Consider the following 55,325-nt stretch of genomic DNA (forward strand, 5'->3'; position numbering starts at 1 on the left):
CCTGCTTGAGGCGGGCGAGGAAGGCCGGGTCGATGGTGTAGCTCGGCGCCCCGGTGGTCAGGTGCGGGTACCAGGTCACCGGGATGCGCAGGAAGTTGAACTTGGTGGCGATCTGGTCGATCATCGCCTTGGTGGTGGCCGGGTTGCCCCAGCAGGTCTCGCACGGGGTCGCGTCGAAGGAGTTACCCAGGTTCCAACCCGCCTTCAGCTGACTCCAGATGTCCGTGCCGTCGTCGGCGCGGTTCCCGTGCTGGCTGACGACCGCGCCGGGGGCGGGTACCGCCACCGCGCTGGTGACGCCCATCGAAGCCAAGACCATGGTCAAGACGGCAACCAGCGCGATGCGCCGTCGGCGTGCACGGTGTTGTTCGGGGATGGGTCGCATGTTGCTTACCTCCTGAATCGCGGGGGGAGGTCGATGTCCTACCAGGGCGCACAATCCGGCACCAATTCTGGAAGCGCTTCCAGATTACCCAGAGGTCGGCCCGTACTTTCGGATCCTGAGCGCATCTCCCGCACCTGCGAACCAGCCGCGTTGCGGGCTTGGCCGCACGCGTGCGCACCAGACCAGGCAGATGCCGGGCCACGGCCCTGGGGAGTCGACCCGCTCCCCGCGCCACATTGGAAGGTACTACATGGAAGCGCCTCCCGCGATACTTACTCTAAGTCTAAATTTAACCTTGCCTTGTTGGTCTAGACCTCGGATACTCCTCTTAAGATCATGAAGGAGCGTTCGAAAGCACGACCTGAGAGGTGATCATGACTGTGACGCTTACCCTGCGACCCAGAGCGTGCACTTCGACTGCGTCGCGCCACAGAACGAACGCGCGGCCGCTGAGATAGACGACAGCGAGATCCGCCACAATCCACTGTTCGGCGGCATGGCCTGACACTGCTACGGCGATCGCGGAATCTGCACCGAACTGCCACCGTCCACAACGGAGACTCGCGCAGCGGCCAGGTCGACTACGCCGTCGAGCACGACGGCACGGGGCAGTTGACGACGTTCAAGCCAACTGGGGCGGCGAGTCGTCCAGATACACCCTGCCTGGGCAGACCTCGGCCGCCTTCGCCTTCAATTGAGCCCAGACTTCCGTTGGGCAGGGCCAACACCAGAGGAGGAATGTCCATTGCGGACATTTGAACGGAAATCCCGGTTGCTGACGATAACGCTGCTGGGATCGGTTCTGACCGTACTCGTCACCCAGGCCGCCGTCGCCGCGCCGCCCAGCAAGGCCGGCCCGCCGGCGTCCGCGCGCACAGCAAGCCCGAGCGACGCTCCCGATTTCGGCCCCAACGTGAAGATCTTCGACCCCTCGATGTCCTCTTCGGACATCCAGTCTCAGCTCGACAGCATTTCCAACCAGCAGCAGGGCAACGAGTTCGGCGGCGACCGCTATGCCGTGATGTTCAAACCCGGCACATATAACAACGACGTGAATGTCGGCTACTACACCCAGGCACTGGGCCTGGGGCTGAACCCCGACGATGTCACCATCAACGGTGGTGTGCACGTCCAGGACCAGAACGGTGGCGCCCTCGTCAATTTCTGGCGCGGCGCCGAAAACTTCGCGGTGAATCCGTCCGGCGGCACGGACACCTGGGCGGTGTCCCAGTCGTCGCCGATGCGGCGGGTGGACATCCACGGCGACCTCCAACTCTCCGACAGCGGCTATTCGAGCGGCGGGTTCCTGGCCGACTCGAACGTGACCGGCCAGGTGCGCTCGGGCTCACAACAACAGTGGCTGTCCCGCAACACTTCTTGGGGCAGTTGGGACGGGTCCAACTGGAACATGGTCTTCGTCGGCGCGCAGAACGCGCCGGCGCAGTCCTTCCCCAACCCGCCCGACACCACAGTGGACCAGACACCGGTGGTGCGTGAGAAACCGTTCCTCTACGTCGACGGCTCGGGCAACTACCAGGTGTTCGCGCCCAGCGTGCGCACGAACACCGCCGGTACGACCTGGGGCAGTGGCACGGCTCCAGGGAAATCGCTGCCGATCAGCCAGTTCTACATCGCCAAGCCCGCCGACACCGCCGACACGATCAACAGCGCCCTCGCATCGGGCAAGAATCTACTGTTCACACCGGGCGTCTATCACCTGAGCAGCGAGATCCACGTGACCCGGCCCGACACGGTTGTCCTCGGCCTCGGACTGGCCACCCTCACCCCGGACAACGGCAACGCGGCGATGAAGGTCGACGACGTCAACGGCGTCGAGATCGCCGGGTTGCTGCTCGACGCCGGACAGACCAACTCCCCGGTCCTGCTGGAAGTAGGCCCGAGCGGCTCAGGCGCCGACCACAGTGGCGATCCGACGACGCTGTCCGACGTCTTCTTCCGCGTCGGTGGCGCCGGTGTCGGCAAGGTGAGCCAGGCAGCGGTGATCAACAGCAACAACGTCATCACCGACGACACGTGGATCTGGCGGGCCGACCACGGTGACGGCGTCGGTTGGAACGACAACACCGCTGACAACGGGCTGGTCGTCAACGGCGACAACGTCACCGCGTACGGCCTGGCCGTCGAGCATTTCCAGCAGTACCAGGTGATCTGGAACGGCAACGACGGCCGCACGTACTTTTTCCAGAACGAGATGCCCTACGACGTCCCGGATCAGGGCACCTGGCGCGGTGGCGGGAACGGATACGCCGCCTACAAAGTCGCCGACACTGTCACGAACCACCAGGCCTGGGGCCTCGGCAGTTACTGCTACTTCAGTACCAATCCCAGCGTTGTGGCCGATCGTGCGTTCGAAGTCCCGAACACACCGGGCGTGAGTCTCCACGGTCTGGTCACGGTTTCGCTGGGCGGCACCGGGACGATCACCAACATCATCAACGACACCGGCGGCTCGGTGAATTCCGGCAACACCGTCGCCGACCTGTCCAATTACCCGTAAGCAGCACTGCAGTAAGCACATTCACTCCCCCTCCCCCTTCCCCACTGGAGAACTGATGCCACACCCCCGAACCACACCACTGCTCGCGGGCGCTGTCGCGCTCGTCACCGGCTCAGCGGTGCTCGGCCTCGCGCCCGCGGCGAACGCGGCGCCCGCCGCCCTACCGGCACACTTCGCGGCGCCCTATCTGGAACTCAGCGACTCGACCGCCGGCCTCATGGCCGAGGACATGCAGGCCACCGGCACCAACTTCTACACGCTGGCATTCCTGATTCCCCAGAACGGATGTACCGCCCAGTGGGAGGCCGGAAACGCTCCGATCGGGTCCTTCTCCCAGCAGATCAAAGACCTCCAGTCGGCCGGCGGCGACGTGATCATCTCCTTCGGTGGGGCCGCCGGCGGTGAGCTGGCCCAGACCTGCACCTCGGTGCCGGACCTTACGGCCGCCTACGCGAACATCGTCAACACCTACGGGGTGAACCGGCTGGACTTCGACATCGAGGGAAGCACCCTGGACGACTCCGCGGCCAACCAGCGGCGCAACCAGGCGCTGGCCGCGTTGCAGCAACAGAACCCCGCCGTGCAGGTGGACTACACCCTGGCGGTGGCCCCGAACGGCCTACCCGCCGAGGAGATGGGGGTTCTGCAGGACGCCCAGTCGCAAGGGGTGAACGTCAGCGCGGTCGACATCATGGCCATGGACTTCGGTGACGGTGAGAACGCCCTCAACGACGCGCTCTCGGGCTCGAAGGCGACGAGCGACCAGCTCGCCGGGCTCTACGGCATCTCCGGCGCGCAGGCGTACGGCAAGCTGGGCATCACACCGATCGCCGGGAAGAACGACGACAACGAGACCTTCAGCCAGGACGACGCGACCACCCTGGAGAACTTCGCCGCGTCCAACGGCGTGCAGCTCCTCGCCTTCTGGGAAGTAGCCAGCTACGACAAGGCCACGGGCTACGCCTACTCCAGGATCTTCAACCAGATCGCCGGAGGTGCCGCATGAGCGCCAAGTTCCGCTCCACGATGGGTGTGGCGCTGACCGCCGTCACGGCCGCCGCGTTCGCGCTGGCCGCCACCCCGGCGAACGCGGCCGGTGGCGGCGGTTTCGCCCCGTACACCGACATGTCCAACTCGACGGAGTCGTTGCTGGACACCGCGATCACCCAGCACGGCGTCAAGACGTTCACCGCCGCGTTTGTCATCGGCGCCGGGTGCAACGCGATTTGGGGGTCCACCCTGCCGGTGGGGTCCGACCCGGGCACCGATGCCGCGATCGGCAAGGCCAAGTCCGAGGGGGCCTCGGTGATCATCTCCTCGGGTGGCGCGGGCGGTGAACCCCTCGCGTGGACGTGCACGGACCAGAGTGCGATCGAGGCCGGCTACCAGAAGATCATCAGCTCCTACGGGGTGAACTCACTCGACTTCGACATCGAGGGTGCCGCCATCGCCGATACCGCCGCGACCGCCCGGCAGATGACCGCGATGAAGGACCTCGAGGCAAGCAATCCGGGCCTGACATTCTCGGTCACGCTGCCGGTGCTGCCGAGCGGACTGACCCAGGACGGCGTCAACGTCGTCGCGGCGGCGAAGTCCGCCGGAGTCAAGATCGACAACGTCAACGTCATGGCCATGGACTACGGCGGCGGCACGCAGGACATGGGCCAAGCCGCCATCAGTGCGGCACAGGCCACGCTGTCCCAGATGCAGTCCGTCGACTCCGGTTACAGCTACGGCAATGTCGGCATCACCCCGATGATCGGTGTCAACGACGACAACTCGACGTTCACCCTCGACAACGCCGCCACCGTGAAGAACTGGGCCTCTGCCAACGGTATCGGCCGGCTGTCCTTCTGGTCCGCCAACCGTGACCAGCCGTGTTCCGGCTTCGCGCCACACGCGTCGCCGACTTGCAGCGGTGTGAACCAGAACCAGCTGGCCTTCACCGACTCGTTCGCCGGCTTCTGATCGGAGTGCCGGTGTGGGACCGGGCTCGGTCCCACACCGGTCGTGTGTCCATTGTGGAAGGAGCACTGCCATGCTTATCAGACGTATGATGGCTTTTCTTGTCGGTGCGGCGACAGCCGCGGGAATGCTCACCGCGACGTCGGCCGCGGCCCACGCCGCGCCGGCTTCGTTCGTCAGCCAAGACCAGTTCAACCAGATGTTCCCCAGCCGGAACGGCTTCTACACCTACGACGGCCTGCTCAACGCCATGAACTCCTACCCGGGGTTCGCTAGCACCGGCAGTGACACCACGCAGCGGCAGGAGGCGGCCGCGTTCTTGGCCAACGTCAGCCATGAAACCGCCGGCCTCGTGTACATCGTCGAGCAGAACACCGCCAACTACCCGACCTACTGCGACTGGGGCCAGTCCTACGGGTGTCCGGCCGGGCAGGCGGCCTACTACGGTCGCGGTCCACTCCAGTTGAGTTGGAACTTCAACTACAAAGCGGCCGGTGACGCACTGGGCATCGACCTGCTCGACAACCCGTGGCAGGTCGAGCAGGACCCGGCGGTCGCGTGGCAGACCGGGCTCTGGTACTGGTTCACCGGAACCGGCGCCGGTGGCACCACCTCGCACGACGCCATGGTCAACGGCGCCGGTTTCGGTGCGACGATCCGGGCCATCAACGGCGGCCTGGAGTGCAACGGCAACAACCCCGACGAGATGCAGGACCGGATCAACCTCTACACGCAGTTCGCCGGCGTCTTGGGCGTCGACCCGGGTGGCAACCTGTCCTGCTGACCGCTGTGCACGGCTTCGAGGGACCCCTGGTACGGATCATTCGTACCAGGGGTCCCCCGGTACGAAACGGTTGAGCCCAGCAGCCAAGGCTTTTGCGCTCGCCTTCCCCAGGTCAGTGTTGCGTGATCTCCCGTTTGCGGGCGTCGATCAGGTATCGCTGCGAGTGGCAGACGAACGAGCCTTCGACTTCGATCCGGTGATGGAGCCGCTCCAGCTGCGGGCGGTAGCGCTCGATGGTGAACCCGGGCACGGTCCAGAGGACCTTGCGCAGGAAGTGGACGACGGCGCCGATGTCGAAGAACTCGACACTCAGCGCCTCCGAACGCAGGTCCACCACGGTGAGTCCGGCGGCTTCGGCTGCCGCGGCCGCGCGTCGCGGGCTTCGCGAGTCGTCGTCGGGGGTCGGTCCGACGATCGCCTCGTAGAGCTCGCGGTTGGTGCCGGCGCCGATGCCCTGCGACAGGTAAGTACCACCGATCCGCAGGACGCGCGCGATCTCGTCCCAGTGGATATACGTCGGATGCCTGCTGGTGACCAGGTCGAACGTGTCGTCGTCGAACGGCAGGTCCGCTTCGTTGGCCACCTGCACGACCGAACCGCCGAGCGGCTTGAGCGCGCGTTCCGCGATCGCGAGGTTGGGGAGCCAGCCCTCGGTCGCGAAGAGCGTCTTCGGCGGCTTGGGGATGCCGGAAAGCACCTCACCGCCGCCGGTCTGCAGGTCGAGCGCTGCCGTGGCGACGCCCATACGCTCGGCGAGGAGCCTTGAGTAGCCCCACGACGGGCGTTCCTCGGTGGCGCGGCCGTCGAACCAGGAGAAGTCCCAGCCGTCGACGGGCACCGCGTCGCCTTCGGCCAGGAGGTCCTCGAACGTCTTCAGCTTGGTCATCTTCCGAGATTCCCAGTACCGACCAGGACCCGCAATGGAATTGAGGCCTCTTTAGCGGTCGATGACCTTGCCGTCGACGACTTCGAGGTGCCGAGTGGTGGCGACCGCGTCGAGCATCCGCCGGTCGTGCGTGACCAGCAACAACGTGCCCGGATAGGTCGCGAGCGCAGCCTCCAGCTGCTCGATCGCGGGCAGGTCCAGGTGGTTCGTCGGTTCGTCGAGAACCAGCAGGTTCACGCCCCTGGCCTGCAATAACGCCAGCGCGGCCCGGGTCCGCTCGCCCGGCGACAACGTCTGTGCCGAACGCGTCACATGGGCGGCCTTGAGGCCGAATTTGGCCAGCAGGGTGCGCAGCTCGGCATCGGCGAACTCCGGCACCTCGGCGGCGAACGCCTCCACCAGCGGGAGGTCGCCGAGGAACAGCTTCCGAGCCTGGTCGACCTCGCCGACGACGACGCCGGAGCCGAGCGTGGACTCCCCGGCGGTCAACGGGATCCGGCCGAGCATGGCGCCGAGCAGGGTCGACTTCCCGGCCCCGTTGGCGCCCGTGATGGCCACCTTGTCCGCCCAGTCGATCTGGACGTCGACCGGGCCAAGAGTGAACCCGCCGCGCTCGACCGTCGCCCCGCGGAGCACCGAGACGACCGCGCCGGCCCTGGGCGCGGCGGCGATCTCCATCCGCAGCTCCCATTCCTTGCGGGGCTCCTCGACGACGTCCAGCCGCTCGATCATGCGATCGGTCTGGCGGGCCTTCGACGCCTGCTTCTCGGTGGCTTCCGAGCGGAACTTGCGGCCGATCTTGTCGTTGTCGGGCGCCTTGCGCCGGGCGTTCTTGACGCCCTTCTCCATCCAGCCGCGCTGCATCGCCCCGCGGGCTTCGAGGGTGGCCTTGGTATCAGCGAACTCCTCGTAGTCCTCACGGGCGTGCCGCCGGGCCACCTCGCGTTCCTCGAGATAGGCCGCGTACCCACCGCCGTAGGCCCTGACCTGCTGCTGGGCCAGGTCGAGCTCGACGACCCTGGTCACCGTGCGCGTCAGGAACTCCCGGTCGTGGCTGACCAGCACAGTGCCGGCGCGCAAGCCGGTGACGAAGCGCTCAAGGCGGTCCAGGCCGTCCAGGTCGAGGTCGTTGGTCGGCTCGTCGAGCAGGAAGATGTCGTACCGGCTGAGCAGCAGCGAAGCCATCCCCGCCCGAGCCGCCTGACCGCCCGACAGCGAGGTCATCAACTGGTCGAGGCCGACGGTCAGGCCGATTTCGGCGATGACCTCCTCAGCGCGATCCTCGAGGTCCGCGCCGCCGAGGGCGAGCCAACGGTCGAAGGCGTCGGCGTAGCGGTCGTCCGCGCCTGCCTTTTCGGCGGCGAGGTCTTCGGTCGCGGCGTCGAGCTCGGCCTGCGCGGCGGCGACCCCGGTCCGGCGGTTCAGGAACCCCGCGATCGTCTCTCCGGGACGCCGTTCCGGTTCCTGCGGCAGGTGACCAACCGTGGCCGTGGGCGGGCTGAGCCGCACTGTCCCGGCTTCTGGCACGGCGAGCCCGCCGAGGGTCCGCAGCAACGTGGACTTGCCCGCGCCGTTGACCCCGACGAGGCCGACGACGTCGCCTGGCGCGATGACCAGGTCCAGGCCGGAGAACAGGACGCGGTCGCCATGTCCGGCGGCGAGATCCTTGGCGACGAGAGTTGCGCTCATGAGGAACCGAAGTCTACTGGGTGACGACGCACCGGCACCGACACGCGTACCCAAGGTGACATGCTCGCTAGGCTGTGCCGGTTCATGCCAGGTTCAGCTGTAGGTATGCGATGAGGTCGGTGAAGGTTATGGCGGAAACCGCCACTCCGGGCACGCTAGGCCGCCGGGCGGCCGAGCAGGCGCCGCGGCCCACCCTGAGCAGGCGGCGGGAGGTCAGCCACGCCAGTGCGCGGTCCCTGCTGATGACCGTGGTCGGCGAGTTCGTCCTGCCCAGGGATCAGCCGGTCTGGACCTCCAGCCTGGTCGATGTCCTCGGCATGCTCGACGTCGAGGAGAAGTCGGCTCGGCAGGCGCTGGCCAGGTCGTCCGCCGAGGGCTGGGTGACCTCCGAACGGGTCGGCCGCCGGGTCCGCTGGTCGCTCACCCCGCCCGGCCGCCGCCTGCTCACCGAAGGCGCCGCGCGGATCTACGCCTTCGGTGACGAGCCCCGGTCGTGGGACGGCAGCTGGCTGATGCTCGTCGTGTCGGTCCCGGAAGCCAAGCGGGACCTGCGCCACCGGCTGCGGACGCGGCTGACCTGGGCCGGTTTCGGCTCCCCGGTCGCCGGGGTGTGGATCAGCCCGGACGTGTCGCACCAGGGCGAGGCGCAAAAGATCGTCAACGAGCTCGGCCTCGACACCCAGGCCATGTCGTTCACCTCCCGGTACGGCGAGATCGGCGAGCAGGAGACGATGGTCGCCCGGTCCTGGGACCTCAGCGAGCTCAAAGACCGCTACGAGGACTTCATCGACACCTTCACCGGCCTGAACCCGGCTCCGGGCGAGCCGACACTGCGGGCACAGATCCGGCTCGTCCACGAATGGCGCCGCTTCCCGTTCCTCGACCCGCAGCTTCCGCCGGAGCTGCTGCCCGCCAACTGGAGCGGGTTCAAGGCCGCCGCGCTGTTCCACCGCACGCATGTCGAATGGCGCCCGGAAGCCTTACGGTATTGGGCCGACCTGGTCGAAACCGAAGAGTCTGGATAAGCATGTCGACGGAAACCGCACCCGTGCCCTCGCAAGTCCGCATCGAGCGCGCGTCAAGCGGCCTGGCGGTGCTGACCATCGACGCGCCGCCGCTGAACCTGTACACCGCGAAACTGCAGACGCAGCTGGGCGAGGCGCTCGAAGAACTGGAGGCCGTCACTCCCCGCGCGGTGCTCATCCGGGCCGAGGGCAAGATCGTCAGTGGCGGCGTTGATGTGTCGCTGTTTGCCGCGCAGGAGAACGTATCCGACGCGAAGCGGCTGTTCGACCAGATGCTGACGATCCCTGATCGGGTCGCCGCGTTGAACTGCCCGACCGTGTTCGCCGCGCACGGCCTGTGCCTGACCTGGGCGTTCGAGGTGGCCGTCGCCTGCGACATCATCCTCGCCGCCCAGCGCGCCAAGTTCGGGCTCGTGGAGCGTGTCGTCGGGCTGACGCCGACCATGGGCGGAACGCAGCGGCTCGCCGCCCGCGCCGGAATCGGGCGCGCGAAGGAGTTCGTGATGACCGGCGCCACCTACGACGCGGCCACCCTGGAACGGTGGAACGTCGTCAACCGGGTCTTCCCGGACGACGGTTTCGCCGACGCCGCGGAAGCCTTCGCGACCGACATCGCGACCGGGCCGACGAAGGCGCACCTGGCCACCAAGCGGGTGCTGGACCATTTCCAGCACGGCGGCGTCCCGGAAGCCAACGCGCACATCACGACGATCGCCGCGGAGCTGTTCGAGACCGAGGACCTCCGGGGCGCCGTCCAGAGCTTCCTCGCCGACGGCCCCGGCAAAGCGACGTTCACCGGCCGCTGAGCCCGCTGCTGGAGCCCGCGCGCGAGCGACTCGGGGGACGTTTAATACAAATCATTTGTATCGGGGGGCGTTTCGTCCGCAGAAGCCCGGCTGACAGCGGACGCACTGGCCAGTCACGTCGTGCAGGTGGTGCTGGTGATGGCGATGTGACTGCTGGGACTCCCGAAGGCACTCTCGGCAAGGCAGAGACGCCGTGAAGGCCTAGTTGAGTACGCCTTACGCCATGAAGGTGGCCTTCACGACACGTCACGCCACACCTGCCACATCAGCCCCGCCAGTCACCCCGACATGACGCGACAGGCCCTCGGACCCCTTGCGCGTGCCTAACTCGCCCCGGTCCCTGCTGCAGTAAAGCCGAACCCACCACCTCAACCGACCAACGACCCGACACCCCTAAGTTCCAGGCATTGGCGTTGAACCCACTGGGGTGGCACCGAGGGAGCCTCAGACGCGACGCAAGCGGACGACGGCGCTCGCGTAGTCCCCGGCGGGCAGGTCGAGTGTCAGCCCGTGGGAGAGCAGGACGGCACCGTGGTGTGAAACGCCGGAATCCTCGTCGACGTACTGGGCCGCCGGGTCGAGTCCGGGAAGCCGAACGGCCGCGTCGGCCCGTCCGTAATGCCCGGCCGTGCGGAAGCCGAACACCACCGCGCGGTCGCCGTCGGGCGAGAGGTACGACAGCGCGGTCAGATCCGCCGCCGGCGGGGACAACCGGTACAGCCTGCCGTACTGCACGACCTCCCGGATCTCCTTGTACAGCTGGATCTGCTCACGCGCGTAGGCGAGGTCCTCACCCGCCCACGTCCCGATGTCGCCGCCGATGCCGAGCGCCCCGCACATCGCGACGTGGAACCGGAACGGCAGCGGGATCGTGCGGCCGGTCAGGAAGTTCGGGTTGTCCGTCACCCAGGCCGCCATCGCGCGCGGCGGGTAGAACTGGCTGAAGCCGTGCTGGATCTCGAGCCGGTCGTAGGCGTCGGTGTTGTCCGACGTCCACATCTGGTCGGTCCGCGCCATGACGCCGAAGTCGATCCGCCCGCCTCCCCCGCCGCAGGCCTCGATCCGCAGGCCGGGGTATTCGGCACGCAGTGTGTCCATGATCCGGTAGACCGCGCGGGTGTGCTCGATCCACAGCCGGTCCGGATCGCCGGTGTTCGACGGCCAGCCCGCTTCGCTGAACGCGCGGTTCATGTCCCACTTGAGGAAGTCGATACCGTGCTCGCCGACGAGCTCGCGCAGCCACTGCAGCGCCCAGTCGGCGACTTCGGCCCGGGCGAAGTTCAGCACCAGCTGGTTCCGCAGCTCGGTGCGCTGCCGGTTCGCGTAGTGCAGGATCCAGTCGGGGTGTTCGCGGTAGAGGTCGCTGTCGGGGTTCACCATCTCGGGCTCGACCCAGAGGCCGAACCGCATGCCCAGCCGGTGCACCTGGTCGACCAGGGGCTTGAGACCCTCGGGGAAGCGCTCGCGGTTGACCTGCCAGTCACCGAGCCCCGCGTCGTCGTTGGTGCGCCGGCCGAACCAGCCGTCGTCCATCACGAACATTTCGACGCCGAGGTCCGCGGCGTGCACCGCGAGCGCCCGCTGCTGCTGGTCGTTGACGGTGAAAGCCGTGGCTTCCCAGGAGTTGTAGAGCACGGGACGGATCTCGTCGTTGTGCGGCAGGACATGCTTGACGGCATAATCGTGCCAAGCGCGGCTGGACCCGCCGAACCCGCTCGCGTGGTAAAGCCCGAGAAACTTCGGTGTGGCCAGGGTTTCCCCCGGCTGCAGCCGCCAGCTGACACCATCGTGACCGAAGCCGCCGGTCACGCTCACCCTGTCGTCGGAGGTGCGAGCCGTTGTGATCCGCCAGGAGCCGCTCCACGCGAGCGCGGCGCTCCACACCTCGCCCTGCTCTTCTCCCGCGTCACCGGCGTCGATCATCAACGACGGGTTGGCATGGTGGCCGGTGATCCCGCGCCGGCTGGTCAACACCGTCTCGCCGCGGGCGATTTCCCCGCGCCGGGCCTGCGTTTCCGCGCACCACCACCCGGTCGTCTCGCTGAGCCGGTACCCGGTGCGCGGCGGGATCACCCACGCGGCCGAGTCGAGCCGCAGCAGCTCGACGACATCGATGTCACCGGAGTTCGTCACCGTGGTCCAGCGCTCGATGACGTCGACGCCGTCCAGCACGCGGTACGACAAACTCACCTGCAACGGGTAGTGCCGATCCCGGAAGTCCAGGCGCAGGAGCGCTTCCCCTTCACCCTCGACGATCTCGTGACCGAGGAACAACCACTCGAACGCCCGGGTGCCGTCGGCGAACCGGACCTGCAGCGACGGCGGCCCGAACCGCGGCCCGCCGTCCACGGCCAGCTCCTCGAGCCCGTCCGCGGCACCGTCGAAACTGTTGGCCGGCTCGGGATCGGGTCCGACCACGCTCAACGCCTGGGTGAGGGTGAGCGGCGGTCCCCAGTGGACGTGCTTGGGCGCGTCCTGCGCGGTCAGCGCCAGCGCGTAGCTCGTCGATGCCGTGTGGAGCAACCACATGCGGCCACCGGCGGCACAGTCGATTGCGGCCATGAACTCCCCTAAGTCTGTGGATGAAAGAAAGCTCGTGGACACCCCCGTCCGCGGGGACGCCGCGGACGGGGGGAAACAGTGGCGCTCACCCCTTGCTGGAACCGAGCGTCAGACCACTGACGAACTGCTTCTGGAGCAGGAAGTAGATCAGCAGCGTCGGGATCGCCGTCATCAGCGAGCCCGCCGCGACCAGGTTCGGGTTGGTGAAGAACTCGCCGGACAGGTTGGCGATGGCCGAGGTGATCGGCCGCTTGTCCCCGGTCTGGAACAGCACGAGTGCCCAGAAGAAGTCGTTGTAGATCCAGATGGACTCCAGCGTCGCCAGGGCCGCGAACGCGGGACGGCACAGCGGCAGGATGATCTGGAAGAACTGCCGCCACACCGGGGCACCGTCCACCAGCGCGGCTTCGGTGATCTCGTTCGGGATGGTGCGCATGTAGTTGCTGAGCACGAACGTACAGAACCCGCACTGGAACGCGACGTGGATCGCGATCACGCCCCAGGCCGAGTTGTAGAACACCCCGGAGTCGCTCATCCATTCGGGCAGCGGCAGCTTCAGATAGAGCTCGTAGAGCGGGGTGATGATCGCCTGCGGCGGCAGCAGGTTGCCCGCGGTGAACAACATCAGCAGCGCGAGGTTGAACCGGAAGCTGAAACGCGTCACGAAGAACGCGATCCCGGCGGAGAACAGCAGCGTCAGCAGCACCGCCGGGACCGTGATCAGCAAAGAATTCATGAAGAAATGCGGCAGCTCCGCCTGACTCCACGCCGTCGAGTAGTTCTCACCGGTGATCTTGTCCGGCAACGTGAAGAACCCGCGCGAAGCCGTCTCGTCATACGGCCGGAGCGAGGTGTAGATCGCCCACAGCAACGGAACCAGCCAGACGAGCGCGGTGCCCATCAGGAAGACGTGCAGCACGATCCGAGCGGGTTTGACCTTGCGCCGGTTCGGCCGGACCGGGGGTGACACGGCCGTGCGGACGGCCCTCGGCGGGGCTTGCGCGGTCATCGTTGCTCCTTGCGGAAGTTCTGCACGAGATAAGGAATGATCACCACGAGCGAGACGATCAGGAGGATCACGGCGAGTGCCGAGCCGTAACCCACCTGACCGGACTCGCCGACGATGTTGTTGGTGATCAGGATCGACAGCAGCTCGAGGCCCTTCTTGCTGCCCGTGTTGCCACCGAGGACGTAGACCAGGTCGAAAGCGCGCAGTCCTTCGAGGACGGTCACCACCAGGATGATCACGTTCACCGGCCGCAGGGACGGGAAGGTGATCCGGAAGAACGTCTGGCGCTCGTTCGCACCGTCGATCGCCGCCGCCTCCTTCAGCGTGGGGTCGAAGCTCTTCAACCCGGCCAAATAAAGGATCATGATGTACGCGGTGTGCCGCCAGCCCGCCGCGACCAGCACCGCCAGCAGGTTCAGGTTCGGGTTGCCCAGCCAGTCGATGTAGGTCCCGCCCGGGTGGTTGGTCCCGAGCATGCTGTTCAGCAGGCCGTAGTCCGGCTGGTAGATGATCTGCCAGATGAACCCGACCACCGCCAGCGAAATCACCATCGGCAGGAAGATGGCGGTCTGGTAGAAGCGGCTGAACCGGATCTTCTTGTCCAATTGGTAGGCCAGGAAGATCCCGAACGGGGTCGGCAGCGCCAGCAGGAACACCAGCCAGAGCACGTTGTTCTCCACCGCGGGCCAGAACGACGGGTCGTTGGTGAAGGCCTGGATGTACTGGTAAAACCCGGTCCAGTGGATGGTGTCCAGGCCGATGCCATCCCATTTGGTGAACGACAGCGCGACCGACCCGAGCGCGGGCAGCCAGACCAGCGCGACGTGCACCAGCAGCGGGATGCCCACGAGCAGGCCGAGGAGGGCCTTGTCACGTTTGGTCAGGCGCTTGACCTTCCGCCTGCGGCGCGAGACCGGGGCGGCGACTTTAGTCGAGACACTCATCTTCGGTGATCCTGTCTCAGGCGGAGAAGTACCGGGTCTTCTGCGATTCGATGCTCTGCAGCGTCGAGGCGCCCTTCCCGGTGTTGGCGACGAAGTCCGCGAACGCGGGCTCGACGACGTCGGACATGAAGCCGGGGTCGCTGTCCCGATCGCCGAACTGCGAGGTGTTCTTGGCCTTGGCGATGAGGTCCGCGGCCTTGTGCTGCAACGTGTCGTACTTGGCGGTGCTGGCGGTGGTCACCACTGCCAGGTTCGACTGGTCACCGGTCTGGTAGGCCTCGTCGGCGGCCGCGGTGCCGATGAACTGCATCAGCTTCAGCGCACCGTCGAGGTTCTTCGGCGACTTGCTCATCAGGAAGCCGTCGGTCGGGGCTTCGACGCTGTCCAGCCCGAACTGCGGGTTGACCACCGGGAACGGGAAGAAGTCGAGGTCGTCGAGGTCCGCGCCCTTGAACGAGGATGCGACGTACAGCCCGGTGACGGCCATCGCGGTCTTCTTGTCCACAAGGGACTGGGTGGCGTCCTGCCACTTCCGGCCGGCGCCGCCGGGCTGGTAGAACGGCACCAGCCGGGACCACTCGTCGAGCACGGTCGCGACCTTCGGGTCGGTCCAGGAGGTCTTGCCCGCCATCAGGTCCTTATGGAACTGGAAACCGTTGGTGCGCAGGTTGAGGTAGTCGAAGGTGTTGAGCAGCGTCCAGCCGTCGCCGCCGCCGATACCGTGGGAGAACGGGATCAGGCCGTCCTTCTGCATCTTGGCGGATAGTGCGACCAACTCGTCGAGGGTGCCCGGCACCTGGTAGCCGTGCTGCGCGAACACGCTCTTCCGGTAGAACACCGCGGTCGGGTAGTTGTACAGGGGCACGAAGTACGGCTTGCCGTCTTCACCGAGCGAGATGTCGCGGGTGGCCGGGCTGAAGTTGCCCTGGATGGCCGGCCAGATCGAGTCGATCGGGTGCAGCAGGCCCTTCTTCGCGAACACCTGCATCCGGTAGCCCGCGTACCAGGTGAACACGTCGTCCGGGGTGCCCTGCAGGTAGCTGTTGATCGTCTGCTGGAAGGTGTTGTTGTCGACGATGTTGGGCTTGACCTTCAGCGACCCGGTCTTCGCGAACCCGTCGAACAGGGCCTGGTAGGCAGCCTTCGCCGTGGCGTCGGAGCCGCTGGACCCGACGGACACGGTGCTGGAGCCCGCCCCCGAGCTACTGGAGCCGCCGCAGGCCGCGATCAGCGGACCGGCCGCGGCCAGCCCGGCCGCGCCGAGCAGTCCTTTGAGCACGGTTCTGCGGTCGGACACGGGCATGCCGACTCGCCACGGCATGGGCGAACGCGGAAGGGATCGAGACATCATTGGCTCCTTGGTTCTTCGGACGGCTGGGCTACTTCGGACTGCGGGGGTTCTTCGGACGGCGGGGCTAGACGGACAGGGGCGGTGCTCGGAACCGGGCGGCCGGTGCGGTCGTGCCCGGCTCGATGAAACGTTGGATGGCGACCGCGGCGGCGCCTCGCGCCCAGTCGTCGAAGGTGTGCGGGCGGATGATGAGGTCGCATTCGCCTGCCGCGCCGAACGCCTGCTCGGCAAACGTGGTCCGGATCTGGTCCTCGAACAGGTCGTAGGCCTCCAGTCCGTCGCCGGAGATGACCACGAGCTCGGGGCCGATGAAGTTGGCGACCGCCGCCAGTGCCATGCCGATCGCGTGCCCGGCCACCGTGAACACCGCCCGGACCTCGGGCGAACCCCCTCGTGCCAAAGCGATCGCGGCGTCCATGTCGCTCGCGCGCCCGTCGGTGATCGCGGTGACCTTGGCCAGGATCGCGGAGCTACCGGCGATCGCCTCGACGCAGCCGCGGTTCCCGCAGTGGCACAAGGGCCCGTAGGCGTCGACCGGGAAATGGCCGATCTCTCCGGCGACCCCGTGCGCGCCGGCAACCACCGCGCCGTTGACGAACAGCGCGCAGCCGATGCCGACGCCGACGGTGACCACGGCGAAGGTCCGGGAGCCGAGCCCGGCGCCGAACCACTGTTCGGCCACGGTCAGCGCGCGGACGTCGTTCTCCAACAGGACGTGCAGGCCGGTGGCCACGCCGAGGAGCCGCACCAGCGGCACTTGGCGCCAGCCTAGGAACGGCGCGTACCGCACGGTGCCGGTCTCCGGGTCGACGTCGCCGCCGACCGAGACGCCAAGCCCGCCGAACCGGCGCCGGTAGTCGCGCGACTCCCCCAGCAGTTCGCCGGCCAGTTCGGCGAGCGCGGCCACGACTTCGTCGACGTCGTGGGACGGCAGCGGGCGGTGCACAACGGCGCAGATGGTGGCCTGCAGATCGGTGACCACCCCGATCAGCTCGTCGCCGGTGACCTTGATCCCGACGAAGTAGCAGCGTTCCGCGCAGACCCGGACCGGGGTCGCCGGCCTGCCTACGCGCCGCGATCCGTGGTCGGCGGGTTCTTCTTCGACGAGGTAGCCGGCGTCGGCCAGCGGGCGCATCGCCTTGGTGACCGCGGCGGCCGACAGGCCGGTCAACTCGGCGACGTCGGCGCGGGAAAGCGGGCCCCCGGTCAGCACGGTGGTGAACACGAGCGCACCCGTCGGACCGCCGATGGGCGGCCCGACCACGGGCGGCCCGGCGACAACACTGTGACCTGGGTGACGCATGGCCACAGCGTAGGTGTAATTATTTTCCGGCGTCAAGGAATTAAATTCTGTGCAGGTCAGAGCGTTGTCGCGCGCGTTTTCCGGAACCCGATAGCCTGGATGGCATGGCTTACGAACCGCATGAGACGCTCCCCCGACGCCTGACCGACCCGGTCGCGTGGCTGACCACGGTCACCTCGACCGGGCGACCGGCCCCACGCCCGATCTGGTTCGTCGGCGACGGCGACACCCTGCTCGTCTTCAGCCAGCCGACCGCGGTGAAGGTCAAGCACATCGAGGCCAACCCGCTGGTCTCCGTCAACTTCAACACCGGGGCGGGCGGCGGCGACGTCCTCGTCCTGAGTGGACGCGCGAAGCTGGTGCCGGACATCAAACCGTCAACCACCCCGGGCTACCTGGAGAAGTACGAATCGCACTACCCGGGCATCGAGCACGACGTCGAGAGCTTCGACGCCATGTACAGCCAAGGCATCCGGATCACCCCGGACCGCACCTGGGGTTTCTAGCGCTCGCAACTCACCGCCGCAGATAGAACATTCACCAGTCAGGCTCGGGCTGCGGAGACGAGTTCGGCTTCGACGTCGCTGAGGTAGCGTCGCGGGATCCGCGAGCCGATGCCGGCGAAGATCTCGTGCGGCACCGTGCCTGCCCAGCGGGCCCAGTCGGAAACGGTCGGCTCGCCGCGATCCCCAGGTCCGAACAGGACGACTTCGTCGCCGAGCGCCACGCCGTGCGCGCCTGCCTCCACCGCGAACTGGTCCATCATGATCCAGTCCGCGGTGCGGTGACGCCGTCCGCCGATCTGCACCTGGGCGCGCCGGCTGGCCGCTCTCGGGATCCCGTGGGCGAAACCGAGCGGGACAAGCCCTCGGGTGCGGGAGCGTGTCGACGTCGCGGGGAAGTCTCGGCACGCTTCCGCGCCCGGTCGCGATTCCTTGAGACCGACAATGCGTCCGGTCACCGTCATCGCCCCGCGCAGTCCGACGTCACGGCCTTCGACGGGCTCGACTCCGTAGAGCCCGATTCCAGCGCGGACAAGGTCGAACCTCGAGGCCGGAACACCGAGCCCCGCCGCCGAGTTCGCGACATGGCACCACTGCGGCCGCAACCCGCTGGTGCCCGCGTAGGCCAGCGCCCTCTCGAACCGGGCGACGTGCTCGGCCGCGTCGTCGGCAACCAGGTCGGACCAGATCCCGCGGATCAGTACCAGCCCCTCGCGCTCCAGGCGCCTGGCCAGCAGTACGAACGACGGCCACTCCGCGGGCGTGCAGCCGCCCCTGCCGAGTCCCGTGTCGATCTTCAGCTGGACCTTCGCGGTCACGCCGAGCTGCGACGCGCACGCCGCGATGCCGACGAGGTGTTCGACGGACCCGGCGGAGATGTCGACGTCGGCCTCGATCAACCCGCAGAAGTCCTGGTCGTGGCCATGCAGCCAGCTCAGGATCGGTGCGGTGATACCGCCCGCGCGAAGTTCGAGGGCCTCCGCCGCGAAGGCCACACCCAGCCACCCGGCGCCGTGGTCCAACGCCGCCTTCGCGACCGGAAGCATCCCGTGGCCGAACCCGTCCGCGGTGACGACCGCCATCACCGGTACTCCGGCCTCGCCGGCGATCACCGCGGTGTTGCGGCCGATCGCCGCCAGGTCCACGGTGACCTCGGCCACCGGTCCCGCCTGTGTCACACAAGGGCTCATGACCCCGACGGTAGGAATGCTGTGTGCCAGGACTGTCACGAGCAGTCGATGGTTTCGCACGAACAGGATCACCCAGCGCGGGCAGGATACGGTGATCGAAAGTCGTCTCCCGGAAACAAGGTGTCACGTTCTATGGCCCGGCTGCTGCTGGTGGAAGACGACGAGTCGCTCGCCGAAGCTCTTTCGCTCGCGCTGCGCGGATTAGGTCACGACATCACCGTCGCGATCACCGGCGAAGAAGCCCTCGACGTGCTGTTCAAGCAGCTCTCCACGGTCGACCTGGTGCTGCTCGACGTCATGCTGCCCGGCATCGACGGGTTCGAGGTCTGCCGCCGGATCCGGGTCAAGAGCATGATCCCGCTGATCCTGCTGACCGCCCGCGGGGACCCGGTCGACGTAGTCGTCGGGCTCGAGGGCGGAGCGGACGACTATGTCGTCAAACCGACCGAACCGCGGATCATCGATGCCAGGGTGAAGACGATCCTGCGCCGGTCGGCAACGGATTCGACGCCCGATGGCGGGCCGGACCCGGCCGCGATCCGCATCGGAGGCCTGGTGATCGACAGCGCGGCCCTGATCGTCACCTCCGACGGCGAGGAGCTCAACCTGACCTCGACCGAGCTCAAGCTGCTGCTGGAGTTCGCCGCCCATCCCGGGCAGGTGCTGAGCCGGCAGGCGCTGCTCAAGCGGGTCTGGGACTACGGGTACGTCGGCGATTCGCGCATCGTGGACGCCGCCGTGGCCCGGCTGAGGGCCAAGATCGAGGAAGACCCGGGCAACCCGACCCTGCTCAGGACCGTACGGGGGCTCGGCTACCGGCTGGTCAAACCATGAGCCGGTGGCCGTCGTTCCGCGGGCTGCGGGCCCGGATCGCGGTGACGGTCGTGCTGGTGACCCTGCTGGCCACCGGCGCGGTGGCATTCACTGCCTACCAGCTGGAACAGAGCGCGACCCTGGCCCGGTTCTCGGCGGCAGCGGAGGCCGGCTTCGACTCCGACCGGAGCCAAGCGGGGAACCACATCCCGCTGACCGGGCGGCGGAGCAACACGCTCGCGGTCACCGATTTCATGCGCGGGCGGCTCGGCGTCGAGTGGGCGGTGCTGGACTTCACCGCGGACCAGGCGCCACCGCGGGTCATCGGCGGGGACTACGTGCCCACGGCCGGCAGCGCCGGCGTCTTCGTCGCCGGCCAGCTCCCGGTCGCGCAGGTCCAATCGGTCCTGGACGGCGGCAGGGTGAGCTTCGATTCCTCCACCGGGGTGGGGCCTCGGCTGACCATCATCGGCGAGGTCGACCAGGGCCTGGTGCTCGCCGAGTTCTACAACACGCGCAAGCTGCGCGACGAGCTGACCACCCTGCAGCTGCAGCTCGCCGGGATCGCCGGGGTGGTCGCGTTGTTCGGCGCGCTCGCCGGGATGGTGGCGGGCAAGCGCATCCAGAAGCCGGTGCGCGCCGTCGCCGCGGCCGCGCGGAGCTTCGGAGACGGTGCGCTCGGCACCCGGCTTCCGGTGCAGGGCAAGGACGAGATCGCCGACCTGGCCGGCTCGTTCAACCGCATGGCGCAGCGGCTCGGCACGTCGATCGAGGAGCTGCAAGCGAAAGACAAGCAGCAGCGCCGGTTCGTCGCCGACGTGGCGCACGACCTGCGGACACCACTGGCGTCGATGCTTGCCGCGACCGAAAGTCTCGACAACGTCGACCCCGCCGTGCGTACGCGGGCCGGTGCGCTTCTGAGTGTGCAGGCGAGACGGTTGGCCAGACTGGTCGAAGACCTGCTCGAAATGTCACGCTTCGACGCGGGCGCCGTCGACTTCCGCGCGGAACGCGTCGATCTCGAGGCGCTGGTCTCCGACGCCATCGGACTCAGCGCGCCCGATGCCGAGACCCGTGTCGAGGCGAGCGGGGAAACATCGGTCTCCGGTGACCCGCGGCGGTTGCACACGATCGTCCGGAACCTGCTGACCAACGCGGTGACACACGGGGCCGCGCCGGTCACCGTGGCGATCGATGGCACCGCGCGCCGGTTCGTCATCGTCCGGGTCACCGACTCGGGACCGGGTGTGCCACCGGCGCTGCGCCCGATCGTGTTCGACCGGTTCGTCCGTGGCGACCAGGCACGCCGGGAAACCGAAGGCAGTGGCCTCGGCCTGGCGATCGCTTACGAGAACGCCTTGCTGCACCGCGGAACCCTCGCTGTCGGCGAGGACGGCGCGTCCTTTGTGCTCACGCTCCCCCGCGGTGGGCAGATTCGCTGACGAACTCCGCGGCCCGTTCGGCACGCGGGCGCAAACCGAGCCGGAACCCGTCGGTCTTCAGCGTCAACGACTCGGCGATGCGCAGCTCGTAGTCCGGCTCGGGGACGAACTCGTAGCGGTACAGAACGAGACCCAGCGCCAGCACGGCCTCGTGGATGGCGAACTGGCGCCCGATGCACGCGCGCTCTCCGGTCCCGAATGGCTTGTATGCGTGCGCGGGTCGCTTCTTTGCTTCTCCTGGACCGAAACGATCCGGATCGAAGGCATCGGGATCCGGACCCCACACCCCGGGATCGCGGTGCAGCAAGGGAAGCATCACCAAGGCTTGGTCGCCGGCACGCATCGGATACCGCCCGCCGAGCACAACGTCTTCACGCGCTCCCCGGAGATAACCGGGAGCTGTCGGCCACAACCGCAAGGCCTCATCGAGGACACGGCGGACGTACCGCAGCTTCGTCACCTCGGCGAACGTCGGCTCCGGATCGCGCTGTCCGCCCCACATCGCGTCGACCTCTGCCCGCGCCTTGGCCAACGCGTCGGGATTGCGGGTCAGGTAGTAGAGCGCGAACGAGAGCGCACCGGACGTCGTTTCGTGGCCGGCCACAATGAAGGTGATCACCTGGTTGCGGATGTTGACCGGGTCGAGCCGCTGCCCGGTGACCGGATGCGGGCCGGCCAGCATGCGCGCCAGCAGGTCTTCGCCCTCGCCGGGCCGTCGGGCACTGATCACCTCGTCGACGAGCTCGTTCATCGTCGCGATGTCGGCCTTGTTGGCCGCGGCCGTGCCGCCGATCAGCCGGCGAACGAACGGCAGCTTCACCGACTGGACCTGCGCATACCGCAGCGCGCGGGTCATCGCGACCACGAAGGGATGCGGCCGCTCGCGCTCGAACGAACCGAACCGGTAGCCGAACCCGGTGCGCCCGATGGTTTCCAGCGTCAGCTTCGTCATGTCCGCGGCGACATCCACCGCGTCGCCACCCTCCACCGCGGCGTCCCAGGACCGCGTCAGCTCGGCGGCCACCTCGACCATGATCGAGTGGTAGCCGCGCATCGCCTCCAGGGTGAACGCGGGCTGCAGGATGTCATGCGCGAGCTGCCAGTTCGGCTCGTAGTCGTGGGCGGTGAACAGCCCGTCTCCGGCGATGGCGCGCAGGTTCGCCACGCCGAGCGCGACGTGCTTGCCGAACTTCGTCTCGTCGTTGAGCTCGGCGACCAGTGCGGGATCGGAGACGAACACGATCTCGGTGCCGAAGACCTTCCGGGTGAAGACCGGTCCCAACGCGCGGCCCAGCCGGACGGTGTCCTGCACCGGCGTCCGCGGGTTCACCCCGAAGACGTCGCCGAGGAACGGCACCCGGCGCGGCGGATGCGGAATACCTGTGGTGTCCATGAACCCTCCCCAGTGCGATCAAAACCCAGTGCGATCAAACCCCGTGCGACCGAAACGAGGTAAGCACGCTCTTATTGAACTCGATTCCAATAACAGCGTGGCGCGCTACTGAACCGATGTCAAGTAGACTTCCGGGAATGCGGACGAGGCTGAGCACCGAGCAGCGGCGCGAACAGCTGCTGACCATCGGCGCCGGGCTTTTCGCGAACCGCCCGTACGACGAGGTGTGGATCGAAGAGGTCGCCGAGATCGCCGAGGTCTCCCGCGGCCTGCTCTACCACTACTTCCCGACGAAACGGGACTTCTTCGCCGAGATCGTCCGCGCCGAACGGGACAGGCTGCTGCGCCTGAGCGCGCCCGACAAGTCGGTCTCGCACGTGGACCAGCTCACCATCGGCCTCGACGTCTACCTCGACTACGCGCAGCATCACCCGGACGGCTACCGCGTGATCCACCGCGCGGCCGCGGCCGGCGACGCCGAGATCCGGGAGATCCGCGACGCCGGGCAGGCTGCCAACCGCGAACGCATCCTCGCCGGGCTAGCCGACCTGGCGACCGTCGACGCAACGACGAAACTCGCCGTTCGGGGCTGGTTCACCTTCGTCACCGCGATCACCCTCGACTGGCTGGACAATCCGGCCGTCACCCGCGAAGACCTTCGCGACCTGTGCGTGCGCACCCTTTTCGCCGCGGTGGGGATCACCCCGCCCGACTGACGCGGGCCGCCGAGATGGCGCCGTCACCTCCTGTCGCACCTGACTACCAGGGCACGGCGCCGTTGAGGTCGAAGTATCCGCCGGTCGGGCCGTCGGGGGCGACCTGCGCCATCCGAACGATGATCTCGGCGCCTTCCTCGACGGTCTGGGTGCCCGTGTTGCCGTTCAGATCCGTCTTCGTGTAGCCGGGTTCCACCGCATTGATCCGCATTTCCGGGAACGCCTTCGCATACTGCACGGTCAGCACGTTGACCGTGGTCTTCGACGCCGGGTAGACCACGCCCGGGTAGCCGTAAGTCGGCGTGCCGTGGTCCGTGAGCCGGGACAGCGAGCCGAGGCCACTGCTCAGGTTGACCACGACCGGGGCCCCGGAACCCTGCAGCAGTGGCAAGAAAGCGTGAAGGACGCGGACCACGCCGAAGACGTTGGTGTCGAACAGTTCCTTCATCATGTCGGCTGTCACGTCCGCGGCGCCGACCACTCCCCCCCTCCGGTGTCCGGCCTTCGACGCCGGCGTTGTTGATCAGCACGTCCAAGCCGCCGTCGGCCTCGATGGCTTTAGCCGCCGCGGCGACGGAAGCGTCATCGGTGACGTCGATGTGGATCATCCGCGCGCCCAGCTCATCGGCTGCCCGGCGGCCGCGGTCGGCGTCCCTGCTGCCCACGTACACGGTGTGACCTGCGGCGATGAGTCGGCGGGCGGTCTCGTAGCCGAGCCCCTTGTTTGCTCCGGTGATCAGTGTTGTCGTCATGTCCCCAGGTTGCGCCCAGGCGCCGCGGTCAACCAGTCGACTGGTCTTCCTGGGACTGCCGGTACCAGGAAGATCCGGCGCCGGCGGTGCACACTGACACTCATGGCGACGTCGGAGTTCGGCAAGGCGGTACGCCGCTGGCGCGACCGGGCCTCCCCTGAGGCGACTGGGCTGCCGATCGGCGGACAGCGACGCGCTGCCGGGCTGCGGCGTGAGGAGCTGGCGATGTTGGCCGGAATGTCTGTCGACTACGTCACCCGCCTCGAACAGGGCCGCGCGTCGAACCCGTCAGGACAAGTCGTCGAAGCCCTCGCGCGGGCCCTGCGTCTATCGGGAACTGAACGCGCACACCTGTTTCGGCTGGCTGGGCTGGCGGAACCCGGCCCGGAAACGGTGCCGGCGCACATCACGCCGAGCGTCCAGCGGATGCTCGACAGGCTCATCGGCACACCGGTCGCGGTCTACGACGCGACCTGGTCGCTGCTCTTGGCCAACCCGCCGTACGCGGCCCTGATGGGAGATCCGAGCGGCTGGCGAGGCATCGAACGCAACGGTGTTTGGCGAGCCTTCGTCGGCCCGGGTAGTCGCGCGCGGCTCTCCCCCGAAGCACGTCGACAGCTCCAGGTCGCCCAGGTCGCCGACCTGCGCGCAGCTGCCGCCCGCTATCCGGCCGATCAGGGGCTGCGACGGCTGGTCACGGAACTGCGCGCGGGCAGCGAGCGGTTCACCGAACTGTGGGATTCCGGCGCCGTCGGCCACCACGTCGCCGCGCGCAAGACCATCGACCACCCGCACGTCGGCCCCGTGGAACTGGACTGCGACGTGCTTACCGTAGCGGGAAGCGACCTGCGCATCATGATCTACACAGCCGAACCCGGCACCGAGGACGCCGAACGCCTCGCGCTACTCACCACACTCGGCACCCAAACACTCGTCGGCTGATCGCCTCGTCGGCGGGCGCTCGCCGAGCCATTGTCATGTGGCGCGCATACGAAAAGAGCCCTTGAGCTGGTGTTTCTCAGCTCAAGGGCTCGCCTCGTTCCGGTCGGGATGACAGGATTCGAACCTGCGACCCCTTGACCCCCAGTCAAGTGCGCTACCAAGCTGCGCCACATCCCGGACCCGCCCCCGTGGAGGCGATGTGCAGAAGCTTATCGTGCGCCTTCCAGCGGGTTGAAACCAGGTTACCGACTGGGGCTGACCTGCGGTGATGCCAGCGCGTGCCAGCGGAAGACGATCATGGCCCGCGGTTTCGCCGGAAGGGATCTGGAGCTCCTATGTTGGCTCCTTCGCGATCTTGCGCGCGACGTTCGCCGTACTGCGCTGCTCGTAGCCGACCCAGTACAAGGCTTCGCGGTGATGCCCCCGGTCGATTTCCGCGATCTCCGCCGAGTTGTCGTTGCACCGCAGACGGATCAGCAGAAATAGTCATCCAGCCGCCGTGGCAACGAGCCGAGACCTGACGGAGAGAGCGATCTTGGCTTCGCGTTCGGTCTGGTCGACCCGACCAATCGCGATCAACGAGTCCAGCTGACCCCACCAGCGCGAATCTGCGCTGCGGCCGGCAGGTACTGATCACCCGAACTCATCCGGCACACCCTGAGATTGTGGACGCCCAACTGAGACGTTACTGTCTCTGTTGAGACATAGGCAATCCCCCCGAATGGTTGTGATTCAGATGGATAGCGGATTGAGTCGTCGCGGAATGCTGAGAGCGCTGGGGCTGGGATCGCTGGCTCTGGGATCGCTCGTGACGGCCGGGTGCAGTTCGTCGCCGAGTTCACCGGCGGGCGGCGACGGACGAGCGCCGCAGGGCGGAAATCCGAAGGGCCCGGTGCCTGATCCGGTGAACTTCCTGCGCACGTCGTGGTCCACCGATCCGTTCGCGTTGTGCTCGTACTCCTATCTGGCACCGAGCGAGTACGGCACGGACGTGCGCAAGATGCTGGCCGCTCCGGTGGCCGGCCGGCTGCACTTTGCCGGAGAGGCCACGTCGTCGGACGCCCCGGCCATGACACATGGTGCTCTCGAGAGTGGCAGGCGGGCCGCTCTCGAGATTGTCAAAGGCTCCCCTGGTCAGTCCGTCCTGGTGGTCGGTTCCGGGTTCGCCGGTACCGGGGCCGCCCGCGCGCTCGCCGACAAAGGGCACCAAGTGACTCTGCTGGAGGGCCGGGCACGCACTGGCGGCAGGACGTGGACCGCGCGGATCGCCGATGTCCCCGCCGAGATGGGCGCCTCCTGGATACACGGGTCCCAGCGGAACTCGATGACCCGAGTGCTCGACGAGACCCACGGCCGCCGCTACCCGTTCGACTACAACAAAACGATCGGTGTGGACAACGCCGCCTACCGAGAACTCGCGAGGTACCAGGACGAACTCGAGGACGTCGCCGAGCCGGACAACACCGCGATGTCCGCGGTGTTCCCGTCACCATTACCGCCGGATCTGGAGTACGCGTGCAACGCCCAGTACTCGCAGGAGTACGGCGCCGACATCGATCAGATCGCGGTGAGTGCCGACGACGAAGGCGCTCCGCTGCGAGGTGGCGACCTGCTGCTGCCCGACGGCTACGACCAGCTGCTGACGCACATTCGAGGCACCATGAACGTGCGCACCAACGCCGAAGTCACAGCCGTCGCCTACTCGCCGAACGGGGTCACGCTCACCCTGAAGTCCGGCGAAACCGTCACGGCCGACCACGCCGTGATCACCGTCCCGATCGGGGTGCTCAAAGCCAACACCATCACGTTCGACCCGCCACTGCCCGCGGACAAGCAGAACGCGATCAAGGCACTCGGCGCGGGCCTGCTCGACAAACTCTGGCTCGAGTTCCCGAACGTCTTCTGGAACCCTGACGCCGACGTCATCGAATGGTACGACCACGAAACGCCGGGCAGGTGGTCGATGTGGGTCAACGGGCACAAGGCCTTCGGCAAGCCTGTCCTGCTGGGGTTCAACGCCGGCAAGCGAGCTCACGAGTTCGCCCACCTGTCCGATCAGGATGTCGTCGCCAGCGCGATAGACACGTTGCGGCGCATGCACTCATGATCACCCAGTCAGGCGCTGCCTCCGCGCAGCAACATCGTCGCGATGAAGTCCGGGGACTGCCGGGCCCCCATCCGCCCTTCCAGAACCAGCTCCCACGCCGTCTCGGCCAGCCCGCAGAAACTCGCCGCCAGCCACGTCGCGGGCATGTCCTGACGCAGGTATCCCTCGCGCTGCCCCCGGCCCATGAACGACACAACCTGCTGGAACACCGCGCTGGCCCGGTCGGACACCCCCGGGGCAGCCACGGCGTCGACGTCCACATACACGACGTTCCACATCTGCGCGAACGGCACCGAACCCACCACCAGCGTGGTGATCCCCTCATCAACCGACGTACCTGGGCGCTCGACGAGGTCCAGCACCTCCCCGCAGTCCGCCAGGATCTTCTCGGACACCGCCAGAAGCAGGTCCTGCCGAGTGGGGAACAGACGTGTCAACGTCGCGCGACTGACCCCTACCTGGGCCGCGATCGCTTTGATCGATGCCGAGCGGTCTTTGGCCAGCACCGCCACCACACCGTCGAGCACCACAGCTGAATCGGTCCGCACCCTGCATCACGCTCCAATGAACACTCTGAGACACCATCGTCTCACATGACTCAGTTGAGCCGCTCTGAAGCTTCCGGACAGTGGATCACCTAAGATCCACTTCCGAAAGTGAGGATGCAGGTGTCATCGAAACGTAGAAGGTTCTCTCCCGAGTACCGGGAGCAAGCCGCGAAGATGGTGGTCGAGACGTCACGTCCGATCGCTCAGCACCCCTACACCGAGTCCGCAAGAACAACGGGCCTACCAGACAGCCCGCCCCAGTCCACTTGACAGCCGCGACGAGCGAGGTCCCTGTGAAGCCTCAGGCGAACTCGACACGCACGCCCGCTGAGCGAAGCGTGGATACCGCGTCGGGCGGGGCGCTGATATCGGTGATCAGTAAATCGACTGCCTCGGGCATGCAGATCAGGGCCATCGCGGTCCTGGCGAACTTGGTTCCGTCAGCCACGACAATGATGCGCGCCGACGACGCGAGGGCGGCCCGTTTGACCGCTGCGTCCTGCAGGTCATGCGCGGTCAAGCCGGTCTTCGGATTGAGGCCGCAACACGTCAGGAAGTAGGTGTCGAACCTCAACGCCGCGAGCGCCTGCTCGGCGAGGGGGCCGATGATCGATCCTTCGCCGCGGCGTACTGCGCCACCAGGCAGCAGCAACGACACACTCAGCGATCCACTAAGCGCCTCGATGCCCTGGACGGACAGCGGCATCGCGGTGATCCGACGATGTGCGACCTCCGCAGCGATGGCCGCCCCGGTCGTCCCGCCGTCGATCGCGATGAGCTCGCCGTCTCGCACCATCGAGCCGGCTAACCGAGCCATGGCCGACTTCTCCGCCGCGCTTTCGACCTTGCGGACGTTGAACGGCACCTCTTCGCCCCGCTTCGCCGCGCTCATCGCGCCTCCGTGGACGCGCTTGAGTGCACCCAAGGTCTCCAACTCGGTCAGGTCACGCCGGACCGTGACCTCCGATACGCCCAGCTCGCGCGCGAACTCGGCGACACCGACCCGCTCGGACATCGTCAGCAGTTCCAGGATCTTGGACTGCCGGTGCATCGTCTCCACTCCGCCACCGTACACGGCTCTGATCACTCGGAACTCATATCTGATCACTTGATCAGTAGTCGAACGGCGTTCCGTGGATAATTTCCACAAAATGCCAGCTCATAGGCTTCCCAAAACGAACACGAGGGTCTTGCGATTGGAACAGGCGTGTTATATCTTCTCCCGGTGATACGTATAACCAAGCGAGGAGGACCGTCAGATGAACGCTGAAGGAGCGAGCCGCAAGATCCGTTGGGGCATCGTGGGAGCCAGTCGGATCGCCGACGAGTACGTGATCCCGGCGATCGCGGCCGACGACTCCAGCACCGTCGTCGCGCTCGGCACCTCCTCCGCGCCGGCTCAGGCGAAGGCGATCGCGTCCCGCCACGGCGTAGACCGTGTCTACGACTCGATCGACGAGGTCTTCGACGACCCTGACATCGACGTCGTCTACATCGGCAGTGCCAGTGAGCACCACCTCGGTCAAATACTCGCCGCGGCGGCCGCGGGCAAGCACGTCTTCTGCGACAAGCCGCTCGCCCTGACCGCCGGCGATGCGATCAACGCCCTCGACGCCTGCCAGAGCAACGGTGTCCTCCTTGGTGTCAACCAACAGGTCCGCGGCGCCGCAACCCATCGGGCGATGCGCAACGCTGTCCTCGACGGCGCGATCGGCGAGGTTCGAGGCGCGCGGTGCGCCTTCACCGTCCAGCTCCCGCCCCATGCCACCGGATGGCGCACGTCCGGACCAGCCGCGGGCGTCGCCATGGATCTGACCGTGCACACCGCCGACACGCTGCGCGCACTGCTCGGAGCCGACGTGGAAGCGGTCGCGGCGTTCGGCGCGAACCAGGGACTCTGCGAGGCACCGCACTTCGACCTGTTGTTCGGCGCCATGCACTTCGACAACGGAGTGATCGCCACCTTCCAGGACGCCTTCACGATCGGCCACTCGCAGACCGCCCTCGAGGTCTACGGCTCGACCGGCTCAGTGATCGGCACCGATGTCATGCGTCAGTCACCGGGCGGGAATGTGGTGCTGCGCCGCGGCGACGAGTCCACCGAGCTCCATATCGACCACCACGATCTGTACGAGCCGGCCGTAGCGGCGTTCAACCTCGCCGTCCAGGGCAAGGGTGAGCCGGCCGCAACCGGGCTCGATGGGCTCAAGGCGCTCCAGATCGCGGAAGCGGTCGTCACTTCGGCCCAGACCCGACAGTTCGTCGAACTTCCAGCGCAGTAAGCCCAATCGGAAGAACGGGGACGGTTCGAGTTCTGGGCCGAACCGAGGAGGAGGCACCGCTCGGCAGCACGGGGGAAAGTCGGTCACAGAAGGGAAATAACATGCACGGTCACGTTGCTCGCCGAATCGCGGCACTCGCGATTTCCTCAGCCATGATAGGGGCGCTGAGCGCCTGCGGATCGCTTACGTCGGACGCCGGATCGGCCACGAAGATTGCGTTTCTCATGCCGGAGTCGCAAACACTGCGCTACGACTCGAAAGACCGCCCGGCGTTCGTCGACAAGGTCAAGGCGCTGTGTGCAAGCTGCGCGGTCATCTACAGCAATGCCGATGGAGACCCCGCGAAACAACAGCAGCAAGCCGAAGCCGCACTGACCAACGGCGCGAAGGTGCTCGTGATCGACCCGGCCGACTCCGCCTCGGCGGCAGTCATCGCCGCCCGCGCCGCGGCGGCCAACGTGCCGGTCGTGGCTTACGACCGGCTGATCGACAACGCGCCGGTCAACTACTACATCTCCTTCGACAACGTGAAGGTCGGCCAGCTCCAAGGTCAAGCCCTCGTCGACGACCTTGCCGCCCAAGGCAAGACGAACGCCCCGATCATCATGCTCAACGGTGACCCCAAAACCGCCACCGCGCGCCAATTCAAACAGGGTGCCCTGCAAGCAATCGAGACCGGCAAGCTGCAGATCGCCAAGGCCTCCGACACGCCCGACTGGTCGCCGTCGAATGCCCAGCAGGAAATGGATCAGGCGATCACCGCCCTGGGTCCGACCGGCTTCGCCGGTGTCTATGCCGCCAACGACGACCTGGCCGGCGGAGCCGTAGCGGCGATGAAGTCGGCCGGCATCAATCCGGCGACGCGCCCGCTCACCGGTCAAGACGCCACGCTCGCGGGTGTTCAGCGCGTCATCAGCGGCGAGCAGTACATGACGATCTACAAAGCCACTGCCCAGGAGGCACAGGCAGCCGCCGCACTCGCGGTCACTCTGGCGCAGGGCGCCAAACCGGACGCCGGCGCCTACTCGCGCACCACCTCCAACGGCAAGAACAACATCCCGTCACTGCTCCTCGAACCCATTGCGGTGACCCAAAAGAACCTCGAAGACACCGTGTTCAGGGACCAGTACTGGACCGTCGCGCAGGTCTGCACCCAGAGCTACGCGACGGCCTGCGCGAACCTGGGAATCCGCTGATGGAGGCAGTCGAGGAACGCAAAACTCTGCTCGTCGCCACACAGCTCACGAAGACCTTCGGCGCGGTCGAGGCTCTCAAGGGCGTCGACCTGACGGTCTCGGCAGGCGAGGTGGTGGCCCTCGTCGGTGACAACGGCGCCGGCAAGTCCACCCTGGTCAAAACGCTGGCGGGCGCACATCGCCCGGACACCGGGCAAATCTTCTTCGAACGCAAGCCGGTCTCACTCGGCAACCCGGCAGCCAGCGTCGAGTTGGGCATCGCCACGATCTATCAAGACCTGGCACTGTGCGACCACCTCGACGTCGTCGCGAACCTGTACCTGGGTCGGGAGCGACACAACGCCGCCCGGCTGCTGAGCGAAAGGGAAATGGAGCTCAAGGCCATCGAGTTGGTCGGCAGCCTGTCCACGAACCCACCGCCTCCCCGGGCACTCGTTCGGGACCTGTCCGGTGGCCAACGCCAAGTCGTCGCGATCGCCCGCGCGCTGCTGGCCGGCCCGAAGGTCGTTCTGCTGGACGAGCCAACGGCCGCGCTGGGAGTCTCCCAGACCCGCGACGTGCTCGAGCTCATCCGCGCGCTGCGCGCCCGGGGCCTGGGCTGCGTGCTGATCAGTCACAACCTCGACGACATCTTCGCAGTCGCCGACCGGATCTGCGTCCTGCGGCTCGGCGCCAATGCCGCCGAATTCACCGTGTCCGGCTGCAGTCGGGAGGCAGTCGTCGCGTCCATCACCGGCGCGACCCCCTCCGACCAACCCCCGCCGTGGGGAGGAACCCAGAGATGACTACCGCAACCGCACCACACGACCTCAGGCAAACACGCGTGAGCAGGGCATTGTGGACGCTTCGCACTTTCGCCCGGTCACAAGACCAAATCCCGGTACTGATCAGTCTCGCGCTGGTCTGGATCGTCTTCGCCGTCGCCAACAACCGATTCCTGACACCGGGGAACCTGACCAACCTGGCGCTGCAAATCGTCAGCGTCGGCGCCATCTCGGTGGGAGTGGTCTTCGTGCTCCTGCTCGGCGAGATCGACCTGTCGGCGGGAGCGCTCAGCGGATTCGCCGCGGCCATCATGGCCGTGCTGAACGTCAACCATGGTTTCTCGGCGCCGGTCGCGATCCTCGCGGCGGTCCTCGGCGGTGCGGTCGTCGGAACCGTGCAAGGACTGATCATCACTCGCTTCGCGCTCCCCGCCTTCGTCGTCACGCTGGCTGGGCTGCTCACTTGGCAGGGCGCGCTCCTGTACCTGCTGGGAGACTCCGGGACGATCAACCTCACCGACACGACCTACCTGACGCTGAGCTCCTCCTTTCTCCCCAGCTGGGCCGGATGGCTACTGGCTGTCGTCGTCGTGACCACCTACGGCCTGACAGCGGCGGCCCGCCGTCGCTCCCGTGGCGCGGTCGGCCTCACGATCGAAACCACCCACGCCATGGGCGTCCGTCTCGTCCTCGTCGCGGTCGTCATCGCGGTAATCGTCGCGGTACTCAACGCCGACCGTGGTGTGCCGGTGGCCGTGCTCGTGCTGGTCGCGCTCGTCGCGATCGGTGACCTCGTCGTCCGCCGCTCCACCTTCGGGCGTCGGGTGATCGCGGTCGGAAGCAACACCGAAGCGGCACGTCGCGCCGGGATCAACACCAACCGCGTCCGGATCGCGGTGTTCTCGATCTCCGGCGCCATGGCTGGCGCCGGCGGTGTGCTCGCCGCATCGAGGCTGCTGGCGGTCAACCAGGGTTCCGGCGGCAGCGACCTGTTGCTGATGGCCATCGCGGGACCGGTGATCGCCGGCACCAGCCTGTTCGGCGCGCGAGGAAACGTGTGGTCGGCACTGTCCGGCGCGGTGCTGCTCGGGTCCATCTCCAACGGCATGGACCTGCTCTCGCTGACCTCCTCGGTGAAATACATGATCACCGGCCTGGTCCTCGCCGCCGCCGTGGTCTTCGACTCGATCAGCCGCAAGCGCGCCGCGGCTAACCCGAAACTGCTCGCAACAGCACACCACCGGCCACCAACACGAACGAACCAGGAGGCATCGTGAGCAACGCAGAACTCAAGAGGCTCGCCTACGGGATTCTCATTCCCGAACTACCCGGTCTGACCTTGACCGGCGGTGTGCGGAAGTTCCTCCAGGACGGCGGCAAAGCCGCGCTGCTGGGCGAAACCCGCGCCGAGTACGTCGCTCGCGGCATGAGCGACGAGCGCAGATCCAGCGAGACCGCCGACACGGTCAAGAACCTGATCGGCGAGCTGGCCGACCTCGTCGGCACCGACCTGCTGGTGGCCATGGACCAGGAAGTGACCGGCATCAACAGGCTGCACGACATGGTCTCGCCGGTTCCCTCGTTGGACGAGGTTCACCGCCTGGACTCCGCCGACATCGTCAGGCTCACCCGCCGACTCGGCGAGGAGATGATCACCTTGGGGGTGAACATGAACTTCGCGCCCGTGCTCGACGTGATGACGGGCCCGAACGGCTGGCTTGACGGCCGCCACTTCGGGGACGACGAGAAGGAAGTCGCCCGAATCGGGTCGGCGTTCGTCACCGGCATGCACGGCGCCGGCGTCGTCGTCACTGCCAAGCATTTCCCGGGGCACCGGGGCTGCGGCCATGATCCGGCCGTCGAAGTCGGGACCGTATCCGCCAACGTCGACGGCCTCGAGCGCGACCTGCTGCCGTTCCGGGCCGTCATCGACGCGGGAGTCCCCGCCGTCATGATAGGCCCGACGATCATCGAGGCGGTTGACGCCTCGCTCCCCAGTTCGCGCTCGGCAACCACCATCGCGCTGCTGCGCAACGAACTCGGCTTCACCGGGCTGATCGTCACCGACGACCTCAACTCAGCCTCCAACGCACGCGGGGTGTCCATCCCGACAGCCGCAGTCGAGGCACTGGCTGCCGGCGCCGACCTGCTCCTGATCACCGGACAGACTTCGGCCGAGGGTGACCTCGACGCGATCGCCAACGCCATCGTCGAGGCTGTGAACGCAGGCATCGTCGCGCCCTCGCGGTTGCTCGCGGCAGCCACCGCGGTGGCGACCGCGGCGAGCCGTGCGGCCGCGTCCCGGACCCAGGTCGGCTCCTGAGCGGTCGAGTAGCCGCGGAACAGCTGCCGAACACCTGTTTCGCCGCTCGACCGTTTCGCATCGGATCTCCTCCGGAGTGATGACAGCATCTGCTGTCGCTATACTCGTGGCATGGCACGGTGGGAGGGCAACGCCCCTGGTCGGCTCGAACAAGCTGCACTGGCCCTGTTCGAGGAGCAGGGCTACGACCGCACCACGGTCGCGCAGATCGCTCAGCGCGCGAATCTCACCGAGCGGTCGTTCTACCGGTGGTTCGCCGACAAGCGGGAAGTGCTGTTCGGCGGCAGTCAGGAACTCGAGGCGCAGTTCGTCGCGGCCATCGACACCGTGCCCGTGAGCACCGGTGCGCTGCCGACGCTGCTGGCCGCATTCGCCACCGCGCCGCGGGTGTTCCGCCCACGCGAGTTCCTGCTGCGGCGAGCGGCGGTCATCGCAGCCAACCCTCCGCTGCACGAACGCGAACTGATCAAGCTCGTCTCGATCTCCGAGGCGATCGCCAACGCCTTACTGCACCGTGGCTGCGATCGGGATACCGCGCGGCTGGCCACCGACATCGGTTTGGCTGTGCTGCGGCTGGCCACCGAACGGTGGATGGCCGAGGAACACGCCGACTTGGCCGACTTCGCCGAGGCACTGTCGGTCAGCGCGGCCGATCTGCTCGCGGTTGCCACCGGCCGTCCGGTCAAATCTCACCAACACCCACACCCCCAATCACCCGGGTGCGGTCAACTCTGACGAACATTCGCGGCCAGCTCACCCGAACGAAACCGGGGCCAATTCGACTCCTTCGCCGGTGCCGTTGACGTTCGGTTTGGGTGTTACCGCGCGGTCGGGCGATTATCGCATTCAACGCTATCCTCCCAGCTGCGAATCATCACGCGCTATGTAAAGACCACAGAACCGATATGCATCTCATGCATATCGCGTACCAGAATTCCATCCCAGAGTCCAGCGACTACGAAATCGCCTGCGGATCAGACTCGCAAATCCAGACCACCAACGGCTGCCACCTGCATGCGGAGTTGGCGTGCGAAGCTGTCGGCCTCGCGGTGAAATGTGACCTGAGCAGCAACAATGCTGCCTTTCACGCTGATCCAGGTGCCCAGTACACCTCGACCACCTTCCGCTGCGTTCGCCTACCTCGACTACTCCAACCACGACCGTCCACATTCGACATTCGAATACCGGCACCCCACGAAGCCCGCATGAGCTATCGTCGAGATATCGCCCTCGTAGTGTGGAACCCTGATGTCCGGTTCTCGGGGGAACCGCACAGGTACAGACAGCGCCGAAACGGACCAAATAAGCCGCGGCGGGCAGGCGAATCGGAAGTCAGCACAGTTCAACGCCATAGCAAGCCGCCATTGTCCTCAAGGAGGATTCGTGACCAAGAACATCGTCATCACCAGGGCATCGAGCGGGTTCGGCGCGCTGACCGCGCGTGACCCTCGCGGACGCCGGCCACACCGTCTACGCCGGTATGCGCGACGCCACCGGAACAGACGCCGCCGCGGTCGTCGAACTCGATGAATATGCACAGGCGCACTGGGTCAACCTGCACGCACTCGCGATGGACGTGACCGACGAGCCGATGGTCAAACGCCGCGATCAAGCGGATCATCGAAGTCGCCCGTCAGATCGTACGCGTTGTCGGCCTGCTCAAGGGCGAACGGCCCTTCCGCGTGCACATCGACCCCTTGCACGACGGAGCGGAAGAAGTATTCGATCTCGGCGACCGCATCCGGGCCGATTTCTTCAAGCGCATCGGCTTCGACGACCTCCTCACACCCAGGATCGGAAAATGAGCGCCGAACCGGCTAGCCGCGCGACAGGCACTTCGTCCATTTTCAGGCAGCCCGATTCCTGAGCGACAAGGGAGCAGACCGGCCCCTCAGTCCAGACAGAACTCGTTGCCCTCGATGTCCTGCATCCCGATGCACGACTCGTTTTCGCCATCGGCAAGCAGTACTCGCTCGCGTACCGCGCCGAGCGCGACCAGTCGGGCGCACTCGGCCTCGAGAGTGGCGAGGCGCACTTCACCCACGAGCCCGGTGCCGACCCGCACGTCAAGATGCTGCCGATTCTTGACGACCTTGCCTTCGGGAACGCGCTGGAAGTACAGCCGCGGGCCCACGCCTGAGGGATCAATGCACGCGAACGCCGAACCCTGATGCTCAGGCGGCAGCGAGCGATCGAAATCGTCCCAAGTGGCGAACCCCTCCGGCGGCGGCGGTACGACGTACCCCAACACCTCGCACCAGAAACGCGCGACGCGCTCGGGATCCGCACAATCGAAGGTGACTTGGAACTGCTTGACCGATGCCATCGGTCCACCATAGTGGCGCGTGCCGTCCATCGAGACTCCGGATATCAACGCCTCACTCAGAGGCAGTGCTGATCCCCCGCCTATCGGCGGAGGGAGAAACTGAAGTCGCCGGACGACTTCCCGGTGAGGCGGTGCGTCGACGAGAGGGCGCCGTCGGCGACGAGCCTTTGCACTTCAGCGCGCGAAACGTCCAACCCGACAGACAGCAATGTGGTCAGTCTGATCGGGATTCGCTGGGCGAAGCGGACCGATGTATCGATCACCTCGGCTTCCGAGACGTCGACCGTCGGCTTCTGGAGAGCCCACGCCCCGTCCCAATCGAGTGTGACGCTGTTTCGACGTAGCAATCCCGGATCCCCCAGCAGCTTCGCCGCGAGTTCGACGTCATTGTCGTGGAATCGGTTCAGGGTCGACGGATCTATGGCACGGACGTGGACTCGTTCCAGGACAGTCAACTTGATGGTCTCCCCACATCCGACGCACAGTGCCAGAAGCCAGACGTCGAGGAGCTTGCGGTTCGCGTTGACGCGGAACTTTCCGTGTGCCCGATACTGCGCCGACGTACAGCTCAGGCAGCGGCGACGGATGAGCGGCAGGCCCGTTGGGTATACCAGCCACTGCGTCGCGAGTCGTCGTGCTATTTCGTTGTTGGTCACCGAAGGATGCCAATCTGCTGCGACATTTCCGTGCGGAGACGGCGCTCCGCGGAAGGAATCCGCGCATGACGGAGATGCGAGTGACGGGCCGTGTGTCACGACGGCGCGCATCACTCGCTTGGTCTCTGCGGGATATCAGTGCTCGAGAGAGCAGGGGCCCTACCCCGAGCGCACGCTGCGGACATGGTCCGATGGGGCCACCGGCGGAAGCTGATTCAGCTCCCTGTACTGGCCTCGGAACTCATGGCGTGCCTACTCGGCGCGGTGGATGTCTCAGTCGGTGTACAACGGCCTGTCCTTGGTCGGTGTCCAGAACGCAGGCGTCTCGGTCGCGCGGATCACACAGCGCGGCGGGAGGCCTGCACCCAGCTCCGGCAGATGCCATGGGGAGCTGGGGAATGTCATCCGGCGACGCTAGCAGCGCGACGCCGGACGACTCCACCGATTATCGACCCGGGCCGCGCTCCTGCTCAGCCGGCAGATCGTCGAGCCGGAAGATCAGCTCCATCAGCAAGGGGCCTGCTCGGACACGCGGTCACGGGCTCGAGCGCAGCGCCTCGACCGGTTGCATCCGGGCCGCCCGCAGCGCCGGGTACAGGCCGGCGAGGAGGCCGACCACCGCGCCCGCCACGGGAGCACCTGCCACCAGCGACAGGTTGAGCACCGGCGTCCACTTGTCGACGGCGGAGATCACCACCACCGCGACGATTCCGGCGCTGGTGCCGAGGACCCCGCCGATCAGGCCGACCTCCTTGATTGCGGACGCCAAGGCTATGAGCGATGACCTGGCCCAGTTCCGGCACCGCTTGCACCGCGAGCCCGAAGTCGGCCTGTACCTGCCGCGGACGCAAGAGAAAGTGCTCGCCGAACTGGACGGCCTTCCACTGGAGATCACCACCGGCGACGCGCTGTCCTCGGTGACGGCCGTGCTGCGCGGGCACCGCCCAGGACCGACCGTCCTGCTGCGCGGGGTGGACTACGCCGCAGCCGGGCCGCAGATGCACGCCTGCGGCCACGATCTGCACACCACGATGCTCGTCGGCGCCGCGCGGCTGCTCGCGGCCAACACCCACCGGTTCGACGGTGCTGTTGTCCTGATGTTCCAACCTGGCGAGGAGAGCGACAACGGCGCCGGATACATGCTGGCCGAAGGGGTCCTGGACGCCTCTGGGCAGCGCCCGGTAGCGGCCTACGCGATGCACGCGGTGTCCGCCGGCACCGCGCACGGCGTCTTCACCACCCGGCGCGGGCCGATGCTCGCGGCCGGCGATGTGCTCTCCGTGACCGTGCACGGACCCGGTGGCCACGGTTCCGAGCCACACCGGGCGAAAGACCCGATTCTCGCCGCCTGCGCGATGGTCAGCGCCCTACAGGTGACGGTGACCCGGCAGTTCGACGTCTTCGACCCGGTGGTGATCACCGTCGGCACAGGAGCGTTCGTCCTGCTCGGTGCCTGCGCACCTGGTGCGGATCCCGAATCGGCCGCCAACAACCATTCCCCCGCGGCCGTCTTCGACGACGGCGTCCTGGCCGACGGCGCGGCTCTCTACACCGAATTGGCCCTGCGGAGGCCAGCCGCCCGGCCTGTCGTCGAGGAGGTCGTCAGCGCTGAGCAGGCCTGACGCCTATCGTCAGGGGCAGAGAAGGAAAGGAACAGCGATGACCCCTTCATTGCCCACTCCCGTTGACACCCTGCTCAAGGCCGCGAACAAGAACGAGTCGGGTGCTTTTCTCGACTCCTTCGCCGCCGACGGCGTCGTCGACGACTGGGGCCGGGAGTTCCGCGGCCGGTCGGCGATCCAGGGGTGGAGCGACAAGGAGTTCATCGGGGTCCGGGTATCGCTCGAGGTCACCGACGTCACCGAGCAGGGTGGCGCGTGGACGGTGACCGCCATTGTCGGGGGCGACGGCTTCAACGGCCCGAGCCACTTCACCTTCGAAGTCGACGGCTCTCTGGTCAAGCGGATGACGATCCGCGAGTGACTGCCGACCACGACCCGGCACCGAGCGGAGCGACTTTGCACATGGATTTCAGGGACGTGGTACGCCGGCGGAAGATGGTCCGGTCCTTTACCGACGAGCCCGTCGCCGCCGACGTGGTGCAGCGGGTTCTGGACACCGGGCGCCGCGGGCCGAGCGCAGGTTTCAGCCAGGGTATCGAGTTCGTCGTAGTGGTCGACCACGAGACGCGACAAAGGATCGCGGCACCGGCACAGGAGACGCTCGACATATCCGGCCACCACAACTTCATCGCCCAGGCACCGGCGCACATTGTGGTCTGCGTCAGTCCGGAGGTGTATCGCTCACGCTACCGGGAGCCGGACAAGGGAAAAGTCCGCGGCAAGATCGACGACGACGCGCTGTGGGTCGTTCCATACTGGTACACCGACGCGGGCGCCGCGATGAACCTGATGCTGCTGGCGGCCGTCGACGAAGGAATTGCCGCGGCCTTCGTCGGTGGCGACGGCGATCTACTGCACGAGCTGCTGGCGATCCCGAAGGAGTTCATCCCCATCGGCATCGTCCTGCTCGGACATGCGGCCCCGGACGCCGGGCAGTACGGCGATGTGAGCGCACGACGGATACCCCGGCGTCCATATCACGAGGTTGTCCACGAAGGACACTGGTAAGGCCCTGATTCTGTCGGATGTTCGCCGGCGGTGGCGGGCTGTTGGAAATGCCTATCGGGAGCCAGGGTCCTCGCGGTCCTGAGGGTGGCAGGACCAGGCGCTCGTACGTCTGGCGGCTTACCGCGAAGCTACGACCGACGACCCGACGGGAAGCCGATGACGATCGAGGTCGACCTTGCCGGTTTGCGCTCCCGCTCGTCGAACCGGTCGGGGACGCACCCCCCGCACGATCCTGTTCCTTCACGGATCGCGACCGCGGAAAGCCCGATCAAAACGGCTCTCGTCAAGGCGGGCCCCAGCCGTGCGTCCGGGTTCAGGTCAAGGGCACGCCGTCGCGGAAGAACCCGCCCGTGGGGCCGTCGTGGGGCAGCGTCGCGGCCCACACGATGCCGCGGGCGCTCTCGGAGGCCGGGCGCGCGTCGGCTTCGTCGCCGCGCTCGGGGTGAGTAGCGGTGTCGCCTGGGTCGACGGAGTTGACGAGAATCGGCGTGTCCTTCAGTGCTCGGGCGAGCACTTCGGTGAGGACGTTGAGGACGTGCTTGGCGAACGAGTGCGCGGGGGCGCGCAGACTCGCGCGCAGGTCTAGGCCGGCGGCGATCTGCAGCGCGGAAACGCTGGAGACGTTGACGATGCGGGCGGCGGGTGCCGCGGTGAGCACGGGCAGCATCGTCTGGACCAGCTGCCAGGGCCCGAGCACGTCGATGTCCAGTGCCGAGCGGACGGCGTCGATGTCGGCTTCGAGCGCGGAGAGGGCGGTGAAGTCGACGACGTCGCTGGCATTGTTGATCAGCACGTCGAGGTGGCCGAAGGACCGGGTGAGGTGCTCGGTGGCCTCGGTCAGGCTGGATGCGTCGGTGAGGTCGAGGCGCAGGGCGGTCGCTGGGTAGCCGTCGTGGCGGAGTTGAGCGGCTAGGGGTTCGGCTCGGGAGACGTCGCGGGCCGTGAGAATCACGTGGTAGCCCTGCTCGGCCAGTTGGTGAGCGACCGCGAAACCGATGCCGCCTGCGCGGCTGGTTCCGGTGATCAGGGCAGTCTTCGTCGTCACGGCAATACACTTTTCGGTGCTTGGTGAGGGGCTTGCTGGGAGTGCTTGGGCAGGAGCCCGACCAGCAACAGGGCCAGCAGGTAGAGGCCGGCGCAGATGCCGAACACCAGCTCGGCGGCGGCGAAGTAGGACGGGTCGGCGGGCGCTCCGACGCGGGCGAAGAACACGGTGCCGAGCGCGGCGACACCGATCGCGCCGGCGAACTGCTGGGCGGCGTTGAGCACGCCCGCTCCGGTGCCGACCTCTTCGGTGGTGGCGTCGCCGAGGATGAAGTCGAACAACGGGATGAACAGCAGGCCGGAACCGACTCCGGTGACGAACAGGGCCGGGGTCAGCTTCCAGACGGTGATGGCGTCACCCCAGTGTGCGGTGGACCACCAGAGGGCGAGCAGGCCGATGACGGCGATGGCCAGTCCCAGGTGCAGGTTGGTGCGTCCGAGCTTCTCGGCGAGCACGGCACCCGAGAGCAGGGTGGCGGCCGCGGTGCCTGCTGCCCAGGGGATCAGCGCGAAGCCGGTGTGCAGCGGTGTCCAGCCCATACCTGACTGGAGCAGCAGGTTGACGACCAGGACGAACGCGCTGAGCGAGGCGTAGAACCCTCCGACGATCAGCAGGCCGACGACGAAGCTGCGCTTGCCGAACAGCGACGGGGTGATGACCGGGTGGCTGCTGCGGCGTTCGGACACGACGAACAGCCCGAAGGACACCAACCCGGCGACGATCATCAGGTAGGTCCACGCGGGCCAGCCCAGGTCGCGTCCCTGGATGAGCGGCACGATCAGCAGCGCCGAGCCTGCGGTGAGCAGGGCCACGCCTCGGAGGTCGAGGCGTGCGCTGCGGTCCTCGCCACTGTGCCGGGGCAGAACGAACCAGCCGAGTACACCGGCGAGGACACCGAACGGGACGTTGATCAGGAAGATCGAGCGCCACTGGCTGCCGAACAGGTCCAGGTGCAGCAGCCAACCGGCCAGGATCGGCCCGGCCACCATGGCGAGCCCCATGATCGGGCCGAACGGCGTCAGTGCCTTGCGCAGGTGCTCGGGCGGGAAAACGATCTTCACCAGTGCCATGCCCTGCGGGATCATCACGGACCCGAACAGGCCCTGGAACAGGCGAGCGGCGATCAGGAAGCCGGCGCTGGGCGCCAAGCCGCAAGCCAGTGACGCGACGGTGAAGCCCGCCATGCCGAGTAGAAACAGCCGGCGGCGGCCGAGCAGGTCGCCGAGCCTGCCGGAGGTGATCAGGCCGAGGGCGAAGGCCGCGGTGTAGGTGGACAGCACCCACTGCAGGGTCATCGGCCCGCCGCCGAGGTCGGCGCGGATCGAGGGGCCGGCGAGGTTGGCGACGCTGCTGTCGATGAGGTCCATCAGGTCGGCGATGACCACGGCCACCAGGACCAGCCATGCCTGACCGAGGGGAAGCGGGGCCGCACGGGCCGGCTTCAACGAACATTGTTCAGAATTCATGATCTAAGTTCTAATAGGCGAACTACGTTCGTGTCAAGCTATAGTGGTGGCCATGCCTGCTGACCCCCGCCAGCTCCGCGCGGCCCGCCACGCCCAGCCCGAGCCGACCGCGCCGCCGACGCGGCGCAAGACACCCATCACGGCCGACCGGATCATCGACGCCGCGCTGCAGGTCATCGCCACTGAGGGTTACGACGCGCTGACGATCCGCCGGGTCGCCGCCGTGCTCGACACCGGGCCGTCTTCGCTGTACGCGCACATCGTCAACAAGGACGATCTCGATGATCTGCTCATCGGCCGGCTCTGCGCCGAGATCGAGCTCCCCGAACCCGACCCGGCCGCGTGGCGCCGGCAGGTCCTCGACGTGTACGGCCAGATTCGCGACCAGTACCTGAAGTACCCCGGCGTCTCCCGCGCCGCCATGGCCATGGTTCCCACCCACCTCGAAACACTGCGGGTCGGCGAAGGAATCCTGGCGATCCTGCTCGCCGGAGGCATCGAAGTTCAGACTGCCGCCTGGGCACTCGACGCACTCACCCTCTACGTCAGCGGCTACACCCTGGAGCACTCACTTGTGCAACAGCGCCAGCAACATCCCGACGACGACTGGGTTCTCAGCCGAGAAGAACTCGTCGACCGGTTCAGCGCCTTACCCGCCGACCGCTTCCCCAACACCCGACGTTACGCAGCCGAACTGACCTCCGGTACCGGGCATGACCGATTCGACTTCACCCTGAGCCTCATCATCGACAACCTCGCACCACACCACCGGGCCGCAAACCTCCCGGCCGCGGACTGACCGCGCCCCGCTAACGGCACCCATCGGCTGATTTCGGCGCGGTGCCGAGCCCGGCCGCACGTGCCCTCGAGAGCACAAGCTCCCGGTCGTCGGTGCCGAACTTGGCCTGGAGGTTCGACATGAGGTTACGGACGGTCTTGGGTGCGAGCGCGAGCCGCCGCGCGATGGCGAGGTGGCCCAGCCCCGCGGCGAGCAGGTCCAGCACCTCGTGCTCGCGAGCGGTCAGCCGCGGGAGGTCTTGGACCGGCACTGGGGTCGTGACGAGCGCGTAGAGCCGGTCGGCCGCGCTCTGCCCGAAGACCGCGGCGCCGGTCGCCACTCCTCGGATGGCTCGACTGAGCTCGTCCGCGCCCGCGTCGTGGTGCACCACCCCACGGGCACCCGCCCGCATCAGGGCGATCACCAGTGCCTCGTCGCCCGGCGGCGTCACGGCCAGCACCGCGGTTCCCGGTGCCTCCCGCACGACGCGGCGGATGATCGCGGTGCCGTCGGCGCCGCCGACGTCGAGCACCAGCACGTCCGGGCGGTGGCGCACGGTGGCCTCGACGATGCCGTCCGCACCGGCAGGCCGGGCGAGCACGGCCACGCGATCGGCTGTCGACGCCACCACCGGGACACCGGCGGCGACCACGGTCAGGTCCTTCGGCAGGATTCGGGTCAGCACCAAGATTTTGTAGCGCGGATAAGTTGACCAATGTCGGCGCCGCCGAACTGGACAATGACCATTCGGTAACGCTGGGACTTCCACGAGGAGAGCACGTGCCAAGACGTGAGCGCCCGCTCGCTCCGGGCGATGACGTCGTCGTGCTGTTCGCCGCGGATCTCCGCGGCCTGCGGGCCGAGGCGGGCACGCCGACCTACCGCGAACTGAGCACCCGGGCCGGCTACTCGGCCGCGGCGTTGTCCGACGCGGCGAGCGGGCGGAAGCTGCCCGGTCTGGCACTGACGTCCGCCTACGTCGCGGCATGCGGCGGTGACCTCGCCGCCTGGGACACGCGGTGGCGGGAGGCCGCGGCCGCGCTGGCGGCCGCGGACGGTGACGGGCAACCCGATCCGACGACTTCCGAAGCCCCCTATCTCGGACTGGCGCCCTTCCAGACCAGTGACGCCGGGCGGTTCTTCGGCCGCGAGAAGCTGGTGGCGGAGGTGGCGGGCAAGCTCGTCGACCGCCGGTTCGTCGGGGTGTTCGGCGCCTCCGGCTCCGGGAAGTCGTCGCTGCTGCGGGCCGGCTTGGCCGCCCGCAACGATCAGCACCGGACCATGCTCTTCACCCCCGGTGAGCATCCGCTCGACCGGTGCGCGAGCGGACTGGCCGCACACGGTCAACTGCTCGTCATCGACCAGTTCGAAGAGGTCTTCACCCTCTGCCGCGACGAGGACGAGCGGGTCCGGTTCGTGGACGCCCTGCTCGCGCTCGCCAAGGACGAGCACGGCACCCAGGTGGTGATCGGGGTCCGCGCGGACTTCTACGGTCACTGCGGCCGCTATCCCGGCCTCGTCGAGGCACTGCGGGACGCCCAGGTGATGGTCGGCCCGATGACCGCGGACGAACTGCGGACGGCGATCGTGGAGCCGGCGGTCCGGCTCGGCTGCCGGGTGGAGGCGGCGCTGGTCACCACGCTGGTGGCCGACGCCACCGGCCAGGCCGGCGTCCTCCCGCTGGTGTCGCACGCGCTGTTGGAAACCTGGCGGCGGCGCCAAGGCATCACGCTGAGCAAGTCCGCCTATGAGGCTGTCGGCGGTATCCAGAACGCGATCGCGCACACCGCCGAAGCGGCGTACACGGCGTTAGCGCCGTTGCGGCAGACGTTGGTCCGCCAGATCTTCCTGCGGCTGACCGCGCTGGGCGACGGCACCGAAGACACAAAACGGCGGCTGAACCGACGGGAGCTGGACGACGATCCGGAGATCGAGGCGGTCCTGCAGGCACTAGCCGGCGCCCGGCTGCTGGTACTGGACCACGAAGGCGTCGAAATCGCCCACGAGGCACTCATCCGGAGCTGGCCGCGGTTGCGGGACTGGCTCGCCGACGACCGCGAAGGCAGGCGGATCCACCGGCAGCTCACCGAAGCAACCGACCTCTGGGACGCGCTCGACCGTGACGGCGGCAGCCTCTACCGCGGGCTGCAGCTGGGCCGGGCCGCGGACTGGGCGGCGCGGGCACGGGAGTCGATGACGACCCGCGAGCAGGAGTTCCTCGACGCAAGCCTGCGGGCCGAAGCCACCGAAACCAGCGCGGTCCGAAGACGGACGCGGCGCCTGCGCCGACTGGTCGCGCTGCTCGGCGTCCTGCTCGTGCTCGCGGGCGTCACCACTGGCTACGCGATCAACTCGCAGCGGACGGCGACAAGCGAGCGGAACGTGGCGCTCGCCAGGAAAGTCGTCGGGGACGCCGCGAGCCTGCGGGCGGCAGATCCCGCGTTGTCGGTCCAGTTGAGCCTGGCCGCCTACCGGCTCGCCCCGGTGCAGGAGGTCCGTGACGGCCTGCTGGCGGCGATGACGACGCCGTTCGCCACCCGCCTCGACCTCTCCCCCGGCGCGGCGAGCCTCGACGGCGGGGTCACCCTCAGCCGCGACGGGCGGTTGCTGGTCACCGCCGCCGAGGGCGGGATCGTGCAGCTGTTCTCCTTGGCCGATCCCCGGCACCCTGAGCACCTCGCGACTATTCCCGCGGCCGAGCACGTGCAGAACCCGCTGGCGCTCAGCCCGGACGGGCACCTGCTGGTCACCGGGACACCGGAACACGGCTCCCGGCTGTGGGATGTCCGCGACCCACGCCATCCGGTGGCACGTGGCCGGATAGCGCCGCACGAGACCCTCAAGGTGTACACCGCGCAGATCAGCCCGGACGGGAACCTGCTGGTGGTCGGCTCCTCCGACGGCACCGCCCGGCTCACCGACATCTCCGACCCCGATCACCCGGCACCGCTCGCCCAGGTCGGCGGGCCCGGTGAGCTGGGCAGCACGGCGTTCAGCCCCGACGGGCGACTGCTCGCCACCGGCACGAACGGCCCGACGGTCGTGCTCTGGGACTTAACCGACCGCCACGCGCCGAAGTGGCTTTCGTCGGTCGTCGGCAGTACCGATCTGGTCACCAGCCCGGTCTTCAGCCCGGACAGCCACACCCTCGCGGTCGGCGGCTGGGACGGCACCGTCCGTCTGCTGGACGTCACCGAGCCGCGTGCTCCCCGGCCCCTCGGCACGCTGCGGGCGACCTCGATCATCTGGACCGTCGCGTTCAGCCCGGACGGGCGCACCCTCGTCTCCGCCGGGGACGACCAGCGGGCGCGGGTCTGGGACATCGGTGTCCCCAGCGAGCCACACGAGCTCTACCAGCTCACCGGGCACACCAACGCGGTCAATTGGGTGGGCTTCACCCCCGATGGGCGGACCATCCTCACCGCGGGTGCCGGGACCGTGCGGATGCACGACGTGGCGGAGTGGGCGCTGCCCGCGATCGGCGGGGCCGAGGCGGAGTTCACCCCGGACGGGCGCGGGCTGTTCACCACGGGCAACGGGCCTCAGCTGTGGACGTTCGACGGGGTGAGCCCGCCACGGCAGGCGAGCAAGCTGACCGGGCTGTCCGGCAACGCGACGGCCAGTGCGATCAGCGCCGACGGCCGGACCCTCGCGGTCGCGACGCTGACCGCGGTGCTCGGCACCGGCGAGCTGAAACGCTGGGACATCACCGATCCCGCACATCCGCGACTCACCGCCGTGACCGGTGTCCGGCCGCTCTACGCGCTGGCGTTCAGCCCGGACGGCCGCACGCTGGCCGCGGGGTACGACGACGGGCCGACCCAGCTCTGGGACGTCAGCGATCCCAACCGGTTCGCCGACCCGGTGACCTTCCAGCGCGAAAGCGGCACGGTGTGGGGGCTGCGCTACACCCCCGACGGCCGGACCCTGATCACCGCCCGCGGCAGTGCCACGGCCGCGGTGACCCTCTGGGACGTCGCCGATCCCCGTGCGCCACGGCTGACTGCCACCCTGCGAGAGGGCACCGGGACCTACGGTCCGATTTCCCTCACCCGCGACGGCCGGTACCTCGCCGCGGGCAGCACCGACGGCAAGGTCTACCTCTGGGATCTGACCGACCGGGCCCACCCGGCGCTGATGTCGGTACCGGCGGGGCACGCCGACCGGGTCTCCAGCGTGGCGTTCAGCCCGACGGGCGACCGGCTGGTGACCGGCAGCGTGGACCACACGGCTTTGCTGTGGGACACCAGCGACCTCCATCACCCGGTGGTGACCACGGAGTTCACCGGGATGCCCGCCGCGGTCGACCTGGTGGCGTTCAGCCCCGACGGGCACACCGTCGCCACCAGCAGCACCACCATCCGGCTGTGGGAGACCGATACCGACCGGGTGGCGCGGAAGATCTGTGCGCTGGCAACCCCGCGGATCACCCCGGCCCAGTGGGACCGCTACTTCCCGGGCCTGCCTTACCAGCCGCCCTGCTGACTAGGGACGTTCAGAGGCACGGTGGCCGGTAGCCGTCGACGCGCAGTCCGCGGAAGTCGAGGGTGTTCGGAGTTTTCCCGACGAAGACCAGGCCGCGTGCCTCGCTCAAGGCCGAAGCGAAGGAGTACGGCGGCGTGCCCAGTTCGGGCAACGTCGTCCAGGCCCTGGGTGAGAAACTGAAGAACTTCCGCGCGATCTTGCCGCCTGTCGACGGCACGAGCGTGAGCCACTTGTTGCCGCCGCTCCAGTGCGAGGCAGGGCGCAGCTGGACGTAGAGGTCATCAGTCGCGCTGTAGGTCAGCCAGAAGCCGGTCGACCTGGTGAGATCGGCCTGTGCCTCGAACTGGTTGCCGAGCCAGACGACGACCACGTGCCACTCGGCGTTGAGAAACGTCACCTTGGCCGCGTAGTGAGGCCCCTGGCGGATGAGCAGCGAGCCGCTCGCCGGCACGGTGGTGCCCTCGCCGCTGGCAAGCCATTGCTGCAGCCGATCGATCGACGGGGTCGCACACTCACAGTTTTGCCGAGGCGACGCGCTCGCCAGAGGGACAGCTCCGGTGCCGAGGGAGAGCACCAGCAGGGAGGCGAATGCCGCGAAGGCGCCCCTCGCGCGACCGTTCGTCGACTTAGCGCGCATTCCGCGAAAGCTAGCACATCAACTCGTGTGTGTTCCGGCGCGTTCTAACCGGCGTTCTAACCGGCCGGAACACTCACGAGTCCGCGACGCCGGGCACCGACGGCAGGCTCTGAACAAGCTTTCGCAGCGGGTCCCGGCCATCAGCGATCGCGAGGTTGTGCTGGATGTAGTCGGCGGAGAAAGTCACCAGTTGCTTGTTCGTCATCGCCGGCAGGGGCCTGTCGGCGTCAGCGCAGCTCTTTGGCCAGTACCGCCCACCATTCGCGGGGCAGGCCGTCCAGCCCGACCACGACCTGGTCGGCGCCCGCGGCCCGGTACTCGCTCAACCGCCGGATGACGGTGTCCAAGTCGCCCCACACCGTCACACCGTCGACCAGGCGATCGGAGAGGTTCGCGACGTCGCTCTCGGTGAAGCCCATCCGGCGAAAATTGGCGGCGTAACCGGGCACGCCCGAGAGGAACTGCAGCGACCCACCGCGCACGATTTCCCGAGCCCGCGTGGAGTCTGCCTCCGCGACCACGGTGAGCAGGACGGCAAGCCGCGTATGCGGGCCGACCAGCGCACGCGCCGAGGCGACGTACTCCGGGGTGACGAGGAACGGGTACGCCCCGGCTGCCCGGTCGCGGGCCAGTTCGAGCATCTTCGGTCCCAGCGCGGACAACACCCGGGCGGACGCCGGAACTACAGGATCCAGCTCGTCCAGGTAGGCGTTCAGGGTCGCCAGGGGCTTCGCGCCGTGAGCGCCGCCGAGACCGGGCACGAACCGGCCCGGATGCGACTCGGCCAGCGCCGCGTACACCTCGGCAACCTCGGCAGCGGGCACCTGGTCGACCGGCAGGATGCCCGTCGCCACGGTGATCCGGCTCGTGGCACGAACCACGTTCACTACCTGGGCCAGGTTGTTGCCCTGTCCACCCGGGAGCCAAAGCGTGTCGTATCCGAGCTCCTCCACCTCGAGCGCGGTCGCGGCAGCGGCTGAGGCGTCGCCGGAACTCAACGCGGAACTCGCGGCACCTATCGAACCAAGTTTCACCATGCCTGTGGCAACTTCCCCACCCCGCCGGATTGTTCCCCCGTTCGCCACCGGGAAAACGGTGATGGTCGCGCCTGGCGACCAGGCGCGAGGGTGGTGCAAGGTCGGCCGGTTCAGCGGTTCGGAAGCGTGAACACCTCGCCGTGGCGAAGTTGTCCGATGAAGTCGAAGAACGCTTGCCCGCTGAGCAAGCGGGGGTGGAGCCCGTCGAAGTACCCGAACGGCATCCGAGCCATGAGCAGCACCGCGGCCGCGAGGACCGCGATCTGCGGTGCAGCCAGTTCCCTTTGCGTGTAGCGCAAATAGAGCCACAGGACGAGGAAGAAGTTGGTCGCCAGCAGGAAGCCCCACCGCTCCTTGTCCCACCCGGCAAAGGCGAGCGACAACGGCGCGGCGATCGCGGCACAAGCTGTCAGCAGCGGCACCACGGTGACTTTGCCGGTCCGGTGGAGCAGTACGAACGCGACGATCAGGAGCACCGCCAACGGTGCCAGATAGGCGAGCACGTCGGTGATGCGGTAAAGCTGCCAGCTTTGGCTCTGGGTACGACCGAACAGGGCCAGCGCATCGGCCCGATACTGAAAGTCGTCCCGCCCCAACGACTTCCCAAGTGCAGCTGGCGCGCCGGCTGAGGCAGCAGGCACGACCAGAACAAGTGCGGTCAGCACGACCGGTGGGAGGACGACCCGGACGGCGCGGCGAACCGGCAGCCGGTACAGGGCAGCCATCGCGAAGACACACGTTGGCTGGTGAGCTGCGCTTGGATCAGCGCGACCCCGAGCACGACGAGCAGCGCAACCAGCACCAGGAAGCTCTTGGTGGCGAAAACCCAGTAGGCGTAACCGGTCGCGAGAGCCAGCGGATGGAGGAGCGTGCCGACCACGATCCGCCGATGGAAGCCATCGGTGAGCGAGACCGCGTCCAACGTGGCCGTCCACGCGTTGGGGAGCCGGAAGCCCGTGTAGGCGGCGATCCCGACCGCGACAACGAACATCGGGACGCCTCATGAATGATTCGCCCTACGCGCTTTCCCGGCGACCCCGCTTGGCGGACCGCGCTGGCCGCGCTCACGTCGGCGGAGAAGCCACGGGGACGAGTCGAGTCCAAGTAGTCGGCGCGAGTACTGGTGTCAGCTGGTTCGCCGCCCGCGCCGTACGGACCCGAGACCGAATCCCACGCCGAGGGCACCGAGCGCCACGCCGATACCGCCCAACCACCGGGCAGTCCCATCGCTACCGCTTGCTGCCGCGCTCGGTGATGCGCCGGCTCCCGCGTCCCCCGCGGCCTCGGCAGACTTTGCGGCCAGCGTTATCGCGGGTGCGGGGTGCTCAGGCTCCTCTGCACCCATGGCCGCCGGGGGCGCGTCCCACTTGACGACGGATCCGTCGTCAAAGGTCTGGGTCACCGGCATGACCAACTTGGCCGTGTTGTCGGGTAAACCGTCCATCGACACCGCGAACAACCCCAGCTGGTCGGGCGCCAACCGGACGCCGGGCTGGGCGGTCCACGTGATCGTGCTCGGCGCGGTCGTCGCCTGGGCGTTGTTCACCGCGACCGGTTTGGCCAGCGTGGCCGTGGCGACCGAGGTCGTCCATCCCGCGACCCACGCCGCATGGACCGAAGCGATCGGAGCGGTCGCGGGAAGTGAGACTTCGACCTTGACGGTGCCGGCGGTCGGCGACTCGTCGGGAACGGTGAAGGTGACTGTGGTTTCGCCGCCCTGCACCGCCTGGTTCGGGTCGACCTCGACATGCGCCGACGCGACGCCGGCGCCGGCCAGCAGCGCCAGTCCGACAGACAGGCCGACGACCACGGTGCGGTGCAGGTAGGGGAATCGAGTAGGCATTGTGCGCACATCTCCTGATGATCAAAGTGTTGTCCACGATCGAGTGATATCGCGGACGTGCGGGAACTGTGCTCACCCCGTCGGACGACCTGCTCGGAGTCCATCGCCGCTTCCGGGGCCCCGACCGGCATGGACGACCACGGCACGCTGAGCCGGTCTGCCACCCACCGGCTCAGCGTCCCCGTCGTCGGTCCACACGCGACAGTGAGCACGGGTTTGTGTGGGCCCACGAAGGAAAGTGAGCCCACACAAACGACGCGGTCGGGTCAGCAGGTCGCCTGGTCGAGCAGCGGGGTCAGCACGGATTCGAGCCAGACCGTGTGGGTTTTGATGTACTGGTCGACATTGAGCAGGTCACTCACCTGCTGGCCGAGTGACGTCTCCAGGTGCGCACTCTTGATATGCGCGATGATCGGCGCGAGCGTGTCGGACAGGACCTTGTCGGCAGACCCGTCGAACGCCGGTGCCAGCACGGTCTCCAGCCACACGGTGTGCGTCTTGACGTACTGGTCGAGGTTGAGGAGATCCTGCGCCTGCTGTCCCGGTGACGTTTCCAGGTGCGCGCTCTTGATGTGGTCGATGATCGGCTGCAACACCGCCTTCGGCACACAACTGCCGCCCGCGGGCACACTCCCGGACGGCATCGGCATCGATGACGTCGGGGTCGTGGCGGCAACCGGGGCCGCCACGACTGCCGCCGGCGCAACGGCCGCGGGAGCGTCAGCGGCAGGTGCGGCCGCAGCGGCGACGGGAGCCGCCGCACCCGCGGCCTGCTGGACGAGCCCCTGGTAGAGCGGGACCGCCAACGGGCTCTGCGCGGACAAAGCGGCCAGGTTCACGTCCGCGGTCTGACTCGCCGCCGGGGACGAGTCGGTGCCCGCACGCATGGTCGCCACGCTGGCCAGACCGGCCGCCAGCGCGACGACCGCGACCGCGATCGGCCACCGCCGCCGGCGCGCGGGCTCCGGCGGCAGCTCGGGCAGCTCACCGGCGGCGGCAGTGGTGGGTTCGGGGTTGTCCATCAAAGATTCCTTTCGGACGGATCGTTCCTCGGCGGGGCGGACGGAACCGAATTCCGTTCCGCGCCGTTGTCGTGGTGAATGCGGATCACCGACGCGCCAGAAGAAGACCAGTCCCGAGGTTTCCGCCGATGATCGCGAGATTTCTGCTACGTAAAGTCGAGCGCCCCCGAGCTCCCAGTTGTCCGTGAGGAATCTTCGCGCACGAGTTCCTTCACTCGAAAGAGTGACCACGACCCTGCGGTGAGAATTGTTTAACGCAATCGTCTTCGATAAAGCGCCGTGGTAGACCGATTCCCGCGCAAGACCAGATCACTGTGACATCGCGGAAAGATGACCCCTTCCGCGCTTCTCCCCCGCCACGACCGGAGACGGAATTCATCTGGCCGTCATAGCTGTCTGGTCCACTATTCGGCAATCGGAAAACCCCGGCGCCGGCCCTCCTGACGGAGTTCTGCCGGCCGTATCGAAGGATGGCCGCGAGTGGATGATACCGAGATAACCCGCTATGCCGTCCTGGCCGGCCGTGGGGACCGGGCGGCCGCGGAAGCCTTCGTCGCCGGCACGCAACACCAGTTGTCCCGGCTGCTCGGTTATCTGTCGAACGCGCGAATCGCTGAGGACCTGACGCAGGAGACCTACCTGCGCGCCTATGTCGCGTTGCCGACGTATGGCGGCCGCTCGCCGGCCCGGATGTGGTTGTTCGCCATCGCCAGGCATGTCGCCGCCGACCATCTGCGAATGCTCCGCCGACGGCCGAAAACCTTCCAGGTCGACGACTGGACCGGGGTCGCCGAACGCTCGGGCGCAAGGACGCCCGACCACGGCAGGCTCGTCGTGCTGCGCCAACTGGTCGACGCGCTCGAGAGCGAGCGACGCGAAGCCTTTGTGCTGACCCAAGTCCTCGGCCTGTCCTACGACGAAGCGGCAACCGTCGGCGACTGCCCTGTCGGCACCATTCGATCCCGGGTTTCCCGAGCCCGGGAAGACCTCACCACAGCCGTCGCCGGTCAGGAAGTCCGCACGACGGTCTCGCCCGGTTGATCCCGCGACAACTCGAGAGGTGGCGCACATGCTGATGGTCCCGGTGTGGGCGAGCTGGGCTCTGGCCGCGATGTTCACGGTACTCGGCGGCTACTCGGCCGTCCGGGTAGCCGCCCTGTCCCCCAACCCCGTCCCCGTTCCAGTCCCCGCGTCAGCAGGTCCAGGAACAGTCGAGACCGTCGCGTGCGGTTGTTCCGACGAGACCTCCGGAGAGCGAGCGTCGAGTCTCGCCCACGCGGTGATGGCCCTCGCGATGGCGACGTTGTTCCTGCCGTCGACGGATCCCGTGCCCACCGCTGTGTGGATCATTCTGTTCACCGCCGTGGCCGCCTGGTTCGGCGCCGGACTGCTCCGGGCGGGAAACGCGACGCGGTGGACCTCGGTCGCCGTGCACCACCTGATCGGCGCGCTGGCGATGATCTACATGCTGGTCTCGATGGGTTCCGGCAGTGCGAATTCGGCAGCCGGAACGGATATGAGCGGCATGGACATGTCCGGTGGGCGAGCCGGCATCGCCGGACCCGTGGTGGTGATCGCGCTGATGCTGTACTTCGGCGCCGACGCCACGTCGTCGGGGTTGCGCTTGTTCCGGCCGGCCCCGGCGGACACCGGCGTGCTGCGCTCGGTGCGGCTGTCAGCCTCCTGCCGCGTACTCATGTGCCTCGGCATGATCGTCATGCTGGCCGTGATTCTTTGACACCACAAGGAACTGCTCGTCCCCACCGGAACAACCCGGGAGTGCCCGATGACGACGACCGTGCCCGATCCCCAGCCCAGCACCGTTCTTGACACCACTCCCGAACCGGCCCACCGCACACCAAGCAGCACGGCCGCGCTGCGCCGGCTGGCACTGCGAGTGCATTTCCTAGCCGGGGTTCTGGTCGCCCCGTTCCTGGCGGTGCTCTGCCTCACCGGCATCGCCTACGTCTTCATGCCGCAGGTGAACAACCTCGTCTACCACAACGAATACTTCGTCGACAGCCACACGACTCCCCCGCAGCCACTGGCCGAACAGGTCCAGGCGGCACTTGAGGTCAACCCCGGCGCCACGCTGACCTCGGTCATCACCCCTGCGGGCGAAGACGGCACCACCGCCGTCGTGCTTTCGGTCGCGGGGCTGGAACCCGGACAGGCGCGCACGGTATACGTCGACCCCTACACCACACAGGTACGCGGCGCGCTCACCACGACCAGCGGCCGGCCGCCCCTGCAGCAATGGCTCCGGGACCTCCACGGAAACCTCCACCTCGGCACCCCGGGCAGGCTGTACTCCGAACTGGTCGCCAGCTGGCTACCGGTACTCGTGCTCGGCGGCCTCGTCCTCTGGATCAGCCGACGCCGCAAGGCCCGCGCCACCAAACCCGGCCGCGCTCGCACCCGCAAGCGGCATGCCGTCCTCGGCAGATGGCTCTCGATCGGACTGCTCGCGGTCAGCATCACCGGACTGACCTGGTCGAACTACGCGGGTCAACATTTCGAGACCCTCGTCAGCGCGCTGGACGGACGTACCCCGTCGTTGCCGAGGGTCGCCGTGTCGCCGCCCGTGGCCGGGGCCGCGCCGATCTCCATCGATGCCGCAGTCACCGCCGCCCGCGGCGCCGGCCTTCGGGACAGCCTCACCGTGACCCCGCCGCCGAAGCCCAGCGTGGCTTATACAGTCAAGGAAAGCTTTCAAACGCTGCCCGTGCGCAGCGACAGCGTCGCCGTCGACCCGTACACCGGGAACGTGCTCGCGCACCTGCGCTTCACCGACTACCCGCTCGCCGCGAAGCTGACGACCCTCGGCATCCTGGCCCACAGCGGCACCCTGTTCGGGCTCGCCAACCAGATCGGCATGGCGCTGCTCGCGCTGGGCACCCTCGTCCTGATCAGCTTCGGCTACCGGATGTGGTGGAAACGCAGGCCCGCCGGCACCGGACGGCTGCCCGGAGCCCTGGCGAAACCCGGGTGGAGTCAACTCCCCCAGTCCACGGTCGTCCTGATCCTTCTCGGTTCCGCCGCGCTGGGCTGGGCATTGCCGGTATTCGGTGCCAGCCTCCTCGCGTTCTTCGTCGTCGAGTCCGGCATTCTCGGCATCCGACGGCACCGCGCCGACCGCACGACCTGATCGCTCGGCGCAGCCGTGATGGTCACGTCAGGCTGTGGGCGTTGAGCCAGGTCG

Annotated in this window: 57 protein-coding genes, 1 tRNA gene and 1 pseudogene (1 of these 59 running past the window's edge); 27 read left to right on the forward strand and 32 right to left on the reverse strand. The window is 67.6% G+C overall.

Going from position 1 to position 55,325, the window contains the following annotated elements:
• The coding region (locus tag JWQ81_RS16980) for a cellulase family glycosylhydrolase (protein ID WP_297542559.1) at nt 1–385 on the reverse strand (385 nt) is incomplete at its 3' end.
• A 772-nt stretch (nt 386–1,157) separates the two neighbouring features.
• Here JWQ81_RS16980 and JWQ81_RS16985 point away from each other — a divergent pair.
• From JWQ81_RS16985 to JWQ81_RS17000, 4 genes are all read left to right on the forward strand, one after another.
• Complete coding sequence (locus tag JWQ81_RS16985; RefSeq protein WP_297542561.1) at nt 1,158–2,903, forward strand: coagulation factor 5/8 type domain-containing protein; 1,746 nt, start codon at nt 1,158–1,160, stop codon at nt 2,901–2,903.
• Between the two features lie 55 nt (nt 2,904–2,958).
• On the forward strand, nt 2,959–3,909 hold the full coding sequence (locus tag JWQ81_RS16990; RefSeq protein WP_297542563.1) for a glycosyl hydrolase family 18 protein: 951 nt from the start codon (nt 2,959–2,961) through the stop codon (nt 3,907–3,909).
• A complete protein-coding gene (locus tag JWQ81_RS16995) occupies nt 3,906–4,871 on the forward strand; it encodes a chitinase (protein ID WP_297542565.1) in 966 nt (321 codons plus the stop codon). The genes JWQ81_RS16990 and JWQ81_RS16995 overlap by 4 nt, the downstream gene beginning before the upstream one ends.
• 70 nt (nt 4,872–4,941) lie before the next feature.
• The gene (locus JWQ81_RS17000; protein WP_297542567.1) at nt 4,942–5,652 is read left to right on the forward strand and encodes a chitinase; all 711 of its coding nucleotides are present in this window, start codon (nt 4,942–4,944) and stop codon (nt 5,650–5,652) included.
• A 112-nt stretch (nt 5,653–5,764) separates the two neighbouring features.
• Here the strand turns inward: JWQ81_RS17000 and JWQ81_RS17005 are convergent, their stop codons facing one another.
• Together JWQ81_RS17005 and JWQ81_RS17010 are read right to left on the reverse strand one after the other, a co-directional pair.
• The gene (locus tag JWQ81_RS17005; protein WP_297542569.1) at nt 5,765–6,538 is read right to left on the reverse strand and encodes a class I SAM-dependent methyltransferase; all 774 of its coding nucleotides are present in this window, start codon (nt 6,536–6,538) and stop codon (nt 5,765–5,767) included.
• A 51-nt stretch (nt 6,539–6,589) separates the two neighbouring features.
• Nucleotides 6,590–8,227 (reverse strand): ABC-F family ATP-binding cassette domain-containing protein, encoded by a 1,638-nt coding sequence (locus tag JWQ81_RS17010; protein ID WP_297542571.1) that lies wholly within the window; start codon nt 8,225–8,227, stop codon nt 6,590–6,592.
• 128 nt (nt 8,228–8,355) lie between these two features.
• On the opposite strand from JWQ81_RS17010, the gene JWQ81_RS17015 reads away from it, so the two are divergent.
• Both JWQ81_RS17015 and JWQ81_RS17020 read left to right on the forward strand, forming a co-directional pair.
• Entirely contained in the window at nt 8,356–9,252 is an 897-nt protein-coding gene (locus JWQ81_RS17015; RefSeq protein WP_297542573.1) for a PaaX family transcriptional regulator C-terminal domain-containing protein, read from the forward strand.
• Between the two features lie 2 nt (nt 9,253–9,254).
• Nucleotides 9,255–10,058, forward strand: a complete 804-nt coding sequence (locus tag JWQ81_RS17020; RefSeq protein ID WP_297542575.1) for an enoyl-CoA hydratase/isomerase family protein — start codon at nt 9,255–9,257, stop codon at nt 10,056–10,058.
• A gap of 444 nt (nt 10,059–10,502) precedes the next feature.
• Here JWQ81_RS17020 and JWQ81_RS17025 read toward each other — a convergent pair whose 3' ends face one another.
• The 5 genes from JWQ81_RS17025 to JWQ81_RS17045 form a co-directional block, all read right to left on the reverse strand.
• On the reverse strand, nt 10,503–12,620 hold the full coding sequence (locus JWQ81_RS17025) for an alpha-galactosidase (protein WP_297542577.1): 2,118 nt from the start codon (nt 12,618–12,620) through the stop codon (nt 10,503–10,505).
• A gap of 85 nt (nt 12,621–12,705) precedes the next feature.
• Entirely contained in the window at nt 12,706–13,629 is a 924-nt protein-coding gene (locus JWQ81_RS17030) for a carbohydrate ABC transporter permease (RefSeq protein WP_297542579.1), read from the reverse strand.
• The gene (locus tag JWQ81_RS17035; RefSeq protein WP_297542581.1) at nt 13,626–14,573 is read right to left on the reverse strand and encodes a carbohydrate ABC transporter permease; all 948 of its coding nucleotides are present in this window, start codon (nt 14,571–14,573) and stop codon (nt 13,626–13,628) included. Before JWQ81_RS17035 ends, JWQ81_RS17030 begins: the two co-directional genes overlap by 4 nt.
• Before the next feature lie 16 nt (nt 14,574–14,589).
• Nucleotides 14,590–15,921, reverse strand: a complete 1,332-nt coding sequence (locus JWQ81_RS17040; RefSeq protein WP_297542583.1) for an ABC transporter substrate-binding protein — start codon at nt 15,919–15,921, stop codon at nt 14,590–14,592.
• A 67-nt stretch (nt 15,922–15,988) separates the two neighbouring features.
• Complete coding sequence (locus JWQ81_RS17045; RefSeq protein ID WP_297542584.1) at nt 15,989–17,227, reverse strand: ROK family transcriptional regulator; 1,239 nt, start codon at nt 17,225–17,227, stop codon at nt 15,989–15,991.
• Nucleotides 17,228–17,331: 104 nt separating this feature from the next.
• On the opposite strand from JWQ81_RS17045, the gene JWQ81_RS17050 reads away from it, so the two are divergent.
• Nucleotides 17,332–17,733, forward strand: coding sequence for a pyridoxamine 5'-phosphate oxidase family protein (locus tag JWQ81_RS17050; RefSeq protein ID WP_297542586.1), 402 nt, complete (start codon nt 17,332–17,334; stop codon nt 17,731–17,733).
• A gap of 38 nt (nt 17,734–17,771) precedes the next feature.
• Here the strand turns inward: JWQ81_RS17050 and alr are convergent, their stop codons facing one another.
• Nucleotides 17,772–18,920 carry an alanine racemase gene (gene alr / locus JWQ81_RS17055; RefSeq protein ID WP_297542589.1) on the reverse strand — a complete coding sequence of 383 codons (1,149 nt, stop codon included), beginning with the start codon at nt 18,918–18,920 and terminating at the stop codon, nt 17,772–17,774.
• A 132-nt stretch (nt 18,921–19,052) separates the two neighbouring features.
• On the opposite strand from alr, the gene JWQ81_RS17060 reads away from it, so the two are divergent.
• Together JWQ81_RS17060 and JWQ81_RS17065 are read left to right on the forward strand one after the other, a co-directional pair.
• A complete protein-coding gene (locus tag JWQ81_RS17060; protein ID WP_297542591.1) occupies nt 19,053–19,754 on the forward strand; it encodes a response regulator transcription factor in 702 nt (233 codons plus the stop codon).
• Nucleotides 19,751–21,175 (forward strand): HAMP domain-containing sensor histidine kinase, encoded by a 1,425-nt coding sequence (locus JWQ81_RS17065; RefSeq protein ID WP_297542593.1) that lies wholly within the window; start codon nt 19,751–19,753, stop codon nt 21,173–21,175. Before JWQ81_RS17060 ends, JWQ81_RS17065 begins: the two co-directional genes overlap by 4 nt.
• Here JWQ81_RS17065 and JWQ81_RS17070 read toward each other — a convergent pair.
• Complete coding sequence (locus JWQ81_RS17070) at nt 21,144–22,568, reverse strand: cytochrome P450 (protein WP_297542594.1); 1,425 nt, start codon at nt 22,566–22,568, stop codon at nt 21,144–21,146. The genes JWQ81_RS17065 and JWQ81_RS17070 overlap by 32 nt on opposite strands.
• A 137-nt stretch (nt 22,569–22,705) precedes the next feature.
• On the opposite strand from JWQ81_RS17070, the gene JWQ81_RS17075 reads away from it, so the two are divergent.
• Nucleotides 22,706–23,284, forward strand: a complete 579-nt coding sequence (locus JWQ81_RS17075; RefSeq protein ID WP_297542596.1) for a TetR/AcrR family transcriptional regulator — start codon at nt 22,706–22,708, stop codon at nt 23,282–23,284.
• Between the two features lie 43 nt (nt 23,285–23,327).
• Here the strand turns inward: JWQ81_RS17075 and JWQ81_RS44970 are convergent, their stop codons facing one another.
• Nucleotides 23,328–23,765 (reverse strand): SDR family NAD(P)-dependent oxidoreductase, encoded by a 438-nt coding sequence (locus tag JWQ81_RS44970; protein WP_366942304.1) that lies wholly within the window; start codon nt 23,763–23,765, stop codon nt 23,328–23,330.
• Between the two features lie 73 nt (nt 23,766–23,838).
• Nucleotides 23,839–24,036 (reverse strand): annotated as a pseudogene (locus JWQ81_RS44975) (SDR family NAD(P)-dependent oxidoreductase); the annotation flags it as partial.
• A 102-nt stretch (nt 24,037–24,138) separates the two neighbouring features.
• Here JWQ81_RS44975 and JWQ81_RS17085 point away from each other — a divergent pair.
• A complete protein-coding gene (locus JWQ81_RS17085; protein ID WP_297542598.1) occupies nt 24,139–24,978 on the forward strand; it encodes a helix-turn-helix transcriptional regulator in 840 nt (279 codons plus the stop codon).
• A gap of 103 nt (nt 24,979–25,081) precedes the next feature.
• On the opposite strand, the gene JWQ81_RS17090 is transcribed toward JWQ81_RS17085, so the two are convergent.
• Nucleotides 25,082–25,155 (reverse strand) — tRNA-Pro (locus tag JWQ81_RS17090).
• A gap of 156 nt (nt 25,156–25,311) precedes the next feature.
• Nucleotides 25,312–25,458 (reverse strand): AMED_5909 family protein, encoded by a 147-nt coding sequence (locus tag JWQ81_RS44980; RefSeq protein WP_366942305.1) that lies wholly within the window; start codon nt 25,456–25,458, stop codon nt 25,312–25,314.
• A gap of 412 nt (nt 25,459–25,870) precedes the next feature.
• Here JWQ81_RS44980 and JWQ81_RS17095 point away from each other — a divergent pair, with 412 nt between their 5' ends.
• A complete protein-coding gene (locus tag JWQ81_RS17095) occupies nt 25,871–27,085 on the forward strand; it encodes an FAD-dependent oxidoreductase (protein ID WP_297542600.1) in 1,215 nt (404 codons plus the stop codon).
• 8 nt (nt 27,086–27,093) lie between these two features.
• On the opposite strand, the gene JWQ81_RS17100 is transcribed toward JWQ81_RS17095, so the two are convergent.
• Together JWQ81_RS17100 and JWQ81_RS17105 are read right to left on the reverse strand one after the other, a co-directional pair.
• A complete protein-coding gene (locus tag JWQ81_RS17100) occupies nt 27,094–27,633 on the reverse strand; it encodes a TetR/AcrR family transcriptional regulator (RefSeq protein WP_297542602.1) in 540 nt (179 codons plus the stop codon).
• 301 nt (nt 27,634–27,934) lie between these two features.
• A complete protein-coding gene (locus tag JWQ81_RS17105; RefSeq protein ID WP_297542604.1) occupies nt 27,935–28,720 on the reverse strand; it encodes a DeoR/GlpR family DNA-binding transcription regulator in 786 nt (261 codons plus the stop codon).
• A gap of 172 nt (nt 28,721–28,892) precedes the next feature.
• On the opposite strand from JWQ81_RS17105, the gene JWQ81_RS17110 reads away from it, so the two are divergent.
• From JWQ81_RS17110 to JWQ81_RS17135, 6 genes are all read left to right on the forward strand, one after another.
• On the forward strand, nt 28,893–29,915 hold the full coding sequence (locus JWQ81_RS17110) for a Gfo/Idh/MocA family oxidoreductase (protein ID WP_297542605.1): 1,023 nt from the start codon (nt 28,893–28,895) through the stop codon (nt 29,913–29,915).
• A 224-nt stretch (nt 29,916–30,139) separates the two neighbouring features.
• A complete protein-coding gene (locus JWQ81_RS17115) occupies nt 30,140–31,111 on the forward strand; it encodes a substrate-binding domain-containing protein (RefSeq protein WP_297542607.1) in 972 nt (323 codons plus the stop codon).
• The gene (locus tag JWQ81_RS17120) at nt 31,111–31,896 is read left to right on the forward strand and encodes an ATP-binding cassette domain-containing protein (protein WP_297542609.1); all 786 of its coding nucleotides are present in this window, start codon (nt 31,111–31,113) and stop codon (nt 31,894–31,896) included. The genes JWQ81_RS17115 and JWQ81_RS17120 overlap by 1 nt, the downstream gene beginning before the upstream one ends.
• Nucleotides 31,897–31,934: 38 nt before the next feature.
• Nucleotides 31,935–33,152, forward strand: a complete 1,218-nt coding sequence (locus JWQ81_RS17125) for a hypothetical protein (RefSeq protein WP_297542611.1) — start codon at nt 31,935–31,937, stop codon at nt 33,150–33,152.
• Nucleotides 33,149–34,198 (forward strand): glycoside hydrolase family 3 N-terminal domain-containing protein, encoded by a 1,050-nt coding sequence (locus tag JWQ81_RS17130; protein WP_297542614.1) that lies wholly within the window; start codon nt 33,149–33,151, stop codon nt 34,196–34,198. The genes JWQ81_RS17125 and JWQ81_RS17130 overlap by 4 nt, the downstream gene beginning before the upstream one ends.
• A gap of 111 nt (nt 34,199–34,309) precedes the next feature.
• The gene (locus JWQ81_RS17135; protein WP_297542616.1) at nt 34,310–34,933 is read left to right on the forward strand and encodes a TetR/AcrR family transcriptional regulator; all 624 of its coding nucleotides are present in this window, start codon (nt 34,310–34,312) and stop codon (nt 34,931–34,933) included.
• A 667-nt stretch (nt 34,934–35,600) separates the two neighbouring features.
• Here JWQ81_RS17135 and JWQ81_RS17140 read toward each other — a convergent pair.
• The gene (locus JWQ81_RS17140; RefSeq protein ID WP_297542618.1) at nt 35,601–35,819 is read right to left on the reverse strand and encodes a hypothetical protein; all 219 of its coding nucleotides are present in this window, start codon (nt 35,817–35,819) and stop codon (nt 35,601–35,603) included.
• Between the two features lie 61 nt (nt 35,820–35,880).
• On the opposite strand from JWQ81_RS17140, the gene JWQ81_RS17145 reads away from it, so the two are divergent.
• Nucleotides 35,881–36,003 carry a hypothetical protein gene (locus JWQ81_RS17145; protein WP_297542620.1) on the forward strand — a complete coding sequence of 41 codons (123 nt, stop codon included), beginning with the start codon at nt 35,881–35,883 and terminating at the stop codon, nt 36,001–36,003.
• 86 nt (nt 36,004–36,089) lie between these two features.
• On the opposite strand, the gene JWQ81_RS17150 is transcribed toward JWQ81_RS17145, so the two are convergent.
• The 4 genes from JWQ81_RS17150 to JWQ81_RS17165 all read right to left on the reverse strand — a co-directional run bounded on the left by JWQ81_RS17150 (nt 36,090) and on the right by JWQ81_RS17165 (nt 37,949).
• Nucleotides 36,090–36,524, reverse strand: coding sequence for a VOC family protein (locus tag JWQ81_RS17150; RefSeq protein WP_297542622.1), 435 nt, complete (start codon nt 36,522–36,524; stop codon nt 36,090–36,092).
• 80 nt (nt 36,525–36,604) lie between these two features.
• Nucleotides 36,605–37,180, reverse strand: coding sequence for a DUF1062 domain-containing protein (locus tag JWQ81_RS17155; RefSeq protein WP_297542623.1), 576 nt, complete (start codon nt 37,178–37,180; stop codon nt 36,605–36,607).
• Between the two features lie 273 nt (nt 37,181–37,453).
• Nucleotides 37,454–37,585 carry a hypothetical protein gene (locus JWQ81_RS17160; RefSeq protein ID WP_297542625.1) on the reverse strand — a complete coding sequence of 44 codons (132 nt, stop codon included), beginning with the start codon at nt 37,583–37,585 and terminating at the stop codon, nt 37,454–37,456.
• Between the two features lie 130 nt (nt 37,586–37,715).
• Complete coding sequence (locus JWQ81_RS17165) at nt 37,716–37,949, reverse strand: hypothetical protein (RefSeq protein ID WP_297542627.1); 234 nt, start codon at nt 37,947–37,949, stop codon at nt 37,716–37,718.
• A 4-nt stretch (nt 37,950–37,953) separates the two neighbouring features.
• Between JWQ81_RS17165 and JWQ81_RS17170 the strand changes: the two genes are divergently transcribed.
• From JWQ81_RS17170 to JWQ81_RS17180, 3 genes are read left to right on the forward strand one after another with little or no spacing between them, the layout of a single operon-like run.
• Nucleotides 37,954–38,802 carry a M20/M25/M40 family metallo-hydrolase gene (locus JWQ81_RS17170; RefSeq protein ID WP_297542629.1) on the forward strand — a complete coding sequence of 283 codons (849 nt, stop codon included), beginning with the start codon at nt 37,954–37,956 and terminating at the stop codon, nt 38,800–38,802.
• A 37-nt stretch (nt 38,803–38,839) separates the two neighbouring features.
• Nucleotides 38,840–39,163, forward strand: coding sequence for a nuclear transport factor 2 family protein (locus JWQ81_RS17175; protein WP_297542631.1), 324 nt, complete (start codon nt 38,840–38,842; stop codon nt 39,161–39,163).
• Nucleotides 39,164–39,204: 41 nt separating this feature from the next.
• Complete coding sequence (locus tag JWQ81_RS17180) at nt 39,205–39,810, forward strand: nitroreductase family protein (protein ID WP_297542633.1); 606 nt, start codon at nt 39,205–39,207, stop codon at nt 39,808–39,810.
• 313 nt (nt 39,811–40,123) lie between these two features.
• Here the strand turns inward: JWQ81_RS17180 and JWQ81_RS17185 are convergent, their stop codons facing one another.
• Both JWQ81_RS17185 and JWQ81_RS17190 read right to left on the reverse strand, forming a co-directional pair.
• Nucleotides 40,124–40,855: an SDR family NAD(P)-dependent oxidoreductase gene (locus JWQ81_RS17185; RefSeq protein WP_297542636.1), complete on the reverse strand. Its 732-nt coding sequence runs from the start codon at nt 40,853–40,855 to the stop codon at nt 40,124–40,126.
• Nucleotides 40,852–42,321 (reverse strand): MFS transporter, encoded by a 1,470-nt coding sequence (locus tag JWQ81_RS17190; protein WP_297542638.1) that lies wholly within the window; start codon nt 42,319–42,321, stop codon nt 40,852–40,854. The genes JWQ81_RS17185 and JWQ81_RS17190 overlap by 4 nt, the downstream gene beginning before the upstream one ends.
• A 52-nt stretch (nt 42,322–42,373) precedes the next feature.
• On the opposite strand from JWQ81_RS17190, the gene JWQ81_RS17195 reads away from it, so the two are divergent.
• Nucleotides 42,374–43,120: a TetR/AcrR family transcriptional regulator gene (locus JWQ81_RS17195; protein ID WP_297542640.1), complete on the forward strand. Its 747-nt coding sequence runs from the start codon at nt 42,374–42,376 to the stop codon at nt 43,118–43,120.
• 10 nt (nt 43,121–43,130) lie between these two features.
• Here the strand turns inward: JWQ81_RS17195 and JWQ81_RS17200 are convergent, their stop codons facing one another.
• Nucleotides 43,131–43,784, reverse strand: a complete 654-nt coding sequence (locus JWQ81_RS17200; RefSeq protein ID WP_297542643.1) for a response regulator transcription factor — start codon at nt 43,782–43,784, stop codon at nt 43,131–43,133.
• 95 nt (nt 43,785–43,879) lie between these two features.
• Here JWQ81_RS17200 and JWQ81_RS17205 point away from each other — a divergent pair, with 95 nt between their 5' ends.
• Nucleotides 43,880–47,584, forward strand: a complete 3,705-nt coding sequence (locus JWQ81_RS17205; RefSeq protein ID WP_297542645.1) for a hypothetical protein — start codon at nt 43,880–43,882, stop codon at nt 47,582–47,584.
• A 10-nt stretch (nt 47,585–47,594) separates the two neighbouring features.
• Here JWQ81_RS17205 and JWQ81_RS17210 read toward each other — a convergent pair whose 3' ends face one another.
• The 7 genes from JWQ81_RS17210 to JWQ81_RS17240 form a co-directional block, all read right to left on the reverse strand.
• Nucleotides 47,595–48,221 carry a hypothetical protein gene (locus JWQ81_RS17210; RefSeq protein ID WP_297542646.1) on the reverse strand — a complete coding sequence of 209 codons (627 nt, stop codon included), beginning with the start codon at nt 48,219–48,221 and terminating at the stop codon, nt 47,595–47,597.
• 73 nt (nt 48,222–48,294) lie between these two features.
• The gene (locus JWQ81_RS17215) at nt 48,295–48,426 is read right to left on the reverse strand and encodes a hypothetical protein (protein ID WP_297542647.1); all 132 of its coding nucleotides are present in this window, start codon (nt 48,424–48,426) and stop codon (nt 48,295–48,297) included.
• Nucleotides 48,427–48,448: 22 nt separating this feature from the next.
• Nucleotides 48,449–49,258 (reverse strand): TIGR03620 family F420-dependent LLM class oxidoreductase, encoded by an 810-nt coding sequence (locus tag JWQ81_RS17220; RefSeq protein WP_297542648.1) that lies wholly within the window; start codon nt 49,256–49,258, stop codon nt 48,449–48,451.
• A gap of 110 nt (nt 49,259–49,368) precedes the next feature.
• The gene (locus JWQ81_RS17225) at nt 49,369–49,923 is read right to left on the reverse strand and encodes a hypothetical protein (RefSeq protein ID WP_297542650.1); all 555 of its coding nucleotides are present in this window, start codon (nt 49,921–49,923) and stop codon (nt 49,369–49,371) included.
• Complete coding sequence (locus tag JWQ81_RS17230; protein WP_297542652.1) at nt 49,917–50,249, reverse strand: hypothetical protein; 333 nt, start codon at nt 50,247–50,249, stop codon at nt 49,917–49,919. Before JWQ81_RS17230 ends, JWQ81_RS17225 begins: the two co-directional genes overlap by 7 nt.
• Before the next feature lie 135 nt (nt 50,250–50,384).
• Complete coding sequence (locus JWQ81_RS17235; RefSeq protein ID WP_297542654.1) at nt 50,385–51,101, reverse strand: YcnI family protein; 717 nt, start codon at nt 51,099–51,101, stop codon at nt 50,385–50,387.
• 266 nt (nt 51,102–51,367) lie between these two features.
• Complete coding sequence (locus tag JWQ81_RS17240) at nt 51,368–52,123, reverse strand: copper-binding protein (RefSeq protein WP_297542656.1); 756 nt, start codon at nt 52,121–52,123, stop codon at nt 51,368–51,370.
• A 480-nt stretch (nt 52,124–52,603) separates the two neighbouring features.
• On the opposite strand from JWQ81_RS17240, the gene JWQ81_RS17245 reads away from it, so the two are divergent.
• From JWQ81_RS17245 to JWQ81_RS17255, 3 genes are read left to right on the forward strand one after another with little or no spacing between them, the layout of a single operon-like run.
• Nucleotides 52,604–53,164, forward strand: coding sequence for a sigma-70 family RNA polymerase sigma factor (locus JWQ81_RS17245; protein ID WP_297542658.1), 561 nt, complete (start codon nt 52,604–52,606; stop codon nt 53,162–53,164).
• A gap of 28 nt (nt 53,165–53,192) precedes the next feature.
• Nucleotides 53,193–53,861 (forward strand): DUF5134 domain-containing protein, encoded by a 669-nt coding sequence (locus JWQ81_RS17250; protein WP_297542660.1) that lies wholly within the window; start codon nt 53,193–53,195, stop codon nt 53,859–53,861.
• A gap of 48 nt (nt 53,862–53,909) precedes the next feature.
• Nucleotides 53,910–55,271: a PepSY domain-containing protein gene (locus JWQ81_RS17255; protein WP_297542662.1), complete on the forward strand. Its 1,362-nt coding sequence runs from the start codon at nt 53,910–53,912 to the stop codon at nt 55,269–55,271.
• A gap of 22 nt (nt 55,272–55,293) precedes the next feature.
• Here the strand turns inward: JWQ81_RS17255 and JWQ81_RS17260 are convergent, their stop codons facing one another.
• Nucleotides 55,294–55,325 carry the 3' end of an MmcQ/YjbR family DNA-binding protein gene (locus JWQ81_RS17260; protein WP_297542664.1) on the reverse strand. It continues 394 nt past the right edge of the window, so 32 of the gene's 426 nt are visible here — the last part of the coding sequence; its start codon lies off the right edge, out of view — the gene reads right to left on this strand; the stop codon is at nt 55,294–55,296.

The sequence above is a fragment of the Amycolatopsis sp. genome (assembly GCF_025464955.1).
In the GTDB taxonomy this organism is placed as follows: Bacteria; Actinomycetota; Actinomycetes; order Mycobacteriales; family Pseudonocardiaceae; genus Amycolatopsis.

Excerpts from the sequence above, each read along its gene's own strand:
- JWQ81_RS17025 (WP_297542577.1), bottom strand. The coding sequence starts at position 12,620 with ATGGCCGCAATCGACTGTGCCGCCGGTGGCCGCATGTGGTTGCTCCAC.
- JWQ81_RS17140 (WP_297542618.1), bottom strand. The coding sequence starts at position 35,819 with ATGATCCGCTTGATCGCGGCGTTTGACCATCGGCTCGTCGGTCACGTC.
- JWQ81_RS17020 (WP_297542575.1), top strand. The coding sequence starts at position 9,255 with ATGTCGACGGAAACCGCACCCGTGCCCTCGCAAGTCCGCATCGAGCGC.
- JWQ81_RS17050 (WP_297542586.1), top strand. The coding sequence starts at position 17,332 with ATGGCTTACGAACCGCATGAGACGCTCCCCCGACGCCTGACCGACCCG.
- JWQ81_RS17150 (WP_297542622.1), bottom strand. The coding sequence starts at position 36,524 with ATGGCATCGGTCAAGCAGTTCCAAGTCACCTTCGATTGTGCGGATCCC.
- JWQ81_RS17040 (WP_297542583.1), bottom strand. The coding sequence starts at position 15,921 with ATGTCTCGATCCCTTCCGCGTTCGCCCATGCCGTGGCGAGTCGGCATG.
- JWQ81_RS17035 (WP_297542581.1), bottom strand. The coding sequence starts at position 14,573 with ATGAGTGTCTCGACTAAAGTCGCCGCCCCGGTCTCGCGCCGCAGGCGG.
- JWQ81_RS17180 (WP_297542633.1), top strand. The coding sequence starts at position 39,205 with ATGGATTTCAGGGACGTGGTACGCCGGCGGAAGATGGTCCGGTCCTTT.
- JWQ81_RS17220 (WP_297542648.1), bottom strand. The coding sequence starts at position 49,258 with ATGGTGAAACTTGGTTCGATAGGTGCCGCGAGTTCCGCGTTGAGTTCC.
- JWQ81_RS17060 (WP_297542591.1), top strand. The coding sequence starts at position 19,053 with ATGGCCCGGCTGCTGCTGGTGGAAGACGACGAGTCGCTCGCCGAAGCT.
- JWQ81_RS17015 (WP_297542573.1), top strand. The coding sequence starts at position 8,356 with ATGGCGGAAACCGCCACTCCGGGCACGCTAGGCCGCCGGGCGGCCGAG.
- JWQ81_RS17115 (WP_297542607.1), top strand. The coding sequence starts at position 30,140 with ATGCCGGAGTCGCAAACACTGCGCTACGACTCGAAAGACCGCCCGGCG.
- JWQ81_RS17250 (WP_297542660.1), top strand. The coding sequence starts at position 53,193 with ATGCTGATGGTCCCGGTGTGGGCGAGCTGGGCTCTGGCCGCGATGTTC.
- JWQ81_RS17195 (WP_297542640.1), top strand. The coding sequence starts at position 42,374 with ATGCCTGCTGACCCCCGCCAGCTCCGCGCGGCCCGCCACGCCCAGCCC.
- JWQ81_RS16995 (WP_297542565.1), top strand. The coding sequence starts at position 3,906 with ATGAGCGCCAAGTTCCGCTCCACGATGGGTGTGGCGCTGACCGCCGTC.
- JWQ81_RS17120 (WP_297542609.1), top strand. The coding sequence starts at position 31,111 with ATGGAGGCAGTCGAGGAACGCAAAACTCTGCTCGTCGCCACACAGCTC.
- JWQ81_RS17190 (WP_297542638.1), bottom strand. The coding sequence starts at position 42,321 with ATGAATTCTGAACAATGTTCGTTGAAGCCGGCCCGTGCGGCCCCGCTT.
- alr (WP_297542589.1), bottom strand. The coding sequence starts at position 18,920 with ATGAGCCCTTGTGTGACACAGGCGGGACCGGTGGCCGAGGTCACCGTG.
- JWQ81_RS17065 (WP_297542593.1), top strand. The coding sequence starts at position 19,751 with ATGAGCCGGTGGCCGTCGTTCCGCGGGCTGCGGGCCCGGATCGCGGTG.
- JWQ81_RS17000 (WP_297542567.1), top strand. The coding sequence starts at position 4,942 with ATGCTTATCAGACGTATGATGGCTTTTCTTGTCGGTGCGGCGACAGCC.
- JWQ81_RS17110 (WP_297542605.1), top strand. The coding sequence starts at position 28,893 with ATGAACGCTGAAGGAGCGAGCCGCAAGATCCGTTGGGGCATCGTGGGA.
- JWQ81_RS17135 (WP_297542616.1), top strand. The coding sequence starts at position 34,310 with ATGGCACGGTGGGAGGGCAACGCCCCTGGTCGGCTCGAACAAGCTGCA.
- JWQ81_RS17005 (WP_297542569.1), bottom strand. The coding sequence starts at position 6,538 with ATGACCAAGCTGAAGACGTTCGAGGACCTCCTGGCCGAAGGCGACGCG.
- JWQ81_RS17010 (WP_297542571.1), bottom strand. The coding sequence starts at position 8,227 with ATGAGCGCAACTCTCGTCGCCAAGGATCTCGCCGCCGGACATGGCGAC.
- JWQ81_RS17075 (WP_297542596.1), top strand. The coding sequence starts at position 22,706 with ATGCGGACGAGGCTGAGCACCGAGCAGCGGCGCGAACAGCTGCTGACC.
- JWQ81_RS16990 (WP_297542563.1), top strand. The coding sequence starts at position 2,959 with ATGCCACACCCCCGAACCACACCACTGCTCGCGGGCGCTGTCGCGCTC.
- JWQ81_RS17255 (WP_297542662.1), top strand. The coding sequence starts at position 53,910 with ATGACGACGACCGTGCCCGATCCCCAGCCCAGCACCGTTCTTGACACC.
- JWQ81_RS17175 (WP_297542631.1), top strand. The coding sequence starts at position 38,840 with ATGACCCCTTCATTGCCCACTCCCGTTGACACCCTGCTCAAGGCCGCG.
- JWQ81_RS17085 (WP_297542598.1), top strand. The coding sequence starts at position 24,139 with ATGGCGACGTCGGAGTTCGGCAAGGCGGTACGCCGCTGGCGCGACCGG.
- JWQ81_RS17215 (WP_297542647.1), bottom strand. The coding sequence starts at position 48,426 with ATGACGAACAAGCAACTGGTGACTTTCTCCGCCGACTACATCCAGCAC.
- JWQ81_RS17235 (WP_297542654.1), bottom strand. The coding sequence starts at position 51,101 with ATGCCTACTCGATTCCCCTACCTGCACCGCACCGTGGTCGTCGGCCTG.
- JWQ81_RS17210 (WP_297542646.1), bottom strand. The coding sequence starts at position 48,221 with ATGCGCGCTAAGTCGACGAACGGTCGCGCGAGGGGCGCCTTCGCGGCA.
- JWQ81_RS17070 (WP_297542594.1), bottom strand. The coding sequence starts at position 22,568 with ATGGACACCACAGGTATTCCGCATCCGCCGCGCCGGGTGCCGTTCCTC.
- JWQ81_RS17170 (WP_297542629.1), top strand. The coding sequence starts at position 37,954 with ATGAGCGATGACCTGGCCCAGTTCCGGCACCGCTTGCACCGCGAGCCC.
- JWQ81_RS17240 (WP_297542656.1), bottom strand. The coding sequence starts at position 52,123 with ATGGACAACCCCGAACCCACCACTGCCGCCGCCGGTGAGCTGCCCGAG.
- JWQ81_RS17230 (WP_297542652.1), bottom strand. The coding sequence starts at position 50,249 with ATGTTCGTTGTCGCGGTCGGGATCGCCGCCTACACGGGCTTCCGGCTC.
- JWQ81_RS17030 (WP_297542579.1), bottom strand. The coding sequence starts at position 13,629 with ATGACCGCGCAAGCCCCGCCGAGGGCCGTCCGCACGGCCGTGTCACCC.
- JWQ81_RS17160 (WP_297542625.1), bottom strand. The coding sequence starts at position 37,585 with ATGACATTCCCCAGCTCCCCATGGCATCTGCCGGAGCTGGGTGCAGGC.
- JWQ81_RS17045 (WP_297542584.1), bottom strand. The coding sequence starts at position 17,227 with ATGCGTCACCCAGGTCACAGTGTTGTCGCCGGGCCGCCCGTGGTCGGG.